The 54391-nt window shown below is 71.1% G+C and carries 59 protein-coding genes and 1 tRNA gene (2 of these 60 cut by a window edge); 28 read left to right on the forward strand and 32 right to left on the reverse strand.

The features are described 5' to 3' along the window. A protein-coding gene (locus Vgi01_RS21150; RefSeq protein WP_102658582.1) for a PP2C family protein-serine/threonine phosphatase crosses the window boundary here: on the reverse strand, nucleotides 1-312 show its 5' portion. Its footprint begins 816 nt before the window's first position; 312 of the gene's 1128 nt are visible here — the first part of the coding sequence; its start codon is at nucleotides 310-312; its stop codon lies beyond the left edge, outside the window. 93 nt (nucleotides 313-405) lie between these two features. Here Vgi01_RS21150 and Vgi01_RS21155 point away from each other — a divergent pair, with 93 nt between their 5' ends. Then, nucleotides 406-957 carry a MarR family winged helix-turn-helix transcriptional regulator gene (locus Vgi01_RS21155; RefSeq protein WP_233196851.1) on the forward strand — a complete coding sequence of 184 codons (552 nt, stop codon included), beginning with the start codon at nucleotides 406-408 and terminating at the stop codon, nucleotides 955-957. Nucleotides 958-962: 5 nt separating this feature from the next. Here the strand turns inward: Vgi01_RS21155 and Vgi01_RS21160 are convergent, their stop codons facing one another. Continuing rightward, complete coding sequence (locus Vgi01_RS21160) at nucleotides 963-2606, reverse strand: SpoIIE family protein phosphatase (RefSeq protein WP_204292139.1); 1644 nt, start codon at nucleotides 2604-2606, stop codon at nucleotides 963-965. 144 nt (nucleotides 2607-2750) lie between these two features. Then, complete coding sequence (locus tag Vgi01_RS21165; protein ID WP_102658580.1) at nucleotides 2751-4010, reverse strand: ROK family transcriptional regulator; 1260 nt, start codon at nucleotides 4008-4010, stop codon at nucleotides 2751-2753. Nucleotides 4011-4059: 49 nt separating this feature from the next. On the opposite strand from Vgi01_RS21165, the gene xylA reads away from it, so the two are divergent. From xylA to Vgi01_RS21180, 3 genes are all read left to right on the forward strand, one after another. Continuing rightward, nucleotides 4060-5247, forward strand: a complete 1188-nt coding sequence (xylA, locus tag Vgi01_RS21170) for a xylose isomerase (protein ID WP_013735577.1) — start codon at nucleotides 4060-4062, stop codon at nucleotides 5245-5247. 10 nt (nucleotides 5248-5257) lie between these two features. Continuing rightward, a complete protein-coding gene (gene xylB / locus Vgi01_RS21175) occupies nucleotides 5258-6685 on the forward strand; it encodes a xylulokinase (protein WP_102658579.1) in 1428 nt (475 codons plus the stop codon). Nucleotides 6686-6811: 126 nt separating this feature from the next. After that, on the forward strand, nucleotides 6812-8236 hold the full coding sequence (locus Vgi01_RS21180; RefSeq protein WP_102658578.1) for an MFS transporter: 1425 nt from the start codon (nucleotides 6812-6814) through the stop codon (nucleotides 8234-8236). Nucleotides 8237-8251: 15 nt separating this feature from the next. On the opposite strand, the gene Vgi01_RS21185 is transcribed toward Vgi01_RS21180, so the two are convergent. The 5 genes from Vgi01_RS21185 to Vgi01_RS21205 all read right to left on the reverse strand — a co-directional run bounded on the left by Vgi01_RS21185 (nucleotide 8252) and on the right by Vgi01_RS21205 (nucleotide 14496). Next, nucleotides 8252-9880 (reverse strand): glycoside hydrolase family 13 protein, encoded by a 1629-nt coding sequence (locus Vgi01_RS21185; protein WP_204292140.1) that lies wholly within the window; start codon nucleotides 9878-9880, stop codon nucleotides 8252-8254. An 83-nt stretch (nucleotides 9881-9963) separates the two neighbouring features. Beyond that, nucleotides 9964-10998: a LacI family DNA-binding transcriptional regulator gene (locus Vgi01_RS21190; protein ID WP_102658576.1), complete on the reverse strand. Its 1035-nt coding sequence runs from the start codon at nucleotides 10996-10998 to the stop codon at nucleotides 9964-9966. Between the two features lie 57 nt (nucleotides 10999-11055). Then, a complete protein-coding gene (locus tag Vgi01_RS21195) occupies nucleotides 11056-12018 on the reverse strand; it encodes a carbohydrate ABC transporter permease (RefSeq protein ID WP_102658575.1) in 963 nt (320 codons plus the stop codon). Nucleotide 12019: 1 nt separating this feature from the next. Next, entirely contained in the window at nucleotides 12020-13072 is a 1053-nt protein-coding gene (locus Vgi01_RS21200; RefSeq protein ID WP_102658574.1) for a carbohydrate ABC transporter permease, read from the reverse strand. A gap of 71 nt (nucleotides 13073-13143) precedes the next feature. Continuing rightward, entirely contained in the window at nucleotides 13144-14496 is a 1353-nt protein-coding gene (locus tag Vgi01_RS21205) for an ABC transporter substrate-binding protein (protein ID WP_102658573.1), read from the reverse strand. 254 nt (nucleotides 14497-14750) lie between these two features. Between Vgi01_RS21205 and Vgi01_RS21210 the strand changes: the two genes are divergently transcribed. Then, nucleotides 14751-15548 (forward strand): M23 family metallopeptidase, encoded by a 798-nt coding sequence (locus Vgi01_RS21210; protein ID WP_239089094.1) that lies wholly within the window; start codon nucleotides 14751-14753, stop codon nucleotides 15546-15548. A gap of 55 nt (nucleotides 15549-15603) precedes the next feature. Here Vgi01_RS21210 and Vgi01_RS21215 read toward each other — a convergent pair whose 3' ends face one another. The 5 genes from Vgi01_RS21215 to Vgi01_RS21235 form a co-directional block, all read right to left on the reverse strand. Then, entirely contained in the window at nucleotides 15604-16104 is a 501-nt protein-coding gene (locus tag Vgi01_RS21215) for a TspO/MBR family protein (RefSeq protein WP_204292141.1), read from the reverse strand. 177 nt (nucleotides 16105-16281) lie between these two features. Continuing rightward, the gene (locus Vgi01_RS21220) at nucleotides 16282-16425 is read right to left on the reverse strand and encodes a GPGG-motif small membrane protein (RefSeq protein ID WP_018786997.1); all 144 of its coding nucleotides are present in this window, start codon (nucleotides 16423-16425) and stop codon (nucleotides 16282-16284) included. Further along, the gene (locus tag Vgi01_RS21225; protein ID WP_204292142.1) at nucleotides 16416-17192 is read right to left on the reverse strand and encodes a metallophosphoesterase family protein; all 777 of its coding nucleotides are present in this window, start codon (nucleotides 17190-17192) and stop codon (nucleotides 16416-16418) included. Before Vgi01_RS21225 ends, Vgi01_RS21220 begins: the two co-directional genes overlap by 10 nt. Before the next feature lie 10 nt (nucleotides 17193-17202). Continuing rightward, nucleotides 17203-17475, reverse strand: coding sequence for a hypothetical protein (locus tag Vgi01_RS21230; protein ID WP_102658569.1), 273 nt, complete (start codon nucleotides 17473-17475; stop codon nucleotides 17203-17205). Then, on the reverse strand, nucleotides 17472-18269 hold the full coding sequence (locus tag Vgi01_RS21235) for a nucleotidyltransferase family protein (RefSeq protein ID WP_308441804.1): 798 nt from the start codon (nucleotides 18267-18269) through the stop codon (nucleotides 17472-17474). The genes Vgi01_RS21230 and Vgi01_RS21235 overlap by 4 nt, the downstream gene beginning before the upstream one ends. A gap of 32 nt (nucleotides 18270-18301) precedes the next feature. Here Vgi01_RS21235 and Vgi01_RS21240 point away from each other — a divergent pair, with 32 nt between their 5' ends. Further along, nucleotides 18302-18976, forward strand: a complete 675-nt coding sequence (locus Vgi01_RS21240; protein WP_204292143.1) for a dTMP kinase — start codon at nucleotides 18302-18304, stop codon at nucleotides 18974-18976. Here Vgi01_RS21240 and Vgi01_RS21245 read toward each other — a convergent pair. Both Vgi01_RS21245 and Vgi01_RS21250 read right to left on the reverse strand, forming a co-directional pair. After that, complete coding sequence (locus Vgi01_RS21245; protein WP_102658567.1) at nucleotides 18961-19656, reverse strand: SDR family NAD(P)-dependent oxidoreductase; 696 nt, start codon at nucleotides 19654-19656, stop codon at nucleotides 18961-18963. The genes Vgi01_RS21240 and Vgi01_RS21245 overlap by 16 nt on opposite strands. A gap of 10 nt (nucleotides 19657-19666) precedes the next feature. Further along, nucleotides 19667-19834 carry a hypothetical protein gene (locus Vgi01_RS21250; protein ID WP_204292144.1) on the reverse strand — a complete coding sequence of 56 codons (168 nt, stop codon included), beginning with the start codon at nucleotides 19832-19834 and terminating at the stop codon, nucleotides 19667-19669. Nucleotides 19835-19929: 95 nt separating this feature from the next. Between Vgi01_RS21250 and Vgi01_RS21255 the strand changes: the two genes are divergently transcribed. Together Vgi01_RS21255 and Vgi01_RS21260 are read left to right on the forward strand one after the other, a co-directional pair. After that, nucleotides 19930-20778 (forward strand): MurR/RpiR family transcriptional regulator, encoded by an 849-nt coding sequence (locus tag Vgi01_RS21255; protein ID WP_233196849.1) that lies wholly within the window; start codon nucleotides 19930-19932, stop codon nucleotides 20776-20778. Between the two features lie 446 nt (nucleotides 20779-21224). Further along, nucleotides 21225-22214, forward strand: coding sequence for a sigma-70 family RNA polymerase sigma factor (locus Vgi01_RS21260; RefSeq protein WP_102658601.1), 990 nt, complete (start codon nucleotides 21225-21227; stop codon nucleotides 22212-22214). A gap of 108 nt (nucleotides 22215-22322) precedes the next feature. Here the strand turns inward: Vgi01_RS21260 and Vgi01_RS21265 are convergent, their stop codons facing one another. Continuing rightward, nucleotides 22323-23294, reverse strand: coding sequence for a C40 family peptidase (locus Vgi01_RS21265; protein WP_204292145.1), 972 nt, complete (start codon nucleotides 23292-23294; stop codon nucleotides 22323-22325). Nucleotides 23295-23816: 522 nt separating this feature from the next. On the opposite strand from Vgi01_RS21265, the gene Vgi01_RS21270 reads away from it, so the two are divergent. Continuing rightward, complete coding sequence (locus Vgi01_RS21270) at nucleotides 23817-24278, forward strand: DUF6232 family protein (protein WP_102658563.1); 462 nt, start codon at nucleotides 23817-23819, stop codon at nucleotides 24276-24278. A gap of 55 nt (nucleotides 24279-24333) precedes the next feature. Here Vgi01_RS21270 and Vgi01_RS21275 read toward each other — a convergent pair whose 3' ends face one another. Further along, nucleotides 24334-24663, reverse strand: a complete 330-nt coding sequence (locus Vgi01_RS21275) for a DUF3817 domain-containing protein (protein ID WP_102658562.1) — start codon at nucleotides 24661-24663, stop codon at nucleotides 24334-24336. Nucleotides 24664-24686: 23 nt separating this feature from the next. After that, entirely contained in the window at nucleotides 24687-25139 is a 453-nt protein-coding gene (locus tag Vgi01_RS21280; RefSeq protein ID WP_199180215.1) for a hypothetical protein, read from the reverse strand. A gap of 126 nt (nucleotides 25140-25265) precedes the next feature. On the opposite strand from Vgi01_RS21280, the gene Vgi01_RS21285 reads away from it, so the two are divergent. From Vgi01_RS21285 to Vgi01_RS21295, 3 genes are read left to right on the forward strand one after another with little or no spacing between them, the layout of a single operon-like run. Continuing rightward, nucleotides 25266-25580 (forward strand): DUF6158 family protein, encoded by a 315-nt coding sequence (locus Vgi01_RS21285; protein ID WP_050814650.1) that lies wholly within the window; start codon nucleotides 25266-25268, stop codon nucleotides 25578-25580. Further along, nucleotides 25580-25894, forward strand: a complete 315-nt coding sequence (locus Vgi01_RS21290; protein WP_102658560.1) for an SRPBCC family protein — start codon at nucleotides 25580-25582, stop codon at nucleotides 25892-25894. Before Vgi01_RS21285 ends, Vgi01_RS21290 begins: the two co-directional genes overlap by 1 nt. Nucleotides 25895-25932: 38 nt before the next feature. Then, nucleotides 25933-26469: a DUF1360 domain-containing protein gene (locus Vgi01_RS21295; protein WP_203222084.1), complete on the forward strand. Its 537-nt coding sequence runs from the start codon at nucleotides 25933-25935 to the stop codon at nucleotides 26467-26469. Nucleotides 26470-26543: 74 nt separating this feature from the next. On the opposite strand, the gene Vgi01_RS21300 is transcribed toward Vgi01_RS21295, so the two are convergent. From Vgi01_RS21300 to Vgi01_RS21310, 3 genes are all read right to left on the reverse strand, one after another. Beyond that, the gene (locus tag Vgi01_RS21300; RefSeq protein ID WP_013735553.1) at nucleotides 26544-26738 is read right to left on the reverse strand and encodes a hypothetical protein; all 195 of its coding nucleotides are present in this window, start codon (nucleotides 26736-26738) and stop codon (nucleotides 26544-26546) included. Nucleotides 26739-26781: 43 nt separating this feature from the next. Beyond that, a complete protein-coding gene (locus Vgi01_RS21305; RefSeq protein WP_102658600.1) occupies nucleotides 26782-27033 on the reverse strand; it encodes a hypothetical protein in 252 nt (83 codons plus the stop codon). Nucleotides 27034-27286: 253 nt separating this feature from the next. Continuing rightward, on the reverse strand, nucleotides 27287-28405 hold the full coding sequence (locus Vgi01_RS21310; RefSeq protein ID WP_204292146.1) for a 3-deoxy-7-phosphoheptulonate synthase: 1119 nt from the start codon (nucleotides 28403-28405) through the stop codon (nucleotides 27287-27289). A gap of 304 nt (nucleotides 28406-28709) precedes the next feature. Here Vgi01_RS21310 and Vgi01_RS21315 point away from each other — a divergent pair, with 304 nt between their 5' ends. The 9 genes from Vgi01_RS21315 to Vgi01_RS21355 all read left to right on the forward strand — a co-directional run bounded on the left by Vgi01_RS21315 (nucleotide 28710) and on the right by Vgi01_RS21355 (nucleotide 38037). Next, nucleotides 28710-29864 (forward strand): alkaline phosphatase PhoX, encoded by a 1155-nt coding sequence (locus Vgi01_RS21315; protein WP_204292147.1) that lies wholly within the window; start codon nucleotides 28710-28712, stop codon nucleotides 29862-29864. A 132-nt stretch (nucleotides 29865-29996) separates the two neighbouring features. Then, on the forward strand, nucleotides 29997-30212 hold the full coding sequence (locus Vgi01_RS21320) for a hypothetical protein (protein WP_102658556.1): 216 nt from the start codon (nucleotides 29997-29999) through the stop codon (nucleotides 30210-30212). A 97-nt stretch (nucleotides 30213-30309) separates the two neighbouring features. Then, nucleotides 30310-31602 (forward strand): M16 family metallopeptidase, encoded by a 1293-nt coding sequence (locus Vgi01_RS21325; RefSeq protein ID WP_204292148.1) that lies wholly within the window; start codon nucleotides 30310-30312, stop codon nucleotides 31600-31602. Beyond that, complete coding sequence (locus Vgi01_RS21330; protein ID WP_204292149.1) at nucleotides 31599-32957, forward strand: M16 family metallopeptidase; 1359 nt, start codon at nucleotides 31599-31601, stop codon at nucleotides 32955-32957. Before Vgi01_RS21325 ends, Vgi01_RS21330 begins: the two co-directional genes overlap by 4 nt. Nucleotides 32958-33022: 65 nt before the next feature. Beyond that, on the forward strand, nucleotides 33023-34045 hold the full coding sequence (locus tag Vgi01_RS21335; protein ID WP_204292150.1) for an aspartate-semialdehyde dehydrogenase: 1023 nt from the start codon (nucleotides 33023-33025) through the stop codon (nucleotides 34043-34045). Between the two features lie 79 nt (nucleotides 34046-34124). Further along, on the forward strand, nucleotides 34125-34541 hold the full coding sequence (locus Vgi01_RS21340) for a CBS domain-containing protein (protein WP_013735545.1): 417 nt from the start codon (nucleotides 34125-34127) through the stop codon (nucleotides 34539-34541). 223 nt (nucleotides 34542-34764) lie between these two features. After that, nucleotides 34765-35133, forward strand: coding sequence for an SCP2 sterol-binding domain-containing protein (locus Vgi01_RS21345; protein WP_102658553.1), 369 nt, complete (start codon nucleotides 34765-34767; stop codon nucleotides 35131-35133). Beyond that, on the forward strand, nucleotides 35133-37193 hold the full coding sequence (locus tag Vgi01_RS21350) for an amylo-alpha-1,6-glucosidase (protein WP_204292151.1): 2061 nt from the start codon (nucleotides 35133-35135) through the stop codon (nucleotides 37191-37193). The genes Vgi01_RS21345 and Vgi01_RS21350 overlap by 1 nt, the downstream gene beginning before the upstream one ends. A gap of 94 nt (nucleotides 37194-37287) precedes the next feature. After that, nucleotides 37288-38037 carry a lysophospholipid acyltransferase family protein gene (locus Vgi01_RS21355; protein WP_102658551.1) on the forward strand — a complete coding sequence of 250 codons (750 nt, stop codon included), beginning with the start codon at nucleotides 37288-37290 and terminating at the stop codon, nucleotides 38035-38037. Between the two features lie 9 nt (nucleotides 38038-38046). On the opposite strand, the gene Vgi01_RS21360 is transcribed toward Vgi01_RS21355, so the two are convergent. The 4 genes from Vgi01_RS21360 to Vgi01_RS21375 all read right to left on the reverse strand — a co-directional run bounded on the left by Vgi01_RS21360 (nucleotide 38047) and on the right by Vgi01_RS21375 (nucleotide 41877). Next, on the reverse strand, nucleotides 38047-38739 hold the full coding sequence (locus Vgi01_RS21360; RefSeq protein WP_204292152.1) for a hypothetical protein: 693 nt from the start codon (nucleotides 38737-38739) through the stop codon (nucleotides 38047-38049). Between the two features lie 75 nt (nucleotides 38740-38814). Further along, nucleotides 38815-39528, reverse strand: coding sequence for a response regulator transcription factor (locus Vgi01_RS21365; RefSeq protein ID WP_013735540.1), 714 nt, complete (start codon nucleotides 39526-39528; stop codon nucleotides 38815-38817). Continuing rightward, nucleotides 39501-40709 (reverse strand): hypothetical protein, encoded by a 1209-nt coding sequence (locus Vgi01_RS21370; RefSeq protein WP_102658549.1) that lies wholly within the window; start codon nucleotides 40707-40709, stop codon nucleotides 39501-39503. Before Vgi01_RS21370 ends, Vgi01_RS21365 begins: the two co-directional genes overlap by 28 nt. Then, entirely contained in the window at nucleotides 40699-41877 is a 1179-nt protein-coding gene (locus Vgi01_RS21375) for a sensor histidine kinase (protein WP_204292153.1), read from the reverse strand. Before Vgi01_RS21375 ends, Vgi01_RS21370 begins: the two co-directional genes overlap by 11 nt. A gap of 254 nt (nucleotides 41878-42131) precedes the next feature. Between Vgi01_RS21375 and Vgi01_RS21380 the strand changes: the two genes are divergently transcribed. Together Vgi01_RS21380 and Vgi01_RS21385 are read left to right on the forward strand one after the other, a co-directional pair. Continuing rightward, nucleotides 42132-43661, forward strand: coding sequence for a PQQ-dependent sugar dehydrogenase (locus Vgi01_RS21380; RefSeq protein WP_204292154.1), 1530 nt, complete (start codon nucleotides 42132-42134; stop codon nucleotides 43659-43661). A 235-nt stretch (nucleotides 43662-43896) separates the two neighbouring features. Continuing rightward, the gene (locus Vgi01_RS21385; RefSeq protein WP_204292155.1) at nucleotides 43897-44280 is read left to right on the forward strand and encodes a YciI family protein; all 384 of its coding nucleotides are present in this window, start codon (nucleotides 43897-43899) and stop codon (nucleotides 44278-44280) included. A gap of 27 nt (nucleotides 44281-44307) precedes the next feature. Here Vgi01_RS21385 and Vgi01_RS21390 read toward each other — a convergent pair whose 3' ends face one another. Together Vgi01_RS21390 and Vgi01_RS21395 are read right to left on the reverse strand one after the other, a co-directional pair. After that, nucleotides 44308-45531 (reverse strand): RNA polymerase sigma factor, encoded by a 1224-nt coding sequence (locus Vgi01_RS21390; RefSeq protein ID WP_204292156.1) that lies wholly within the window; start codon nucleotides 45529-45531, stop codon nucleotides 44308-44310. A gap of 2 nt (nucleotides 45532-45533) precedes the next feature. Beyond that, complete coding sequence (locus tag Vgi01_RS21395; protein ID WP_102660369.1) at nucleotides 45534-45923, reverse strand: YciI family protein; 390 nt, start codon at nucleotides 45921-45923, stop codon at nucleotides 45534-45536. Nucleotides 45924-46166: 243 nt separating this feature from the next. On the opposite strand from Vgi01_RS21395, the gene Vgi01_RS21400 reads away from it, so the two are divergent. Next, nucleotides 46167-46880: a DUF899 domain-containing protein gene (locus Vgi01_RS21400; protein ID WP_102660368.1), complete on the forward strand. Its 714-nt coding sequence runs from the start codon at nucleotides 46167-46169 to the stop codon at nucleotides 46878-46880. 165 nt (nucleotides 46881-47045) lie between these two features. Here the strand turns inward: Vgi01_RS21400 and Vgi01_RS21405 are convergent, their stop codons facing one another. After that, a complete protein-coding gene (locus tag Vgi01_RS21405; RefSeq protein ID WP_204292157.1) occupies nucleotides 47046-47216 on the reverse strand; it encodes a hypothetical protein in 171 nt (56 codons plus the stop codon). Between the two features lie 359 nt (nucleotides 47217-47575). Next, entirely contained in the window at nucleotides 47576-47929 is a 354-nt protein-coding gene (locus Vgi01_RS21410; RefSeq protein ID WP_275412576.1) for an immunity 51 family protein, read from the reverse strand. A gap of 62 nt (nucleotides 47930-47991) precedes the next feature. On the opposite strand from Vgi01_RS21410, the gene Vgi01_RS21415 reads away from it, so the two are divergent. Further along, nucleotides 47992-48573: a hypothetical protein gene (locus Vgi01_RS21415; protein WP_204292159.1), complete on the forward strand. Its 582-nt coding sequence runs from the start codon at nucleotides 47992-47994 to the stop codon at nucleotides 48571-48573. A 217-nt stretch (nucleotides 48574-48790) separates the two neighbouring features. Here Vgi01_RS21415 and Vgi01_RS21420 read toward each other — a convergent pair. From Vgi01_RS21420 to Vgi01_RS21430, 3 genes are all read right to left on the reverse strand, one after another. After that, nucleotides 48791-48863 (reverse strand) — tRNA-Arg (locus Vgi01_RS21420). Nucleotides 48864-48985: 122 nt separating this feature from the next. Beyond that, on the reverse strand, nucleotides 48986-50029 hold the full coding sequence (locus tag Vgi01_RS21425) for an alpha/beta hydrolase (protein WP_204292160.1): 1044 nt from the start codon (nucleotides 50027-50029) through the stop codon (nucleotides 48986-48988). Nucleotides 50030-50194: 165 nt separating this feature from the next. After that, nucleotides 50195-50614 (reverse strand): HPF/RaiA family ribosome-associated protein, encoded by a 420-nt coding sequence (locus Vgi01_RS21430; protein ID WP_204292161.1) that lies wholly within the window; start codon nucleotides 50612-50614, stop codon nucleotides 50195-50197. A 321-nt stretch (nucleotides 50615-50935) separates the two neighbouring features. Between Vgi01_RS21430 and Vgi01_RS21435 the strand changes: the two genes are divergently transcribed. From Vgi01_RS21435 to Vgi01_RS21445, 3 genes are all read left to right on the forward strand, one after another. Then, nucleotides 50936-51793 carry a single-stranded DNA-binding protein gene (locus Vgi01_RS21435; protein ID WP_204292162.1) on the forward strand — a complete coding sequence of 286 codons (858 nt, stop codon included), beginning with the start codon at nucleotides 50936-50938 and terminating at the stop codon, nucleotides 51791-51793. Between the two features lie 255 nt (nucleotides 51794-52048). After that, nucleotides 52049-53158 (forward strand): cobalamin biosynthesis protein, encoded by a 1110-nt coding sequence (locus Vgi01_RS21440; RefSeq protein ID WP_239089095.1) that lies wholly within the window; start codon nucleotides 52049-52051, stop codon nucleotides 53156-53158. Further along, a protein-coding gene (locus tag Vgi01_RS21445; protein WP_204292163.1) for a cobyric acid synthase crosses the window boundary here: on the forward strand, nucleotides 53155-54391 show its 5' portion. The gene runs 305 nt beyond the window's last position; only the first 1237 of its 1542 coding nucleotides appear in the window; it begins with the start codon at nucleotides 53155-53157; the stop codon falls past the right edge of the window. The genes Vgi01_RS21440 and Vgi01_RS21445 overlap by 4 nt, the downstream gene beginning before the upstream one ends.

The raw sequence follows: 54391 nt of genomic DNA on the forward strand, positions 1-54391 counted from the left end.
GCTCTCGTCCGTGACCGGGTGCACCCGGAGCACCCCGCGTCGCTCGCCGCGCATGCTCACCGGTAGGTAGGCCGTGCTGTCGACGTACACCGGGCTCTGGTGGTCGAAGCACCGCCAGGCCGGGTGTCCCGGTTCGCTCACCGCCTCCCCGGGGGTGAGCGGAAGCAGCGCGGCCAGCCGGTAGTCGACCTGGAGGAGTTCGACGTCCGCGATGCCGAACTCCTGGTCGAGCAGCCCTCTGATCCGGCTCAGCAGGAGGTCCGCCGGGGCGGTGGTGAGCACGGTGCGGGCTTGCTCGACCGGCTCACTCATGGGTATCTCCTTGATCACAAGCGCATCGATCGACAGAATCGGAGTACGCTCAGGCGCACGATGGCGGAACAGCATGGTTTTCCAGGACCCGAGATGAGTATGGCTGCCGAGGTGGATGTCGCGGCGGGTGCCCTGCTGACTGTCTGGGACGGTGCCCGGGAGCGCACAGCGAACCGGATCTCCACCGCCCAGCTCCGTGCCGTCATGCTGGTGGAACGGCAGGACGGAATCAACCTGCGCAGGCTGGCCGCCGGGCTCGATATGCTGCTCTCCTCGGCCAGTCGGCTCTGCGACCGGCTCGTCGCCGCCGGCATGCTGGAACGTGAGCCCGGCCGGGCGGACCGGCGGGAGATCTCCCTGCACCTGACCGCCGAGGCCCGCAGCCTCCTCGCCGAGTTGCGCGAGGATCGTCGTCAGCACCTGGCGACGATCCTGGCCGACATGACACCGGAGGGCCGCGCGGCGCTGCTGCGTGGTCTGCGGGAGTTCGACGAGGCCGCCCGGGCCCGGGTCGTCCGGCCGGTGTCGCCGCTGGTGCCCCAGCCCGACGAACCGGACACCGGTCATCTGTCGGAGGTCCGCGACGTCGTCGACGCCCCGCTGAGCTGGTCGAACGGGGAGACCGCGGTCTTCCGGACGGCCTGACCGGTTCAGCCGGACGGGGTCACCGCCAGCATCGCGACGTCGTCGTGCCGCTGCCCGGCGGACCACTCGTCGACCAGCCGCAACACCCGGTCGACGAGCGCGGCGGGAGGCAGGCCGGCCCCCGAGGAGAGCGCCTGACGGAGCCGTCGCTCGCCGAACATCTCCGCACCGTGTCGGCCGCCCCGAGCCTCGGTGACCCCGTCGGTGTGGGCGAACAGCACCGAACCGGGCGGCAGCCGCAGGTCGACCTCGGTGAACCGGGCGTCGGGCAGGGCGCCGACGGGCATCCCGCCCACCCGTACCGAGGTCACCGTGCCGTCGGCGTCGACCACCAGCGGGGCCGGATGCCCGCCGCCCGCGACCCGGATCCGTAGGCCGCCCTCGGGCTCGCGGCGCAGCGTACCGAGCAGCAGGGTGGTGAACTGGCCGCGCCGGGCCGCGTCGGACATGTCGAGCAGCGCCTGGTCGAGCAGCCGCAGCAGCGCCAGTGGCCGCTGTTCGACCAGGCGCAGCGTCTGCAACGACTGCCGTACCCGGCCGGTGAGCACGGCCGCGCCGACCCCCTTGCCGCAGACGTCGCCGAGGGCGAACAACGCGCCGCCGTCGGTGGGCAGGACGTCGTAGAAATCGCCACCGATACGCAGGCTGTCCCCGGCGGCACGGTAGCCCCCGGCGACGTCCATCCCGACGATCCCGGGCAGCTCCGGCGGCAACAGGCTGTTCTGCAGCACCCGCGCCAGGTGGGCCTGTTCGTCGTACAACTCGGCCATGGTGAGGGCGGCACCGGCGCGGGCGGCGAACTCGCGGGCCAGGTCGACGTCCCGCGGGTCGAAGCCGCCCCGTCGGGCGTGCCGCAGCAGCACCAGCGCCCCGGCCGTCCGACCGGCCCCGGGCATCGGGCTGACCAGCAGGGTCGCGCCTGGTTCGACGTCGGCAGCAACGATCGGGTCCAGGTGGCCGGCCGACCACACCCGGGGTGGCGGGAAGCCGCCGTCGAGCGCTTCCTCGATCTCCGGCAGAGCGGTGGTGAGGCTCCAGTCGGCCGTTCCGGCCACCGGACCGGACTGGCGCTCGGTGTGCCGGACCCAGTGCGGCCGTTGCTCGGCGGGCACCGCCGGCAGGTGCACCACCAGGGCCAGGTCGGCCAGGTAGGGCACGGGCAGGGCGGCGGCGGCCCGCAGGGCCTGGTCACGGTGCAGTGCCAACCCGAGCCGGCGGCCCGCGTCGGCCAGGAAGGCGGTACGGCCGCGTTCGGTCAGCAGGGCCTCGCTGCGGGCCTGTTCCTCGGTGACGTCGCGGACGTACCAGACGGATCTGCCCCCGGCCAGGGCCCGCCGTACGCCGCGAAGCTGCCGGTGGTGGTGCTCGGCCTCGAAGCGGGTGTGCCCGGCGACGGTCGCCGCCGCCAGGGCCGGCACCGCGCAGCCGGCCAGGTCGGTGCCGGGGCGCAGTTCGGGGAGCAGCCGGGCGGCGGCCGCGTTGACCAGCTCGACCGACCCGTGGTCGTCGGTGGTCAGCACCGCGTCGGTGAGCCCGTCGAGGAGCTCACCGGCCAGATCGACGCGCGCAGCCACCGCTTGTCGGCCGGACCTGCCGGCCCCCTTGCTGCGTCCGGAGCCGGCGACCCGGCCCTCGCGGGTGCTGGTCATCGATGCTCGCCGCGCGTCCTGCGCTGTCGAGAGGTGCGCATGCCGGTGGTGTCGCTCCTGCGGTCACGGTGATTGTTGTTGTGGAGCAAGGGTACCGAGTACCCCCGACACACCGACATGCCGAGATGCGCGACGCGCTGCCCGCTACAGCCGGGCCAACCAGGCGACGGGTCGGGCGATGATCCGGCGTACCACCGATCCGGCCGCGCCGACGGCGGCGGCGGTCGCCCCGAGGACCGCCGGACGGACGGTCACCGGCGACCAGGCCGCGGTCAGCACCCGACGCTCGATCTCCGCGAGCATCGGTGGCCGCAGCCAGGGTGCCAGTGGCGCGTAGCCGCCGCCGAGCACCACCGTGTCGAGATCCAGCAGGTTGATCACGCTGGACACGGTCACCCCGAGCGCCACGCCGGCCTCGTGCAGGGCGTGCAGCACTGTCGCGTCGCCGGCCCCGGCAAGCTCGGCCAACCGGTTCGGCGCGGTGTCGGCGGGCAGATCCGCCCCGGCCAGGCCGGCCGCGGCGAGGATCGACTCCTGTCCGGCGTAGCGCTCCAGGCAGCCCCGACCGCCGCACCGGCAGGGCGGGCCGTCCGGTCGTACCGGGATGTGGCCGATCTCCCCGCTCCAGCCTCGGGCGCCTCGGTACAGGGCGTTGTCGAGCACGATGCCGGCACCGATGCCGACCTCGCCGGAGATGTGCAGGAAGCTGCCCGGACCGGCACCCGCGTGCAACTCGCTCAGCGCGGCCAGGTTGGCCTCGTTGTCCACCACCAGCGCCGGCACGCCATCGATCACCTCGGTCAGCGGTGGATGTTCGGCCAGCAGCTCGGGGACCGGCACGTCGCGCCAGCCGAGGTTCGGTGCGAGCCGGACCAGACCGACGTCGTCGACCAGGCCGGGCACCCCCAGGGCGGCGCCGGCCAGGATGAGGCCCTGTGCGTCGGCGGCGGCGCGGGCCTCGGCGGCCAGCCGCACCAGCCGGCCCAGCGCGTCGGCGGGGGAGACCGGCCGCAGGTCGGCACGGTGCACGCAGTGGTGCCGGACCTCACCGGCGAGATCGACGACGCAGGCGGCCAGGTAGTCGACGTTGACCTCCAGGCCCAGCCCGGCCGGGCCGTCACCGGCGAGCACCAGACCACGGGCCGGTCGGCCGGCACCGGAGCGCGGCTGCGGCTCCGCCTCGGTGACCAGCCGTCCGGCGACGAGGTCTTCCACCACGGCGGAGACCGTGGCCCGGGTCAGGCCGGTCTCGGCCGCCAGCGCGGCCCGTGAGGGGGGTCGGGGGGCGGCGGCGATCCGGCCGAGCACGAGGGCGAGGTTCAGTTCGCGGAGGCTGCCCTGGCGCACCGCGCCGGCCGGGGCTGCGGTTGGGATCACCTCTTGACACTGCCACATCACCGCCATTTAATTCAACCACTGAACAAATAGCGGACGACATCACCGGAGGTCTGCCATGGCACCCCGTCCCACCCCCGCCGACAAGTTCTCCTTCGGGCTCTGGACGGTCGGCTGGCAGGGTCGAGACCCGTTCGGCCACGCCACCCGTACCGCCATCGACCCGGTGGAGTCGGTGCACCGACTCGCCGAACTGGGCGCGTACGGGGTGACCTTCCACGACGACGACCTCATCCCCTTCGGGTCGGACGCCGCCACCCGTGACGCGCAGATCGCCCGGTTCCGCAAGGCGCTCGACGAGACCGGCCTGGTGGTGCCGATGGTCACCACCGACCTGTTCCAGCAGCCCGTCTTCAAGGACGGCGGCTTCACCAGCAACGACCGTGACGTGCGGCGCTTCGCGCTGCGCAAGGTGCTGCGCAACGTCGACCTCGCCGCCGAGCTGGGTGCCAAGACGTTCGTCATGTGGGGTGGCCGGGAAGGCGCCGAGTACGACGTCGCCAAGGACGTCCAGGCGGCGCTGGAGCGCTACCGGGAGGCCGTCGACCTGCTCTGCCAGTACGTCATCGACCGCGGCTACGACCTGCGGTTCGCGCTGGAGCCCAAGCCGAACGAGCCGCGCGGCGACATCCTGCTGCCCACCGTCGGGCACGCCCTGGCGTTCATCTCCACCCTCGCCCACCCGGAGCGGGTCGGCCTGAACCCGGAGGTCGGCCACGAGCAGATGGCCGGGCTCAACTTCGCCCACGGCATCGCCCAGGCGCTCTGGCAGGGCAAGCTGTTCCACATCGACCTCAACGGCCAGCGCGGCGTCAAGTACGACCAGGACCTGGTCTTCGGCCACGGTGACCTGCTCAACTCCTTCGCCCTGGTCGACCTGCTGGAGCACGGCGGCCCGGCCGGCGCGCCGGCCTACGAGGGGCCGCGGCACTTCGACTACAAGCCCTCCCGCACCGAGGACCTCGACGGCGTGTGGGCCTCCGCTGAGGCGAACATGCGCACCTACCTGCTGCTCAAGGAGCGGGCCGCGGCGTTCCGGGCCGACCCGGAGGTGGCCGAGGCGCTCGCTGCCAGCAAGGTCGCCGAGCTGGGCGTGCCGACGCTGGGCGAGGGCGAGGGGTACGCCGAACTGCTCGCCGACACCAGCGCGTTCGAGGAGTTCGACGTCGACGCCGTCGCCGCCCGTGGCTTCGGCTTCGTCCGGCTCAACCAGCTCGCCGTCGAGCACCTGCTCGGCGCACGCTGAGGCGGACGGCATGCCGCTCGTCGCGGGGGTGGACTCCTCCACCCAGTCCTGCAAGGTGGTCGTCCGGGATGCGGAGACCGGCACCCTGGTACGCCAGGGCCGGGCACCGCACCCCGATGGCACCGAGGTCGACCCGGAGGCCTGGTGGTCGGCCCTCCAGACGGCGATCGAGGCCGCCGGCGGACTGGCCGACGTCGCCGCGGTCTCCGTCGCCGGTCAGCAGCACGGCATGGTCTGCCTGGACGACGCCGGGCAGGTGATCCGGCCGGCCCTGCTGTGGAACGACACCCGCTCGGCCGACGCCGCCGCCGAACTGGTGGCGGAGGCCGGCGGTGGGCGCTTCTGGGCCGACGCCGTGGGCAGCGTGCCGGTGGCCAGCTTCACCGTCACCAAGCTGCGCTGGTTGGCCCGACACGAGCCGGCCAACGCCGAGCGGGTGGCTGCCGTCTGCCTGCCCCACGACTGGCTGACCTGGCGGCTGGCCGGTGCACCCGGGCTGGACGCGTTGCGTACCGACCGCAGCGACGCCAGCGGCACCGGCTACTGGTCGCCGGCCACCGGGGAGTACCGTCCCGACCTGCTGGAACGCGCACTCGGCCGGGTGGTACGGGTACCCACCGTGCTCGGCCCGGCCGAGTCCGCCGGTCACCTCGACCCGGCAGCCGTGCCCGGTGCCGCGCCGGCGCTGCTCGCTCCCGGTGCCGGCGACAACGCCGCTGCCGGCTTCGGGGTGGGTGCCGGTTCCGGTGACGTGCTGGTCTCGATCGGTACGTCCGGCACCGTCTTCAGCATCGCGGAGACCCCGGCCGCCGACGCCGGCGGCACCGTCGCCGGGTTCGCCGACGTGACCGGCCGGTTCCTGCCGCTGGTCGCCACGCTCAACGCGGCCCGGGTGCTGGACGCCGCCGCCGGGATGCTCCGGGTCGGGCTGGACGAGTTGGCCGACCTCGCGCTGTCCGCCCCGCCCGGGGCGGACGGGCTGGTGCTGGTGCCGTACCTGGAGGGTGAGCGCACCCCGAACCGGCCGCTGGCCACCGGGGCGGTGCACGGATTGACCCTGCGGACCTCGACCCCGGCGCACCTGGCGCGGGCGGCCGTGGAGGGCATGCTCTGCGCGCTCGCCGACGGTCTCGACGCGCTGGCCGCCCAGGGCGCGCAGCCCCGCCGGGTGCTCCTGGTCGGTGGCGGGGCCCGCTCCGCCGCCGTACGACGCATCGCCGCGCAGGTCTTCGGCTGCCCGGTGGTCGTCCCGCCGCCCGGCGAGTACGTCGCCGACGGCGCCGCCCGCCAGGCCGCCTGGTTGGCGCTCGGCACGGCGGAGGCGCCCTCCTGGACGCCTGCCGGCACCCGGGAGTACGCCGCCGAACCGGTCCCGGCCATCCGGGAGCGTTACGCGCTGGCCCGCGATCACCACCTGGACCGCCTGGCCCAGGGGTGATCCACCCCTTGATCCCCGGATCGAGTGGCTTCCACGGGGGTGGAGCCACTCGGTCCGGGGATTTCGTTGCGCACGATGGGGTGGGCCGGTGATCGGTCCGTCGTCGCGTCCTGGTTGGCTGCCCGCATGACGTCGACCACGGGCCGGGCCCCACGGGTGTGGGGTGGTGGCGCGGCGCACCGCCTCTACAGCGTCGTCGTGTTCGTGCTGCTCGCCTCGCTGGACAACGTGGCGATCGGGCTGGTGCCACCGCTGTACGGCGCGATCGCGGAGTCGTTCGCGGTGCCGCAGCGCCTGCTCGGCCTGGTCACCGCGGTCAGCTTCCTGGTCAGCGCGGTCGCGGCGGTCGGCTGGGCCTATTTCGGCGACCGCACCAACCGCAAACCGCTGCTGATGATCGGCACCCTGATCTGGGCCGTCGGGACCGGTGGCAGTGCTCTGGCCGGGAGCTATCCGACCTTTCTGGCCGCGCAACTGCTCGCCGCGGTGGGGCTGGGCGCGGTCGGCTCGGTCGGCTTCTCGGTGGTCACCGACCTGATCTCGCCGCGTCGGCGGGGCCTGGTGATGAGCTTCTGGGGGTTGTCCCAGGGCGCTGGCACGCTGGCCGGCACCCTCGTCGGTGGGCTGCTCGGTGCGGTCGACTGGCGTCGCCCGTTCCTGCTGCTCGCCGTCGTCGGCCTGGTCGCCACGGCGGCCTACCTGCTCACGTACGACATCCGGCGCGGCCAGAGCGAACCGGAACTGGCCGACGCGTTGGCTGGCGGCGCGGACTACGACTACCGGATCAGCCGCCGTGACCTGCCCGTCATTCTCGGCCGCCGGACCAACCGCTGGCTCATCCTCCAGGGCCTCACCGCGCAGGCCGCCTTCGGTTCGCTTGTCTGGTTGCCGGTGCTGTTCGCCGAGCGGGCCCAGGACCAGGGCTACTCGATGGCTACCGCGATCGTGGTGGGCAGCGTCTTCGCCACCCTGTTCCAGCTCGGCGGGGTGCTCTCCATCGTCGGTGGTCTGGTCGGCGACGCGCTGCAACGGCGTACGCCGTCCGGTCGGGCCATGGTCGCCGCAGTCGGCGTGCTCGCCGCGGTGCCGTTCTATCTGGTGCTCTTCTTCGTGCCGATCCGCATCGACGTGCCCGACGGCGCCGGCACCGGCGCGGTGGTACGGGCCGTGCTGGCCAGCGTCGTCACCGAGCCCACCGTCGGGCTGAGCCTGCTCACCGCGCTGCTCGCGCTGGCGCTGACCTCGGCGAACTCGCCGAACTGGTTCGCCCTGATCGCCGACGCGAACCCGCCGGAGCACCGGGGCACTGTCTACAGCCTGGGCAACCTGGTCAACGGGGTGGGACGGGCGGCCGGGAACGGGCTGGTCGGAGTGGCCTTCCACGCCCTGCGGGCGGCGTTCCCACCACCGTTGAACTACGCGGTCGGGCTGGCCGCCTTCCAGCTCTTCTTCATCCCCACCGGCATCATGTACTGGCTCGCCGCCCGCACCTCACCCAAGGACATCTCTGACGTCGCGCACCTCCTGCACACCCGCGCGGAGAAGCTGTAAGGAAGGTGCCCTTCCTTACACTTTCACCCAGACGGTGACGTCGGTGGGGACGGAGCCGTCCTCGTCCAGTGGCGCGCTGCTGTGCAGCAGTTCGCCGGCGGGCAGCGGTACACCGGCGGTGCCGAAGTTGGTGAGCACCACCACGTCGCCGTTGCGGAAGGTCAGCACCTCGTCGCCGGAGGAGAGCCACTGCACGGTGCCCCGACCCAAGGCGTGGCTACGCCGCAGGCGCAGCGCCGTGCGGTACATCTCGTAGGTCGAGCCGGGCACGTCACGCTGGCGGTCCAGCGCGTACTCGGCCCACACACCGGGCTGGGGCAGCCAACTCGCGTCGGTCGGCCCGAAGCCGTACGACGGCGCGTCCGCCTCCCAGGGGATCGGCACCCGGCAGCCGTCCCGGCCGCGTTGGGTGTGCCCGCTGCGTTCCCAGGTCGGGTCCTGGCGGGCCTCGTCGGGCATCAACGTGTGTTCCGGCAGGCCGAGTTCCTCACCCTGGTAGAGGTAGGCCGAGCCGGGCAGAGCGAGCATCAGCAGGGTGGCCGCACGGGCCCGGCGAAGACCGACCGCGGCATCCGGCTGCGGGTCGCCGATGCCGATGCCGTTGGGTCGCGGGGTGCCGATCGGCAGGCCGAGCCGGGAGGCGTGGCGCACCACGTCGTGATTGGACAGCACCCAGGTGGTGGGCGCGCCGACCGCGTCGGTGGCCTCCAGCGAGCGGGTGATGACCGCGTACTGGGCCGGGGCGGTCCACGCGGCGAGCAGGTACTCGAAGTTGAACGCCTGGTGCATCTCGTCGGGGCGGACGTAGCGGGCCAGCCGCTCGGCCGGCTCCACCCACGCCTCGGCCACCAGGACACGTTCGTCGGGGTAACCGTCCAGCAGCCGCCGCCAGTCCCGGTAGATCTCGTGTACGCCGTCCTGGTCCCACATCGGCGGGCGTGGCTTGTCCACCTCCTGCCCGGAGAGGATCTCCTGCGGCTCGTGCCAGTCGGCCAGGTCGGCCTGCTTGATCAGGCCGTGTGCGACGTCCACCCGGAAGCCGTCCACCCCACGGTCCAGCCAGAACCGCAGCACGTCCAGGAACTCCGCGCGTACCTGCGGCTCGTCCCAGTTCAGGTCGGGCTGGGCGGTGTCGAACAGGTGCAGGTACCACTGGCCGTCGGCGACGCGGGTCCAGGCCGGCCCGCCGAAGACGCTCTGCCAGTCGTTCGGCGGTTCGGCACCGTCGGGTCCCCGCCCGTCGCGGAAGATGTAGCGCTGCCGCTCAGGGCTGCCCGGCCCGGCGGCCAGGGCCTGCCGGAACCACTCGTGGGCCGACGAGGTGTGGTTGGGCACCAGGTCGACGATCACCCGCAGCCCGCGGGCGTGTGCCTGGGCGATCAGGTCGTCGGCGTCGGCCAGCGTGCCGAACAGCGGCTCGACGTCCCGGTAGTCGGCCACGTCGTACCCGGCGTCGGCCTGCGGCGACGGGTAGAACGGGGAGAGCCAGATCGCGTCGACCCCCAGCTGGCGCAGATGATCCAGGCGGGCGGTGATGCCGGGCAGGTCACCGATACCGTCGCCGTCGGAGTCACTGAACGAGCGCGGGTAGATCTGGTAGATCACCGCCTCGGTCCACCATCCGGTGGTCGTCACGGCGGGCACGGGCTGGGGGGTCGGGTTGTCGTTCAGGGCGTACTCCCATGGTCCGAGCGGGTTGCGGCGGCGGGCGACGGTGACCCGTCGAATCAGTTTGCCCGTGGTGGGGCGGTCGAGTCCCGTACGACCAGCCGAGTGGGCAGGATCACCGGCAGCTCGTCCGCGCCGCAGTCGGAGGCGCGGGTCCGCCCGCGAAGCGGGTCGATCAGCATCTCGGCGGCCAGCCGCCCCTGCTCGGCCGCCGGTTGGGCGATGGTGCTCAGGCCGAGCACGCCGGAGAGCGCATGGTCGTCGATGCCGATCAGGCTGACGTCCTGCGGTACGCGCAGGCCGGCGTCGCGCAGGGCGGTCAACGCGCCCATCGCCATCTCGTCGCAGGCGGCGAAGATGGCCGTCGGCGGGTCACCTCGGCGCAGGAGTTCCTCGGTGGCCCGGGTGCCGCCGGCGATGTCGAACCCGGACTCCACGTCGAGGGTCGGGTCCGGCCACAGCCCGGCCGCGCGCAGCGCCTCCTGGTAGCCACGCCGCCGGTCCAGGTGCGCGGTGAAGGCCAACTCGTCGTCGGGGTCGCCGGAGATGTGCGCGATCCGCCGGTGACCGAGGTCCAGCAGGTGCCGGGTGGCGATCCGCGCGGCGGCCACGTCGTCGATGCGTACGCAGGGCCAGCCGGGCACGCCGGTGCCGGAGCTGACGGTCACCCCGGGCAGGTCCAGCGTGGTCAGGGCGGTCAGGTCGGCGGGCCGCAACGGGGTGGCGACCAGCATCACGCCGTCGACCCGTTTGTGCAGGTTGGCGGGGTGCAGCAGGCGCTGACGGTTCTGTTCCCGCCCGCCCAGGTTGTGCAGCAACAGGTCGTAGCCGCACTGGTGGAGGAAGTCCTCGACCGCCTCGACGACCACCCCGAAGAACCAGCGGGTGATCCGGGGAACCACCACGGCGATGGCACCGGTACGGCCACCGGCCAGGCGCGATGCGCTCGGTGAGACGGCGTACTGCAACTGCTCGGCGGCGGCCAGCACCCGTCGGCGGGTCGCCGCCGACACGGTGGGCAGTCCCCGCAGCGCCCGGGAGACGGTGGCGGTGGAGACTCCGGCCAACCGGGCGACATCGTCGATCCTCGTCACGGTAACCCCACTCACGACCTGCGGTGGTGCCGCCGCTACGGCGGCACCACCGGTGGGTCAGCCCTTGACGCTGCCGGCGAGCAGCCCTCGAACGAAGTAGCGCTGCAACGACAGGAACACGATCAGCGGTACGACGATCGAGACGAACGCCCCAGCGGTCAACCGTTGCCATTCGTTGCCCCGGGTACCGGCCAGTTCGGCCAGCCGCACGGTCAGTGGTGCGGTGACCTCGCTGCCACCGGCGAAGATCAGCGCGACCAGCAGGTCGTTCCAGACCCAGAGGAACTGGAAGATGGCGAACGCGGCCAGGGCGGGTGCGACCAACGGCAGCACGATGGTGCGGAAGATCTTGGGGTGGGTGGCCCCGTCGACCCGGGCCGCCTCCATCAGATCCTTGGGCAGTTGTGAGATGAAGTTGTGCAGCAGGAACACGGCGAACGGCAGCGCGAAGCAGGTGTGTGCGAACCACACCTGGGCGAAGTTCTGTGCGCCGTCGAGGTTCCAGGCGGGCATCAGGGTGATCCCGCCCAGGCTGACTCCGCGCGAGAAGAAGCTGAGCAGCGGCACCAGGGCCATCTGCAACGGCACGATCTGGAGCGCGAAGATGCCGATGTAGAGCCAGTCCCGGCCGCGGAAGTTGATCCAGGCCAGCGCGTACGCGGCCAGTGCCGCGAAGGCCAGTGGGAACAACACCGACGGCAGGGTGATCACCAGCGAGTTGACGAAGTAGTTGGCGAGCTGCCCCGACGAGGCGGACTGCCCGAACAACACGTCCTGGTAGTTCTTGAGGGTGAACTGGGGATCGGTGAAGGCCGTCCACCAGCCGGTGGTCTTCAGTTCCGCCTCTGGCCGGAACGAGGAGATGAACAGGCCGAAGGTGGGGATCGTCCAGACCACCGCGATGACGATCGCGACCACTGTCGCCGTACGGCTGTTGAGTCGCTTGCGCACCCGCGAGGCCCGGGTGGAACCGTCGTTCTGCTGGGCGCCGACCGCGGCCGGGGGAGTGGTGGTGGTCATCTCAGCCCTCCCGTCGCTGCTGACGCAGGTTCCGGATCTGGAAGATCACGATCGGCACCACCAGGATGAACAGGAACACCGCGAGCGCGGAGCCCTGCCCGTTCTGGCCGTACCGGAACGCCTGGTTGTACATCTCATTGGCGATCACGCTGGTGTCGTAGTTGCCGTTGGTCGTGGTCCGCACGATGTCGAAGACCTTCAGCGTGGCGATCGAGATGGTGACGACCACGACGATCAGCGCGGGCCGGATGCTCGGCATGGTGATCTGCCAGAACATCTGCCACGGATTGACGCCGTCGAGGCGGGCCGCCTCCACGATGTCGGCCGGGATGGACTTGATCGCCGCGGAGAGCACCACCATGGCGAAACCGGCCTGGATCCACACCATGATCACGATGAGCAGCAGCGTGTTCAGTGGCGAGTCGAGCAGCCACTGCCGGGGCTCGCCGCCGAGGCTGACCACGATCTGATTGAGCAGACCGATCTGGTCCTGGTCCTCGCCCCGGTAGGCGTACACGAACCGCCAGATGATGCTGGCGCCGACGAACGAGATCGCCATCGGCATGAAGATCAGTGACTTGGCGACGGATTCCAGCCGGGCCTTGTCCACCAGCACGGCGTAGATCAGGCCGATGGCGGTGGCGGCCAGCGGCACCAGCGTCACCCAGACCAGGGTGTTGAGCAGCACCCGGACGATCGCGTCATCGGCGAACATCCAGCGGTAGTTGTCCAGGCCGACCCAGTTCTGACTGCCGCCGTCCATGAACGACAGCAGGGTGGTCCGCAGCGCCGGAACCACCAGACCGATCAGCAGCAGCAACACCGTCGGCAGCAGGAAGAACAGCGCGAAGAACCCCTCGCGGGGCTTGGTCCGCCGAGGCAGCGGAGCCCCGCTGGCGGAGGCGGCGACGAGTTGCGCCTCGCGGCGCCGGGCGAAGTAGGACGGCACCGCGTCGAGCACGAAGAGCAGGCCGCCGACCACCACTGCGAAGGCGACGAGCCCCCACAGCAACATCATCATCTTCGGCGCCTGGTCGGCGAAGTCGAAGTTCATCAACCCTCCCAGGGGTTACTCCACGGAGCCGGTGGGCCGGCCCGCGAACGCGGACCGGCCCACCACCGGAATTACTTCCAGCTGCTCTCGATGCCCTGGAGGACGCTGGCGGTGTCCTTACCGTTGATCCAGTCGACCATGCCCTTCCAGAAGGTCCCGGCGCCGACGGCGGCGGGCATCAGGTCGGAACCGTCGAACCGGAAGACCGAGCTGTCGTCCTGGAGGATCTCCACGGAGAGCTTGTCGATCGGGTTGCTCACGTTGGCCAGGTCGAGCTTGTTGTTCGCCGAGACCCAGTCGCCGATCTTCGCGCGGCTGTTGGCGTGCTCACCGGAGGCCAGGTAGGTCTGCACCGCCTGCACCTCGGGACGGTCGGCGAAGGCGACCACGAACTCGCCGCCACCCAGCACCGGCTTGCCCCGCGACGGGTCGATGGCCGGGAAGTAGAACGCGAACACGTCGCCGTCCTCGGCCACCTTGGTGTTCTCCGGCCACTGGTTGGCGTAGAACGACGCCTGCCGGTGCAGGGCGCACTTGCCGGCCGTGATCGGGATGCCACCCTCCTGGAACGCGGTGGTGGCGATGCTGCGCACCCCGCCGAAGCCGCCGTTGACGTACTTCTCGTTCTTCAGGATGGTGCCGGCGCGGTCGACCGCCTCGACGACCCGCGGGTCGTTGAACGGGATCTCGTGCGTCGTCCACTGGTCGTAGACCTCGGGGGTCTGCGTACGCAGCATGACGTCTTCGATCCAGTCGGTGGCCGGCCAGCCGGTGGCGTCACCGGACTCGATGCCCGCGCACCACGGCTTCGTGCCGCTGTCAGCGATGGTGTCGCTGAGCTTGATCATTTCTTCCCAGGTGGTCGGAACGGTCCAACCCTTCTCCTGGAACATCTTCGGCGAGTACCAGACGAACGACTTGACGTTCGAGCCGAGCGGCGCGCCGTAGAAGGTGCCGCCGACGGTGCTGTACTTCAGCCAGTCGGCCGGGTAGTTCTGCTCGGCCATCGCCTTGGTGTCGGCGCTGGCGGCCTTGATCTGGCCCCGCTCGGCGAACCGCTGGAGCAGACCGGGCTGCGGGATGAACGCGATGTCGGGCGCGTTGCCGCCGTCGGCGCGTACGGGCAGCTGCGCCTCGAAGTCACCACTGCCCTCGTGGCTGATGTCGATGCCGGTGCAGTCCTCGAATTCCTTCCACGACTGGTCGAGGCGGTCGGCCTCGATATCGCGGATGGAGGAGTAGATGCTCACCTTCTTGCCGCTGTGACCCTGGTACTTCTCGTACGGGGCGCACTCGGCGGAATCGGCGTTGTTGTTGCCGCCGCTGTTGTCGCTGCTTCCGGTGCCGCACGCGGTGACGCCGAGCGTCAGCCCGAGCACGCCAGCGATCGCGAGGGCCTGGCGTGGCCTGGCAAAGACCGCCATGCCGTCCTCCTTTCTAGCCGGCGCTGGCCGGGTCGCATCCGGTCATCCTGGCGCCGGTCCGATGGGGCGTTTTCACATGTAAGCGCTTGCATCGGGCGCGGTCCACCCCTGGGACGACACGGACGAGTAACAATCCCGAAATCGGCTCACCGCCGCTGGTCGCGCTCCCGCCGGATGCTGCATCTATCGACACGGAAGGATTCCTGTCACCCTGGTTGTCACCCATTGAGCAGTTTCAACGTCGGAGGTGTCAGATGCCTGATCGGTGGCTGAATCCTGTCGCGGCCCGGCTGGTCGCCGCGGGAGCCCTGGTGCTGTTCGTCGTCGGTGTGCTGGTGCCGGCGGCGCCCGCGATGGCCGCGCCGACCTTCAAGGTGCCGTTCCCCTGCGGCCAGTCGTGGTCCGGGCAGACCCGCAGCGGCCACAGCCCTGCCAACGCCATCGATTTCAATCGCACGAACGACGCCGGCGACCCGGTGGTGGCCAGCGCGCCCGGCACCGTCGACCGGGTGACCGACCTGGGCGGCACCAGCTACGGAAAGTACGTCCGGATCAACCACGGCAACGGCTACCACACCTACTACGCCCACCTGAGCGGCTTCAACGTCTCCGTCGGCCAGTCGGTGGGCTACGGCAAGGTGATCGGCTGGGTCGGCAGCACCGGTAATTCGAGCGGCGCCCACCTGCACTACGAGCAGCGGCTCAACGGGGCCGACATCAAGATCCGGTTCAGCGGCACGCTCGCGTTGTACTGGGGCACCAAGACCTACACCAGCGGCAACGGCTGCTCGTCGAACACCGGCTCCGGCACCGTACGCACCGCAGGTGCCAACCTGACCGTACGGTCCGGTCCGGGCACCGGCTACTCGGCCGTCGGCTCGCTCGCCAACGGCGCTTCAGTCACGATCCACTGCCAGACCCGGGGCACCACGGTCACCGGCACGTACGGCACCAGCTCGATCTGGAACCGCATCGGCGCGGGCAGGTTCATCGCGGACGTGTACGTCTACACCGGTCACGACGGGTTCATCCCGAACGTCCCGCGCTGCTGACGGCACCTCGACGACACCCTGGGCGCGGCGCCACAAGTGCCGTGCCCGGGGGAGGTCACCCGTTCAGCTGCCAGATCGAGTAGTTGAGCGCGGCGGCGAAGGTGACCCAGGCCCAGTAGGGCAGCAGCAACCCCGTCGCCAGTGTGCTGACCCGCCGGAACAGCAGCACGGTGACGCCGATCGCCAGCCACAGCACCACGATCTCGACGAACGCCAGACCGTACTGGCCGGCGCCGAAGAACAACGGCGTCCAGGCGGCGTTGAGCACGAGTTGCACCACCCAGGCGATCAGGGCCGGGCCGAAGCCGACCCGACGCCAGACCAGCCAGCCGGCCACCGCGATCATCGCGTAGAGCACGGTCCAGACCGGCCCGAACAGCCAGGAGGGCGGTGCCCAGCCGGGTTGGTCGAGGCTCGCGTACTCGGCCGACGTGCCGGTGACGGCCAGACTGCCGAGGGCCGCCGCGGCGAACACGGCCACCGCGAAACCGGCCAGCGCCCACCACTGTCGCGCGCCGCCGGTGGGCTGTCGGGTACGTGCCGTAGTCATCCGCATGATGGCAGCTTCTCCGCGTCAGGGGGTAGGCAAACCTGCGTGCCGATCTGTGAACACATCGAACGGTGCGGACAGCACGCCGGGGTCGCCGTGCCCGGTGGCTCCGGTCGGGAGGACGGAGTTCCGGTCACGACGACCCCGGCGGGTCCTTTTGCGGGCGACGCCTTTGTCGCCACGTCAACTGAAGATGCTGACACCACCCGGGCCGACCAGCAGCCCGACCACGATGAGGACGATGCCCCACAGGATCTGCCGGCGGAACAGCGCGAGGATGCCGGCGACGACCAGTACAACTGCGAGAATCCAGAGAATCAGCTCCATGATTGCTGAATACCCCCGGTGCCGACTGAGGAAACCTCTGCCTGATCCAGGTGATCACCCAGATAGAAGATGCTGTACGCCTGCTTGATCACCGGATGGGCGACGTTGCGTACCCGGACCCCGCCGGGGGTGACACCCCGCTCCGAGCCGTGGTGCGCGTGCCCGTGCAGGGCCAGCGCGGTCGGCGCGGAGTCGATCGCCTGGCCCAACTGGTAGCAGCCGAGGAAGGGGTAGATCTCCAACGGCTCACCGGCGAGGGTGTCCGGCACCGGCGAGTAGTGGGTGAGCGCGACCAGCACGTCGCAGTCCAGCGACTGGAGTGCCGCCGACAGCCGGTCGGCGCTCTCGGTCGTGGTGCGGACGAAGGCCTTCATCTCCGGCTCGCCGAAGTCGCTGGCGCAGCGGCCGGCGAATCCGCCACCGAAGCCCTTGACCCCGGCCACGCCCAGTCGCCCGTCGGCACAGTCGAGCACCACCCCGTCGCCCTCCAGCACGGTGATCCCCGCCTCCGTCAGCGCCCCGACCACCTGCGGTACCTGGTCGCACTGGTGGTCGTGGTTGCCGAGCACGGCGATCACCGGTACGCCCAGACCCCCGAACTCCTGGGCCACACAGCGCGCCTCGGCCTCGGTGCCGTGCCGGGTCAGATCACCGGCGAGCAGCAGGACGTCGGCGCGGCCGGGCAGCTCCTCCAGCGCCGGCCGGAACCGGCCGACCACGTCCTCGTCCAGATGCACGTCACCCACGGCAGCGATCCGGATAACCATGGAACCTCCCTCAGGGCAGTTGCTCGATCTCCGTGGGCGCCTGCGTGCGAGTCACCCCGATGTCGCTGGTGATCGGCACGTCCGGGAAGCGTCCCGCCACCCGGCGCAGGATCTCGTTCCGCCGGTTCGCGCTCTCCACCTCGCCGTACAGCACGAGGCCGCGTTCCGTACGGACCACGGTGATTCCCTGTTCGGCCACGGCCGGATCCTCGGTGAGCAGCCGGTGGATCTCCGCCTCGACGTACTCGTCGGGTGGTCCGGCGCCGGGGTCGTGCACGGTCACGGTGTTCCCCTCCCGTCGGCCGTGCCGGCGTCCGGCACGACGTCCAGCCTGTCCAGCAGCACCAGGAACGCCTCCGCGTACGGCGAGTGCTGCGTGTCCTTACGTACCCGTTCCCAGTCGATCTGCTCCCGCAGCGACCGCGCCAACGGCAGACCCCGGGCGAAGTCGCAGTAGTGCTGGGAGAAGCTGAGCAGCTTGTGCACCATCAGCTGGGTCGCCGACAGCACCGGCATGTGGATGGCGTCGACCGGACGCACCACCGTGTCGGTGAAGGTCTCCTCGGTCACCGGGGTCTCGATCGGGCGGTGGATCAGGTCCACCATCCGGCCGCCGTCGTAGACCTTGACCAGCCAGTCCTCCGGTGGCCGCTCGGCGGTGAACCCGGCGGCCACGAGCGCCTCCAGAGCGGCGTCGACGTCGCCCTGACGGATCAGGAAGTCGACGTCGTGCTCGCTGGAGTGCCCGCCATGGGCGTAGACGGCGAAGCTCCCGCCGAGGGCGAACGGAATGTCGGCCTGCTTGAGCACGGCGGCGACCTTCTTCAGAGTGTGGAGAAGAGTTTCGTCGTCGCGCTCGGCCATTTCGACTCTCCCGTCGACTCGTTGGGGGTGCACCCTGGGGGGTTCAGGGTCCGTACCCGGCATTCCGCCCGCCCACACCTGTCCTGCTTGCGGAACACCGTGAACCTGCCCTAACCGGGAGGTACCACGCAGGCCGTGAGCGCCGGTCGGATAATCTGTCGAGAGTGGTGAGTTCGACGCGAGCTTCTCGGCCGGCCTGTTCGGCACCGACATCCAACAGCAGACGCGCGGCGCGGCTGCGTGCCGTGGCGCTGGTCGGCATCGACGGTTCCGGTAAAACCACTCAGGCGCAGTTACTCGCCGACACACTTACCGAAGTCGGTCACTACGCCACATATCACCGCAATGCGGGCGGTCGACGATGGTTGGGTCGGGCGGCCCACCGGCTGGGCCGGCCGGACGCGCAACGGCTCGTCGGGCGCGACGGGATGCTCCTGGTGGAGTCCGTCCTGCGCTGGCTGGCCATCGCGGCGGCACTGCTCGCCTGCTGGGCGACGCGCCGGACGGCGATCATGGACCGCTACGCCGTCTGCCAGTACGCCAGCCTCCGGGCGCACGGTGGGCGACGCTGGGAGCCTTTCGTCCGAGCCGCCTACCGGATCTTCCCGCAACCGCAGGTGACGTTCCTGATGGCGATCGACCCGGCCGAGGCGTACCGGCGGATCGAGCGACGTGGCACCGACCAGGAGAGCCCGACCTACCTGGCCGCCGCCGACCACGCCTACCGCACCCTGCCGGAGTACCCGACGTTCGTCGTCATCGACGCGGCCCGGCCCGCCCAGGAGGTGGCCCGGGAGATCCGGGGACATCTGGCCGGATGGTTGGCGGAGGAGAACTCTCCGACCGGAACCGACCCACTCTGGTGTGGCGTACGCGCCGCGGGCACCGCTGCCGTGGTGCCGGTTCAGGCCCGGCCGTAGACCGGCACGGTCGCCCCACTTGTCGGCGCGGACTCGTCGGAGGCCAGGAAATGGATCACCGAGGCGATCTCGGCTGGTGCCACCCACCGGGAGTGATCCGCGTCCGGCATGGACGCCCGGTTGCTCGGCGTGTCGATGACGCTCGGCAGTACCGTGTTGCAGCGCACCCCGGCGGTCTTGTACTCCACCGCGACGGCCGAGGCGAAGGCGAGCACGGCGGCCTTGGCGGTCACGTAACCTGCCACGCCGGGGAAGGGCGCGACCGCCGCGCGGGACGCCACGCACACCACCGCGCCGCCGCCCGCCCTGATCAGGTGCGGCAGCGCCGCCCGGGTGACCAGATGAGTCGGGCGCAGGTTGAGGGTGAGCATCCGGTCGAACTCCTCAACCGGAGTCTCGTGCACCAGGCCGGTGCCGGCGTACCCGCCGACGAGGTTGATCACCGCCCGCAGCGGTGCCTCGGGGTCCCCGGCGGCCACCTCCGCGACCCGCGCCGCGTCGGCCGCGTCGGTCAGGTCCGCGACCAGTCGCACCGGCGCGTTGGCGTCCGGCTCGGGGTGCGGCGTCGGTTGGTTCCGTTGTGGAGCTACCACCCGCCAGCCCGCGTCGACGAAAGTCGCGGTCACCGCGGTGCCGAGCCCGCCGGTGCCTCCGGTGATCAACACGCTGCGTCCCGCCATGGTCCTCACGCTACTGCCGCCGACCGGTCGGCGGGTGCACCGGGCCCACCCGACCGGCGGTGCCCGGCCCTGCGGGGGAAGCGCCGTACGCGCCGCGGATGCCAGGCTGTCCGGCATGGTTGCCGGTCTCGCCGGTCTCGCCGGTGCGCCCGTCCCGAGCCCGGCGGTGCGATTGCACCCCCGGCATGATGAAAGTAAGTTTCATTGGTGGCGAAGGATCTGAAAATTTCTGCTAGCGACGAGCCGAGCGGATTGATCGTCCACATCGGTGGCATGCTCCCGTCCCTGTCGCCGGCGGAGCAGCGGGTGGCCCGGCTGGTGGTCGCCGACCCCGCCGAGGCGGCCCGACGGACCATCACCGACCTCGCCACCGCCGCCGAGACCTCCGAGGCGACGGTGATCCGGTTCTGTCGGTCCGTGGGCGTCGAAGGCTACCCGCAGTTGCGGATCCGGCTCGCCGCCGAGGCGGCCCGGCGCATCGAACCGTCCGACGGGCGAATCGCCGGCGGGAACATCCCACCCGGCGCCGACCTGGCCCAGATCATCGCGACGATCGGCTTCAACGACGCGCGCGCCGTCGAACAGACCACCGAGCAACTCGACCCGGCGGTCTGCGATCAGGTGGTGGAGGCGATCGTGGGCGCCGGCCGGATCGTCATCTTCGGCGTGAGTGCCAGCGGCCTCGTGGCGATGGACTTCCAACAGAAGCTGCACCGCATCGGCCGCGCCGCCTTCTGCTTCCCCGACGTACACACCGCCCTGACCTCGGCGGCCCTGCTGGGGCGCGGTGACGTCGCCGTCGGTGTGTCGCACACCGGTGCCACCTCCGACGTGATCGAGGTGCTGGCGCAGGCACGGTCGAGAGCAGCGACGACCGTGGCACTCACCAATTTCCCGCGGTCACCGCTCGCCGCACTCGCCGACCACGTGCTCACCACCGCGGCCCGCGAAACCACCTATCGTTCGGGGGCGATGGCGAGCCGAATTGCTCAGCTCACCGTGGTCGATTGCCTTTACGTCGGCGTTGCTGCCCGTAACCGCCCCCGGGCGCGAAAAGCACTGGAGGCCGGCACCGAGGCGGTCCGCTCCCGCCGGGTCGAATCCGGCCGGCGGCGGGCATGATCGTCGGCGCGATGGCATCGGACGAGCCATCAGCGCCAGCAGCAGGGCAAACCCGGGCATAGAACCGGGGTGCGGATTGTTCATCAGGGCGTGGGGTAATACCACCGGCGTGGATGAACCAATCGGTCCGCGTACGCGTGTTTGGCAGTGACCAGGATCGCAGCACGGTGGTGACCCGGGTCGCTGTGTACGACGGCCAGGCGGTGTTGCCATAGGCCGGTACGGTCAGTGATTCGTCGATCCGTCGACCTCAGCAGGTCCCTGTCGACTCAACCACCGACAGGGTGCTGACAGCAAACATGGACCGTGCTCTCAGCTGATTATCAGGCATTCGTGACACTTTCGACCCACGACATGGAATTCCCCGACACGTCTCATCTGTTGTGTAGATGTCAGCACCGATGGGCACAGCGGAGGTTACGGGGGAGGGGCTGATGGGCGTGGGGATGGCAAGCAACCGGGTAACCGGCGCGATTGAGGGGACCGTGGGCAACGTGGACAAGAACATCGGGATGCGAACCGACGAGGTTGCCGAGGAGCGCGACCTGGTCGGAGTCTACCTGCACGAGATCTCCCGGACGCCACTGCTGGACGCCGCCAAGGAGGTCGATCTCTCCAAGGCCATCGAGGCGGGCCTGTACGCCGAGCACCTGCTCGGCGAGGACCGCGTACCCGACGGTGTCACCCGGGATGAGCTGACGCGGCTGGTCGCCGAGGGTGAGCGGGCCAAGGACCTGTTCATCCGCGCCAACCTGCGCCTGGTCGTGTCGATCGCCCGACGTTACGTCCGTTCCGGGATGCCCATGCTGGATCTCATCCAGGAGGGCAACACCGGTCTGGTCCGGGCGGTCGAGAAGTTCGACTACGAGCGTGGCTACAAGTTCTCCACCTACGCGACGTGGTGGATCCGCCAGGCGATCAGCCGGGCGATCGCCCAGCAGGAGCGCACCGTGCGGCTGCCGGTGCACCTGGTGGAGGACGTCAACCGGATGCGCAACGTGGCCCGGCAGCTCACCCGTGAGCTGGGCAGCGACCCGGAGCCGGAGCAGATCGCGGCGGCGCTGGGCGTGACCGTCGAGCGGGTCAACGAGCTGGTCCGCTGGTCGCAGGACACCGTGTCGTTGGACACGCCGGTCGGTGACGACGGCGACACCAACCTCGGTGATCTGGTCGCCGACAGCGACGCGCCCTCGCCGGAGGAGATCGTGCTCACCGGCCTGGAGCGGCAGCGCATCGAGGGCCTGCTCAACCACCTGGACGACCGCTCCGCCGGCATCATGCGGGCTCGCTACGGGCTCGAGGACGGCCGGGAGCACTCGTTGACCGAGGTCGCCTCGCGGTTCTCGTTGTCGCGGGAGCGGATCCGCCAGCTGGAGATCCAGGCGCTCGGCCGGCTCCGTGAGCTGGCTCGCGCGGAGGGTCTGCAGGCGGCCTGACCTGGTAGTAATGACGACGAAGGGCCGGCGTCCGATAGGGGGACGCCGGCCCTTCGTCGTGCCTGCCGCCTCTCGCCCGGCCGTCTCGTCGCGCTGGTGGCGGCGAACTCAGCGCACCCGGCCGTAGCCGTACGGCGTCATCAGATCGACGGCACGCTTCTCCACGTTCCGCCCGAAGGTGGGTGCGTGGATGACCTGCCCGCCGCCCACGTAGATCGCCACGTGCCCGAGGCTGCGGTAGAAGACCAGGTCGCCCGGGCGCAGTTCGCTGCGGCTGATGTGGGCGACCACCCCCCACTGCATCCGGGTGTTGTGCGGCAGCGACCTGCCCGCCGCCCGCCAGGCGGCAGAGGTCAGACCCGAACAGTCGTAGCCGTTCGGCCCGTCCTGGCCCCAGGCGTACGGCTTGCCGAGCGCGCCGTAGGCGTACCGGACGGCCACGCCGGCCTGGCCGGAGACGGCCGGCGCGTCCTTGGCGCTGTCCGGCCGGTTGTTCGGACGCTCGGCGGCTCGGCCGTACGCCTGCCGGCGCAGTTCGTACAGCTTGGCCAGATCCCGTTCGATCCGGCGCTTCGCGGTGCTCAGCTCCCGCGAGCGGGCCGCCTGCTGGGTCAGCGTCACGTCCAGTCGGGTTTTCTCGTCGAGCAGTCGCCGCTGGTCGGCGGTGTAGCCGGCGATTGTCGCCTGGCGTTGCCGGGTCAGGTGGTCCAGCGTGCCGAGCCGGTCCAGCACCGACGCCGAGTCGCCACCGTGCAGCAACGCGTCGACCGCGCCGAGGTTGCCGGTCTTGTACGCGGTGGCGGCCAACTCGCTGACATCCGCGCGGCTCTGTGCGGCCTGCTGCTCCAGTGGACCGATCCGTTCCTGGAGCCGGGCTACGGCGGCCTGATTCTTCTTGATCTTCTCGCGTAACTCGTTGTGCGCCTCCACCACGTTTTCCAACTCGGTGGACGCCTTGTCGATCCGCCGGGTCAGTTCGGCGGGGGACGGTTCGGCCCGGGCCACCGTCGCGGGTGCGATGAGCACCAGTGCGAACGCGGTGACGGACAGGGCGCGCAGCGTGTGTAACAGGGGCGACAAGAGCTCGATGCTCCTCTCCCATGGCCGGCGCGGGCCTGCTGAAGCTCCGCGGCGGCATCAGCCCGGTGCCGTCCGGCTGGACGGCGGCCGACCGGGCCGACTCGCTCAAGGTAGTACGCGACAGGAGTCGGTGACAGTGAAAGCCGGGACCAATGGGGATGCTGAGCTTGAATCACATTCTTGCTTCGTGGCAATAGTCCGGTATATCGGAGATGCGAAAGGGGTCGCTCTCGGCACATGACGTCGGATGACTCAGCGGTATATCCGACAAGCCGGACTCGGGGTGGTGTTTCCGGCGGCGCCGGTCCGTCCAAACCCCGCTGAGCACCGCAAACCAGCAGGCCAGGGTGGCGAGACGGGCACACAATGAAGCCCACAGCCGGGATTCCCGCACATCTGCATCGATGGGGCCGGCAAGCGGGCCGCCCCCACACCGGCAGTGGAGGAGGGGCCGTGGAGCGCGAAGGTGCGACGACACGACCGCCCTGGTCGCAGGGCGGTACCGCAGGTGGAAGACCGACCTTGCTCTACGCCCGACCCGGGATCATCGTCACGGCCGACCGGTTCACCGTCGGCAGCACCAGTTGGCGGGTCGCCGAACTGACCCACCTGCACACCACCCGGGGGCCACACGACCGGGTGGCCGTGCGAGCCGCCCTGGTCTCCGCCGCGGTGATCGGTGGGATCGGGCTGGCGCTCGGCTTCACCGGAGGGCTGCACCGGCTCACCGCCGGGGCGTACCTCCTGCTCGGGGTGGTGTTCCTGGTGCCGATCCTGGTCGCGGCGGCCGGTGACCGGTGGCGGCCGCGGGCGTACGAGCTGTGGGGGCAGCGCGGTGGGGTGCCGGAGTTGCTGTTCAGCAGCGACGACGAGCGCCAGTTCGGGCAGGTGACCCGGGCGCTGCGTCGAGCCTTCGAGATACACCGCCACGGCGGCTGGGAGGATCCGCTCGCGAACGCCGACCTGTGGCGCCCCCGGCGCTGAGCCCGCCGGCGACGAAGGGGTCGGATACGAAGGGGTCGGATACGAAGGGGTCGGATCAGCCGGCGACCGGCTGCGGGGCCGGCTCAGTGTGCGCGGCGAGGACGAGGGTGCTCACCCGGCGCTCGGCCCAGAAGGAGAGGAACGGCACCGTCCCGGCCAGCATCACCAGGATCATCCGCTTGAGCGGCCAGTCGACCCGGCGGGACAGGTCGAACGTGGCGACCAGGTAGAGCATGTAGAGGAAGCCGTGCGCCTGGCCGACGGTCTCCACCACGATCGGCTCGTCGAAGCCGTACTTCAACGGCATGCCGATGACGACCAGCAGGATCAGCACCACACCGACGATCCAGGCGATCACGCGGTAACGGGTGAGGGCAGCGCGCACTTCTCGTGTCCTTCCGGGCCGGCTCAGCCGGGATAGTCGCCGGGCTTCGCGCCCGGATTGGCGTTCAACCATGACAGGTAGCGGTTGTACGCGGCCAGTTCGGCGTCCTCCTCGCCGTGACCGCCGACGGTACGGGTGACGCGTACCGGCCGGCCGATGCCGGGCCGCGGCCGTACGCCCGCCGCCTCGACGGCCTCGGCCCTCTCGACGACCGTGGGGTCACCGGCCGCGGGTGTCTCGCCGACGGCTGCGGTCTTGCCTGCCTCGGCGTCCCGCAGCGCGTGGCGGACCTCACGCCACCAGACGAAGACCACGAACCCGGCGAAGATCGGCCACTCCACCGCGTAGCCCCAGCTGATGGCGTTGCCGGCGGCGGCGCGGCTGACCTGCCACCAGCCCAGCGCCAGGAAGGCCGTCACCAGTACGACCATGGCCACGTGGCGGGCGATCCACGCCGGGGTCCAGAGCCGCTTCATGGCACCGAGGGTACCGGGAACGCCGCTGCTCTCCGACACCGTGTCGTAGTGGCGGCGGTGGTTTGGCTGTGCGGGCGGTGGGCAACCGTACAGACGCCAGGCCCACGACCGACTAGGGGGCGCGAGATGAGGGCACAGGACGGATTTCCTCCCGGCGGCACCGAGGTGAGCCCCGAGCAGCGGATCCCGGAATGGGGTGACGACCGGGTGGCCGCGCCGATCCTCGACGCCGACCTGCCCGGCATCGACCCGGCGGAGTTGGCCGAGGAGGACCTCATCCGCGAGATGGAGAGCCTGCACCGGACCCGGCTGGACACGTTGCGGCACGCGACCGACTCCGCGCTCGCCACCCACCTGCGGCGTACCGCCGAACTGGAGACCGAGTACCTGGCCCGCCACCCCGGTCGGGAGGTCGACCCGAGCCGGCTGCGGGACGCGTGATGGCGTACGCGGAACGGGGCATCTCCGCACCGCCCGAGGTCGTCTTCAACACCGCGACCGACCCCGACCGGAACTCCGCCTGGCTGCCCGAGCCGCTGCTGTCCGCCATCCCCGACGGGGACTCCGACGCACTGTGGGCCCGCTGGCGTGCGCGGGACACGGACTGGACGGCCGAGCTGCGGGTGGCAGCGGAGGACTCGGGTGGCACCCGGGCGCGGCTCGACCTGGTCGGCGACGGTCAACCCGACCGGCTGGCCGACGAGGCGCTGACCAACCTGGCCCGCGAAGTGGCCGACAACCTCCAGGCCGGCTGACCGCCCGGCCGGGAAAGCGTGATCAGAAGGAGTCCCGGGTGAGCTTGCTGAAGCAGAAGGTGACCAGGCTGCGCCAGGCGTACGCCCCGCACGAGCACCGCCCCCTCGGCGGTTACCTGGTGGCCATGGGCACCTACGCCGGGGTGGCGGGTGCCATCGCCGCCCTGGTCAAGGCGACCGGACGTACCGTGCCGCAGCGGCCGGCCACCGCCGACGTGGTGCTGCTGTCGATCGCGACCCACAAGCTCAGCCGGCTGCTGTCCAAGGATGCGGTGACCAGCCCGCTGCGCGCGCCGTTCACCCGCTACGACCGGCCGATCGGCAGCGGCGAGGTGATGGAGCAGGTACGCGACTCCGGCAGCCCCACCCGGCACGCGATAGGTGAACTGCTCAGCTGCCCGTTCTGCCTGGCGGTCTGGGTGGCCACCGGCATGACCGGGGGACTGGTGCTGGCACCACGGCTGACCCGCCTGGTCGCCACCGCCCTGACCGCGGTGGCCGCCTCCGACTTCCTCCAGATGGCGTACGCGATGGCCCAGCAGGGCGCGGAAGGACACCACCGCTCCGAGGACTGAGCGAGCGTACGAGCAGGGGAAACCGCCGGCCCGGTGTTCCGGGCCGGCGGTTTGCGCGTACGACGGATGCGGGTTCAGCGCTGCATGCCCGACCAGCCGCGTGGTGACTCCGGCTCCCGCTCGTCCTGGTCGGCGCCGGTAAGGATGTCGTCGTCGACGGCGGTGGTCTCGTGTTCGTTCGCGAAGTCCGGCTCGGGCAGGGTGTCCCTGCCCTCCGGGGGTTGGGCGAGCGCGGGCGTCTGGTCGTGGTCCTCGGTGGGCTGCGACATCACGGTCCTCTCCTGGTCGCCGCTGAATCGGCTGGTGAGGGGGTCAGCCCACCGAGCCGCCCAGCAGGTCGGTCACCTCGTCGACCGCGTACTCGCCCTGGGGCAGCGCGTTCAGCCGGGCGAGCAGCTGCGCAGGCAGCTCCGCCGCGACCGCGCGGCGGTAGATGTCTACCTGGCTGATCCGCTCCTGGCCGCGGTAGAGGTCGTCGAGCAGCTCGTCCAACGGCCGGGTGTCCACCGCCTCGACCTCGATCTCGTCCGGTACGGCGGCGACAGTGCCGGGCAGGTCGGTCACGGGTGGGTCGATCGCGGCGGTGTCGACCACCGGCACGTCGGCCAGCACGGCTTCCGGCAGGCGGGCCTGCGTCGTGGGCGCGGGTGCCCCGGTCACGGGTACGTCGTCGGTCACGCCCGTCAGCTACCCGCGCCCTCTGCACCCAAACAACCCACCCCGTCCGGCCCCGCCCCAGCTCCGTCGGTCAGGAAGTTGTCGTGAGCGGACAACTTCCTGACCGACCGAGCGGGGACGGGCCGGCGGAGGTCGTCGCTCAGGCGGGGGCGGGCAGCGAGTGCGGGTCTGCGCTGGAGCGGGTGGCCCGGCGGGCACGTACGGCGGTGGCCAGTTCGGTGAGCACCTCGTCGGTGGTGTCCCAGCCGATGCAGGCGTCGGTTATCGACTGGCCGTAGGTCAGCTCCCGGGTCGGGTCGAGGTCCTGACGACCGGGGACGAGGAAGCTCTCCAGCATGATCCCGACGATGCCGCGCTGACCGGCGGCGATCTGCCCGGCCACGTCGGCGACCACGGCGGGCTGGTTGCGGTGGTCCTTGCCGCTGTTGGCGTGGCTGGCGTCCACCACCAGCCGCTCCGGCAGCCCGGCGGCGCGCAGCAGTTCCAGCGCACCCGCCACCGACGCGGCGTCGTAGTTCGGCAGGCCGCCGCCACCACGCAGCACCAGGTGGCCGTCGGCGTTGCCCCGGGTGTGCATGATCGCCGGGGTGCCGGAGACGTCGATGCCGGGGAAGACGTGCGGTACGCCGGCCGCCCGGATCGCGTCCACGGCGGTGGCGATGCTGCCGTCCGGGCGGTTCTTCATGCCGATCGGCATGGACAGGCCGGAGGCGAGCTGGCGGTGCACCTGGCTCTCCACCGTACGGGCGCCGATGGCCCCCCAGGCCACCGTGTCCGCGATGTACTGCGGGGTGATCGGGTCGAGGAACTCGCAGCCGACCGGCAGCCCGAGGCGTAACACGTCGAGCAGGAGCGCCCGGGCCAGCCGGAGACCGGCGTTGACGTCACCGGAACCGTCCAGCCCGGGATCGTTGATCAGACCCTTCCATCCGACGGTGGAGCGCGGCTTCTCGAAGTAGACCCGCATCACCACCAGCAGGTCGTCGGCGACCCGGTCGGCGGCCTCGCGCAGCCGGTGGGCGTATTCCAGGGCGGCGGCGGGGTCGTGCACCGAGCACGGGCCGACCACCACCAGCAGCCGGTCGTCGACGCGGTCGAGGACCTGCGCGGCGGCGCGCCGCCCGGCGACCACGGCCGAGGCCAGGTCGTCGTCCAGGGGTAGCTCGTGGTGCAGCAGCGCCGGGGTGGTCAGCGGTACGACACGGTCGATCCGCTGATCGATGACGCGACGGTTGTCCGGGGTCGTCACGGTGGGCATCCTTTCGCCGACCGCACCCCGGGGCCGGTGCCCGGGACGAGCCGGCTGCTCGTAGGCAAAAGGGCAGGAGATTCATTCCTGCCCGGCCGGCTCGAAAACGGTGACGTCAGATCATGGTGAGGTCACCGGCTTACGAGCCGGCTGCCTAAACCATCGATACGACCGCGTCACGGCGCCAAGAGTACCCGACGGTGGGCAACTGCTCACCCCGTGGTCGGCAAAGCCTCTCCTTGTGTTCACCCTCATCGATGAATCGGTCGGTAGTTTCAGCGACACCGAACGCTGCGAGTACCGGAGGTATTCGATGGATCGTCGTACCGTCCTGCGCGCCACCGTCGCCGGCGGCGCTGCCGCCTTCTCCGGCAGCCTGTGGGCGGGAGCCGCGGTGGCCGCACCGGCGCAACCCGGTCCCAGCCCGTACGGGGCGCTGCGCAGCGCAGATGCCAACGGGATCCAGCTGCCTGCCGGCTTCACCAGCCGGGTGATCGCCCGGTCCCGCCGGACGGTCACCGGCACCTCGTACGTCTGGCACGACGCGCCCGACGGTGGTGCCTGCTTCACCGCCGGAACCGGATGGATCTACGTCTCGAATTCCGAGATCACCCCGGGCGGTGGCGCCTCGGCGGTCCGCTTCAACGCCGACGGCACTATTGCCTCGGCGTACCGGATCCTCTCCGGCACCAACCAGAACTGCGCCGGCGGTGCCACGCCCTGGGGCACCTGGCTCTCCTGCGAGGAGGTCAGCCGCGGGTACGTCTACGAGACGTACCCGCAGGGTGGCACCGCCGCGGTGCGCCGGGACGCGATGGGGCGGTTCAAGCACGAGGCCGCCGCCTGCGATCCGGACCGCCGGGTCATCTACCTCACCGAGGACGAGAGCAACGGCTGCCTGTACCGGTTCCGTCCGACGAACTGGGGCAGCCTGGCCGACGGCACGCTGGAGGTGCTGGTCGCCGGCAGCGCCACCAGCGGCCCGGTGACCTGGGCGCGGGTGCCCGACCCGTCGGGGGCCGACACGCTGACCCGCAACCAGGTGTCCGGGGCCAAGCGCTTCAACGGTGGCGAGGGCTGCTGGTACGCCGACGGCACCTGCTGGTTCACCACCAAGGGCGACAACCGGGTCTGGGCGTACGACGCGGTCAACCAGCGCATCGACCTGGCGTACGACGCCGCCCGAGTCTCCGGCAGCGCGCCGCTGACCGGCGTGGACAACATCACCGGCGCCCGCTCCGGCGATCTGTTCGTGGCCGAGGACGGCGGCAACATGGAGATCTGCGTGATCACGCCGGACGAGATCGTGGCGCCGTTCCTGCGGATCACCGGTCAGTCGTCGTCGGAGATCTGCGGGCCGGCCTTCTCACCGGACGGCACCCGCTTCTACTTCTCCTCACAGCGGGGCACCTCGGGATCGTCCTCCGGTGGCATCACCTACGAGGTACGCGGCCCGTTCCGCTCCTGACCAGGTCGCCGCATCGAACTGTTAGTCGCCGCCTCGAACTGTTAATAGGGGGCCCGGCTACTACCTGAGGCGTTAAGAAGGTGCCCTTCCTTTCACGCGTGCGGGGTGGGGCTGGGGGGTATGGGGGCAGTCATGAGTGACGCGAAGAGCGACCAGGAGCGGGTCGAGTCCCGAGCCCACCTGCTGCCCGAGGAGGCCGCGGCCGGCAGCGAGGACCCCGAGGCCCAGGCCGAGGCGATCCTGACCGAGTCCGACATCCGGGAGGACAACCCCAACGCCGCGCCGGACACGATCCTGGAGCGGCGTACCTCGGAACAGACGGTTACCCCGATCGAGCCGCCTGACTGAGCGACGGGTGCGGCGTGCCGCGTCCCCGGTGGGGTGGGACGCGGCACGCCCGCGTCCCGACGGCGTCGGACAGCGGAGATCGGATAGCGTCGGAGTCATGCCCGACAGCGGTTACCCCTGGCCCATCTCCACGACTCGACTCGACAACGGCCTGCGCGTGGTGGTCAGCGAGGACCGCACCGCCCCGGCGGTCGCGGTCAACCTCTGGTACGACGTCGGCTCCCGCCACGAGCCGGCCGGACAGACCGGCTTCGCGCACCTGTTCGAGCACCTGATGTTCGAAGGCTCGGTGAACGTCGCGAAGACCGAGCACATGAAACTGGTGCAGGGGGCGGGCGGGTCGCTCAACGCCACCACGAATCCGGATCGGACGAACTACTTCGAGACGGTCCCGGCCGAGCACCTGGAGTTGGCGCTCTGGCTGGAGGCCGACCGGATGGGCGGCCTGGTGCCGGCGCTGACCCAGGAGACGCTTGACAACCAGCGCGACGTGGTCAAGAACGAGCGGCGGCAACGCTACGAGAACGTGCCGTACGGCGACGCGTGGCTGCGGCTGCTGCCGCTGCTGTACCCGCCGGGGCATCCGTACCACCACGCCACCATCGGCTCGATGGCCGACCTGAACGCCGCCGACCTGGCCACCTTCCAGGCGTTCCACCAGACCTACTACGCACCGAACAACGCGGTGCTCACCGTGGTCGGTGACACCACCGTCGACGAGGTCGTCACGCTGGCCGAGAAGTACTTCGGGGGCATCGAGCCCCGGGCGGAGATCCCGTCGGCACCCGACGGGCGCACCGTGCCGGCCACCGGCGTACCGGCCGTGGAGACCGTGGTCACCGACGTGCCAGCACCCCGGGTGTACGTGGCACACCGGACCTACCCCTTCGGCACCCCGGGCTACGACGTGGTGACCGTGCTGGCCACCGTGCTCGGCAGCGGCCGAGGCAGCCGGCTCTACCAGCGCCTCGCCGACGGCGAACGGATCGCCCAGCCCGACCTCGTCGGGGCGTACGGGGTGGATCTGGCGCACGCCCCCGCGCCGCTCATCGCCACCGCCACCGCCCGTCCCGGAGTCAGCGGCGAGCGGCTGGCCGAAGGGCTGTCCGAAGTGGTCGACGAGTTGGCCACGGTGCCGGTGACCCCGAGCGAACTGGACCGCGCCAAGGCTCTGCTGACCACCGCCTGGTGGCGACAGATGTCCACGGTGGACGGTCGGGCGGACGTGCTGGGCCGCTACGCCACCCAGTTCGGTGACCCGGCCACGGTGGCCGAGCGGCTGCCGGCCTGGCAGGCGGTGACCGCCGAGCAGATCGCCGAGGTGGCCGCCGAGGTGCTCGGTGCCGACGACCGGGTGACCCTGACCTACCGCCCCGAGGAGAAGCCATGACTTTGATCGCCGAGCGTCCGGGGCCGGGTGCGGCTCGTCCGTACCGGTTCCCGCAGGTGGTGCGCCGGGCTGTGGCGGGCGGCCAGGTGGTCGCCGCGCATCTGCCCGGCCAGAACCTCGCCGTGGCGCTGCTGCTGCTCGACGCCGGAGCCGGCCGGGAGCCGGTGGGCAAGGAGGGGCTCGGCGGGGTGCTCGCCAAGGCCCTGGAGGAGGGCACCAGCCAGCGGGACGCGACCGCGTACGCGCTGGCCATCGAGGCGCTCGGCACCGAGCTGGTGACCGGGCTGGACTGGGACACCTTCCAGGCCAGCGTGCAGGTGCCGGTCGAGCGGTTGGGCGCGGCCGTTGAACTGCTCGCCGAGGCGGTGCGTACCCCGAAGTTGGACCCGGACGACGTGCGCCGGGTACGCGACGACGAGGCGACGGCGCTGCGGATGGACTGGGCCAACCCCGGTCCGCGCGCCGACGCGGTGCTGCGTGCCGACCTGTTCGGTGTCGACAACCGGTGGGGCCGTCCGCTGTACGGCGACCCGGACTCGGTGGCCGCGCTGGACGCCGAGGACGTCACCGTCTTCCACTCCGAGTGGTTCATCCGGCCGGGCACCCTGGTGGTCGCCGGCGACCTGGAGCGGATCGACCTGGACGCGCTCGCCGCAACGGCCTTCGCCGGTACGGGCGGCGGGCCGGTGGACCGCGGTGGGCCGATCGACGTCCCGCTGCGTACCGGTCGCCGGGTCATCCTGGTGGACCGGCCCGGCTCGGTGCAGTCGACGCTGCGCCTCGGTCACATCGCGCCGCACCGCGCCCACCCGGACCATGTGCCGCTGGCGCTGGCCGGCACGGTGCTCGGCGGCGCCTTCACCTCCCGGCTGAACCACCTGATCCGCGAGGTGCGCGGCTACACGTACGGCATCCGGGGCGACTTCGCCTCGTCCCGCCGCTTCGGCCGGTTCGCGGTCAGCTCCGGGGTGCAGACGGCGGTGACCGCACCGGCCCTTGTCGAGTCGGTCGGGGAGATCGCCCGTACCCAGGCCGGCGGGGTGACCGAGGACGAGCTGGCGGTGGCCCGGTCCTGGCGGGCCGGGCAGCTCTCGGTGGAGCTGCAGAGCCCACGGGCGATCGCTGCGGCGCTGACCACGCTCGTGGTGCACGACCTGCCCGACGACTACCACGCCCAGCTGCGGGAGGCGCTGCTCGCCGCCGACGTGGCGCAGGTGTCGGCCGCCGCCGCCACCCACCTCCACCCGGATTCGCTGACCCTGGTGGTGGAGGGGGACGCCGCGCTCATCCGCGACGAACTGGTCGCCGCCGGTCTGGGGGAGGTGATCGACCACGTACCGGCCGACCCGGTGTGATGTCGGTCGCCGAGGGGTGGGAAAGCGTTCCCGGTCGACGGGCCGGGCTGGGTAGCCTCGCGGGCATGAGGATCGGCATTGTGGGGGCCACCGGCCAGGTCGGTGGCGTCATGCGGCAGGTGTTGGCGGACCGGGAGTTCCCGGCGGAGCAGGTGCGGCTTTTCGCCTCGGCACGCTCGGCGGGGCGCACCTTGCCGTGGCGCGGCGAGGAGGTCACGATCGAGGACGCGGCCACCGCCGATTACTCGGGGCTGGACATCGTGCTCTTCTCCGCCGGGAAGGGCACCGCCAAGGAGCTGGCTCCCCGGGTCGCCGCCGCCGGTGCCGTGGTCATCGACAACTCGTCGGCCTTCCGGACGGACCCGCAGGTGCCGCTGGTCGTCGCCGAGGTCAACCCGCACGCCGCCGCCGTACGCCCCAAGGGCATCATCGCCAACCCGAACTGCACCACGATGGCCGCGATGCCGGTGCTGCGGCCGCTGCACGAGGAGGCAGAGCTGGTCAGCCTGGTCGTCTCGACGTACCAGGCGGTTTCCGGTGCCGGCCTGGCCGGCGTCGCCGAGCTCGACGAGCAGGTCCGCAAGGTGGCCGAGGGCGCCACCGGCCTGGCCTACGACGGTGCGGCGGTGGAATTCCCGGCGCCCCGCTCGTTCGCCCGACCGATCGCGTTCAACGTGCTGCCGCTGGCCGGTTCGATCGTCGACGACGGGTCGGCGGAGACCGACGAGGAACAGAAGCTGCGCAACGAGAGCCGCCGGATCCTGGAGATCCCCGGCCTGAAGGTCTCCGGCACCTGCGTCCGGGTGCCGGTCTTCACCGGGCACTCGCTGCAGATCAACGCCCGCTTCGCCCGGCCGATCACCCCGCAGCGCGCCACCGAGCTGCTCGACGGCGCGCCCGGTGTGGCGCTCAGCGAGGTGCCCACCCCGTTGCAGGCGGCCGGGCAGGATCCGACGTTCGTGGGCCGGATCCGGGCCGACGAGACCGTCGAGCACGGGTTGGCGCTGTTCTGCTCCAACGACAACCTGCGCAAGGGTGCCGCCCTCAACGCCGTGCAGATCGCCGAACTGGTGGCCGCCGAGCGCTGACCTCTCGGCCCCGACCAGGCGTTACTGGTCGGGGCCCGCGGGTAGACCCATGGTTGGCCGACACCGAGAGGGAGGCGCCATGACTACCGTCGGAGAGTTCATGACGACCCGGTTGGTGACCATGGACGGCAACGACACACTCGTCGCGGCAGCCCAGGAGATGCGGGACTCCGCGATCGGCGACGTGGTGGTGACCGATGGCGACAACGTGGTCGGCATCATCACGGACCGGGACATAACGGTCCGCGGGGTGGCCGAGAGCCTGGACCCGAACACCACCCGGCTCAACCAGCTCACCACCAAGGACGTGATCACGGTCAGCCAGTACGACGACGCGGTCTCCGCCGCCGACCTGATGCGCACGTACGCCGTACGGCGGCTGCCGGTGGTCGAGGACGGCCGGCTGATCGGTCTCGTGTCGATGGGTGACCTGGCTGTCGAGCGGGAGCCGCAGTCGGTGCTTGCCGACATCAGCGCCGACGACCCGAACAACTGACCCGTACGCCCCGCCTGCCGGCTTCCCGATCTCCGGGGAGCCGGCTTTCGGCTGTGCTGCGTCGGTCCTCCGGTCTGCGCCCGGCCCCCGGTGGCCTCACCCGATTCGGGCGAGGTTGACCGCGTACCGGCCGGGGACCCTGCTCTGCACGCCGAGGGCGGGGCCGGAGCGTGGAGGGACACCCGATCCGGCCGGGACCGACCGACGGGGAGGAGAGGCGGCGATGGCGGAAGCGACCGTGCGGTTCTTCGAGGATCTCGACCAGCAGGGGTACGAACCGCTGCTGGCGAAGCTCTCCGGAACTCTGCGCTTCGACCTGCACGAGGGGCCGCAGACCATGCACTGGCTGGTCCGGATCGACAGGGGTCAGATCCGGGTCAGCCGGGAGGACATGGAGGCGGACGCGGTCGTGGGTTCCAGCCCGGGGCTGTTCGAGGACCTGGTCACCGGCCGGGAGAACGGGCTGGCTGCGCTGCTGCGGGGCGACATGACCATCACCGGTGACGCGCGCCTGATCGTGCAACTGGATCGGATCTTCCCTGGGCCGCCGCACAGCGTCGGACCGCATCGCTACCGCAAGGGGGTGCGCTGATGGCGCCGAGCCACACCGTACGGATCCTGGATGGCAACACCTTCGTCGTCTCGGAGGCGACCGGGGACATCGAGGCGACGCCGACCGAGCCGACCGGGCTGTTCTCCATCGACACCCGTTTCCTGTCGAAGTGGGTGCTCACCATCAACGGTGAGCGGCTCAACGCCCTCTCCTACGACGACCTGCAGTACTTCGAGTCGCGCTTCTTCCTGGTGCCGGGGCTGGCCACCCACTACGTCGACGCGAAGCTGTCCATCATCCGGGAGCGGGCCGTCGGCGGCAGCTTCCGGGAGAGCATCACCATCCTCAACCACGACGAGAAGGCCGTCGATCTGGAGATCCGGATGGACGCCGCCGCCGACTTCGCCGACCTGTTCGAGGTCAAGGACGAGATCCTGAACAAGAAGGGCGAGTCGTACGCCGAGGCGGAGCCGGACCAGCTGCGGCTGGGCTACCGGCGGGGCAACTTCCGGCGCGAGACGCTCATCTCGTCCTCCGAGCCGGCGAGCTACGACCGCAACGGCTTCTCCTACCAGGTCCACCTCGAACCGAACGAGCAGTGGGACACCGACATCCACGTACGCACGCACGCGCTCGGCCCCGGCGGCCGGGACCTGCGCATCGGGCTGCGGGTGCACGGCACCGAACGGCTCGCCCTTCAGCACGACCTGGAGGAGTGGATCGCCAAGGCCCCCAAGGTGAACAGCGAGCACGGTGAGCTCTGCTCGACGTACCGGCGTTGCCTGGTGGACCTGGCCGCGTTGCGGTTCGCGCCGCTGTCGCTCGGCGGTCAGACGCTGCCCGCCGCGGGCCTGCCCTGGTTCATGACCATGTTCGGCCGGGACAGCATCCTGACCTGCCTGCAGACGCTGCCGTTCACGCCGGAGCTGAGCGCGACCACCCTGCGCATCCTGGCCGCGTTGCAGGGCACCCGGTTCGACGACTTCCGCGAGGAGGACCCGGGCCGGATCCTGCACGAGATGCGCTACGGCGAGAGCGCCGCGTTCGAGGAGCAGCCGCACTCGCCCTACTACGGCTCGGTGGACGCCACCCCGCTGTTCGTGATCCTGCTCGACGAGTACGAGCGGTGGAGTGGTGACGCCGCGCTGGTCAAGGAGTTGGAGCAGGAGTGCCGTCGGGCGTTGCACTGGATCGACGACTGTGCCGACCTGGTCGGCAACGGCTACATCTGGTACGAGCGGCGGAACACCGACAACGGCCTGGAGAACCAGTGCTGGAAGGACTCCTGGGACTCCATCTCGTACGCCGACGGCAGCCTGCCACCGTTTCCCCGGGCCACCTGCGAGGTGCAGGGGTACGCGTACGACGCGAAGATCCGCGCGGCCCGGCTGGCCCGCAGGTTCTGGGACGACCCGGCGTACGCCGAGCAGTTGGAGCGGGAGGCGGCGCAGCTCAAGGAGCGGTTCAACCGGGACTGGTGGGTGGCCGACGGCGGTTACTACGCCCTCGCCCTCGACCCGGACGGGCGGCAGTGTGACGTGCTCAGCTCCAACATCGGCCACCTGCTGTGGAGCGGCATCGTCGCCGAGGACCGGGCCGAGCAGGTCGCCGCGCACCTGGTCGGCGACCGGCTCTTCTCCGGCTGGGGGGTGCGGACGCTGGCCGAGGGTGAGGTGCGCTACAACCCCATCGGCTACCACAACGGCACGGTCTGGCCCTTCGACACCTCGTTCTGTGCCTGGGGTCTGCGTCGCTACGGGTTCGCCGAGGAGGCCGCCACCATCGCCAGCGGGATCCTGGACGCCGCACGCTACTTCGACGGTCGGTTGCCGGAGGCGTTCGGTGGTTACCGGCGCGAGCAGACGAAGTTCCCGGTGGAGTACCCGACGGCGTGCAGCCCGCAGGCCTGGTCGACCGGGGCGCCGCTGCTGCTGCTGCGGACGATGCTCGGCCTGGAGCCGCACGAGGGGCACCTGGCGGTGGAGCCGCGCCTGCCGGTGGGCATGGGCCGGATCGAGGTGCTGGACATCCCGGGGCGCTGGGGGCGGGTGGACGCCTTCGCCCGTGGCCGTCTCGACCTGCACAAACTCGCCGGCTGACCCGCTGTCGGCCGACGGTGCCGGTGGTCGGGCGCGGCGTGCGTCCGGCCACCGTCCCTACCGACGCGTAACCTACTCACGGTAAAGTTGGCGAATGCCGGAACTCGTGTACCCGCCCGTGATCGCCGCCGCCAAGACCATGTTCCGGGTGCTCGACCTGCGGCTCACCGTGCAGGGCTCGCACCACGTGCCGCGTACCGGTGGGGCGGTCATGGCCAGCAACCACGTCAGCTACCTGGACTTCATCTTCTGCGGCCTCGGTGCGCTGGAGTCCAGGCGACTGGTCCGTTTCATGGCGAAGGAGTCGGTGTTCCGGCACCGGGTGTCGGGCCCGCTGATGCGCGGCATGCGGCACATCCCGGTGGACCGGGGGGCGGGCGCCGAGTCGTACGCCGCCGCGCTCGCCGCCCTGCGCGCAGGCGAGGTCGTCGGCGTCTTCCCGGAAGCGACGATCAGCCGGTCCTTCACCGTCAAGGAACTCAAGAGCGGCGCCACCCGGATGGCCTGCGAAGCCGCCGTCCCGGTGCTGCCGGTGGCGCTCTGGGGCACCCAGCGGCTGTGGACCAAGGGTCGCCCCCGCACGCTGACCCGCCGACACACCCCGATCACCATCCTGGTCGGCGAGCCCCTGCACCCGGCCGCCTATCCGGACGCCGTCGCGATGAGCGCCGACCTGAAGACGCGGTTGCAGGACCTGGTCGACCGGGCCCAGCGGGAGTACCCGGACCAGCCCGCCGACGACGCCGACAGGTGGTGGCTGCCGGCGCACCTGGGCGGCACCGCGCCGACCCCGGAACAGGCCGTCGCGCTGGACGCTGCCGACCGGCGGTCCAGCCGGGGCTGAACCGGGGCCCTACCGTTGGCCCGAGGCCGCGCCGTACGGCATCTGCACGGCGGTGCGCGGGCGGTAGTAGTCGTCCCGGGAGCGGAACTCGACCGGCAGCGACCCGGGCAGGATCACCCGGGCCGGACCGGGGCGGGGCGCGACGAGGGCGAGCCGGGACAGGGCGTCCCGTTCCGGTGGGGACAGGTCCATCAGCTCGGGCCGGGTCAGCCGGAAGGTGGCCACCGCGCGGCGGATCTCCTGGCTCAACTGCGCGATCTGCGCGTCCGGCCCGATCAGGGCGAGCGCCGGCTGCTGGATCGTACGCAGTGCGTCGCAGACCACCAGCAGGCGCGCAGGCGAGTCCAGGCCGCACGGCGGAAGCTCCAGTCGGGACGGCCACTGCCAGCGGATCTGCCCGCTGACCAGGCCCGAGTTGCCCCGCCGGTGCCGGCCGCCGACCACGGCGAGTTGCGGGCCGGTGCCGACGTACACCAGCCGGTGGTCGGTGACGGTCACCGTGACCGCGTGCGGCAGCGCCCAGGTGCGCCGGGACTCGGTGGGACCGAGCAGGTGGCCTGCCACGTTTACCTGCCACCGGCCGAGAATCCATTCGTCGCTGGCCGGCACCAGCTCGTGGCGCCGATCCAGGGTCGGGCCGGTGTCGTCCGCCGCGTCGAAGCGATGCGGAGCGATGAAGAATGGGGACGCGTCATCGTGCATCCTGACGAACCTCCGGTGCAGACGGCATCTGTGCATGAGCCTCGCCCAACCCGTGCTGCGGTGTCATGACGCCTGTTAGGGGGTCGGCCACTCGGCTGATGCCTGCGACCGGTAGATGCCGATCTCCTCCGGTCGGACGAGGCCGTCCTCGATCGCCCGGGCCAGCAGAGCCGCTTTCGTGGCGGCCGGCCTGCCCACCCGGCTGTACTTGATTCGCGCTCGGTCGACGTACTGCTTGACGGTGTGCTCGCTGATCCGCATCCGGCGCGCGACCGACGCCTTGGACATCGACTGGAACCACAGCAGCAGCGCCTCGCGTTCCTTGTCCGACAGCATCGGGCGGTCCGGCCGCGAGTCACCGACCATCGCGCCGGCCAACGCGGGTGCCACGTACGGGCGGTCACTCGCCGCGTCCAGTACGGTCGCCACGCAGTGTTCCCGCCCCTCGTGCTTGGCGAGGAAGGCCACCGCCCCGGCGTCCAGCGCGGCGAGGATCGTCGGCGGATCCGAGTGTTCCGAGTAGACCACCACGCGTCGGCCGGCCGCGCTCAACTCGGCCAGCTTGTCCAGCACGAGCCGGCCGTGCAGCCGCAGGTCGAGCAGGACGACGTCGGCCTCGGGCGCGGCGCGCAGCACCTCGTCGGGATCGTCACCGGTGGCCAGCACGGTCAACCGTGGCTCGGTCGCCAGCCAGGCGCGCACCCCGTCGACGACCACCGGGTGATCGTCCACGATCGCCACCCCGACAGGCCGCCCCGGCGTCATCGACGCCAGCGCGTCTGCGTCCATCTGATCTCACCGTCCCGCTCGTAGAGGTACTCCACCTGTCCGTCGCCCTGATCGGGCTGCCCGCCGGTGGCGTCCGGTCCGGCCCGGTCCGGGACGACCAGGCTGACCACCACCTCGTCCGGATTGGCGACGATGGTCAGCCGCGCCCAGTCCCGCTCGTCGGCGAGCGTGGCGGTGAGCGGTTCGACCAGTTGGCGACGGACCTGCACCGACAGTGGTGGTGGTGTACCGATTGTGACAAGGTCGATGGAGAGGCCGTCCCGCTCGGCGAGATCGGCGGCCGCCCGCAACTCGTGCAGCAGTGGATGGGGCACGTCGTCGGATTCGGCGATCAGCCGCCGCAGCCGTGCCGCAGCGCGTACGCACCGGCGCTGTACGTCCGGATCGGACGGATCGGCCCGGCCCTGCGCCAACTCGGTCAACACCTCGGTAGCGGCGTCGCTGACCACGGCGAGCCGATCGCGCCGCTCGCCACGGGCTCGCTCGGCGGCCTCGCGTTCGGCGAGCATCACGTTGCTGGCGGCGGCGCTGGCCGCCCGGTCGCGCAGGAGCAACCCGAGCATCAGCGCCCCGGCGAAGACCGCCACCGGCAGCGACGAGGTGCCGTAGAGGGCCATCGCGGCGCGGGCCAGGTCGGCCGCCCCGGTGGCGTCGTAGAGCGTGACGGCGGTCAGCGCGGTGGCCGCGTGTGCGGCCAGCAGGGCGAGCAGCCACCGGACCGGACGGCCCCAGAGCACCACCAGAAAGAACCAGGCGAGGGTGCCCCAGACCCAGTTGGCCGGGCTGAACAACTGCGCGCGTCCCACCGAGGCGAACACCGCCACGTCCACCGCGAGCAGCAGCCCGACCAACGGAGGCGTGGGCAGCGGAGCGTCCCGCAGCAGCCGGACCCCGGCGAGCAGCCCGACGGCCGCCACCAGCAGCCAGGCGCCGAGCACCACCTGCGGCACGGCCAGTTGGGTACGGGCGGCGAGCACGGCGGGTAGCGCGATCGCCAGGTGCCAGACCAGCGCGATGGTGACCGCCACGATCCGGGCTCCCCGGTCGGAGACCCGGGCCACCGCAGCCGCCGCCTGGCCGACGCCGACCTTCACCGCTGTCGTCGCCGCCCGGCCGTCGTACCCGCCGGTCACGGGGATGACCGCCGGGGTCAGGCGGATCGCCTCCGGGTCAGCTGACATCCGACCACTCCAGCCGGATCCGGGTGCCCTGCCCGGGCGCGGAGTCCACATCGGCCCGGCCGTCGATGCTGGCCATCCGTCCCACGATGGACTCGCGTAGCCCGTACCGGTGGGCGGGGACGGTGGCCGGGTCGAAGCCGGGGCCTTCGTCGCGTACCTCGACCGTGACGCGGCCGGCACGGGTGCGCAGGCGCAGCATGGTGGCGGCACCGGGCGCGTGGCGGGCCACGTTGGACAGTGCCGCGTGTGCGCTCTCCGCGATCACCTCGGCCACCGCGGCCGGGATCGTGCACGGCGGCAGGTCCGCGTTGACCGGCAGGCCGGGCAGGCGGGCGAGCATCTCCCGCAGGCGTTCGTCCAGCCGCCGGGTCGCGTCCGCCGGAACCGACCGCGCCTCGGCCAGGGTGGCGAGGGTACGCAGGTCGGCGGCGCACCGGTCCCGCAGCGCCGCCGACGAGCCGGTGACCACGCCCTGCCCGACCATGGTCAACGTGGCCAGGACGGTGTCGTGCAGATCGCGGTTCTGCTGGCGTTCCGCCTCCCGCGCGGTGCGGGCGACAAGCGCCGCCCGGGAGGCGCGCTGCTCGGCCACGAAGTCGGCGTCGGCCCGCGCCACCCGGCGGCGCATCACCGCGGTCAGCATCGCCGTGCAGGCGATCTGGGTCAGCAGGGTGACCGCGTGGGCGCGTGCCTCGGTGGTGTTGCCGGCCGCGTGCGCGCCGGTCGCGTAGGCGGCGGCGACCAGCAGCCCCGCCGGGATGGACCAGCGGGCCGGGGCGGTGGCCTGCGTGTTGATCACCGTGGTGCTGGCCAGCACCGCGATCCAGCTCGCCTCGCCGGGCAGCACCTCCGGTGCGACGAGCACCGGGATCGCCAGGCAGGCGGCGACGGTGAGCGTCAGGTCGCCGACGACCAGGGGTGCGTCGATGCCGTGGTGCCAGGCCCGCGTCGCGTACCAGATCGACCAGACGGTCAGTACGGCCACGGCGGGCACGAGCAGGTCGGTGCGGACCGGCGGGGTGCGCACGGCGAGCGCCACCGCCGCGCAGACCAGGCCGCAGGAGAGCCGCAGCAGCGCCGGCAGGCGGGTGAAGATGAACGCGAAGGCCCCGGTCGCCGGTGAGTCGACCGTGCTGGGTGGCGCGGTCAGGGTGGCCAGGGCCGGCATCGGGTAAGAGCGTCCTTCGCGACAAACGACCCGATCCGGGTACGCGCTGAGAAATCGACGCCGGAGAATAACATAATGCGAGGTCGATGGTGACGTTCAGTGTCGGACGGGTTGTCGGACCTGGGCTCTTGTCCGGCGACCAGCAGCGGGGTCGCCGCGTCGCCCCGTAATCCGATGATCATGCCGCCCCGGTCGCCGGGTGCCTGGACATCACGTAATATGCATTGATCAATGTCGATATCAGAGGGGGTGGCATGAGAATCCGACTCGCAGTCGGAACCGCACTCACCGCCGGCCTGGTCGCCGGCAGCGTCGGCCTCGGCGGGCTGGCCGGCGCGGTGCCGAGCGCGGAACGTCCGTCCGGTGCCATGGCGGATGCGGCACCCGCAGCGCTCGCCGTCGGTGACTTCGACTTCACCCGCCCGGAGACGGTCGCCACCGGGCTGCAGGTGCCCTGGGGGATGGACTTCCTCCCCGACGGCAGTGCGCTGGTGGCCCAGCGTCCCACCGGGCAGGTCGTCCGGGTCCGACCCGGCCAGCCACCCGAGTCGATCGTGCAGATCTCCGGCGTGAGCCCCACAAGCGAGGGTGGCCTGCTCGGCCTCGCGGTTTCCCCGACATACGCGCAGGACGGCTGGATCTACGTCTACTTCACCACCGCCACCGACAACCGCATCTCCCGCTTCCGGCTCACCGCCCCGCAGACGCAGCAGCCGATCCTCACCGGGCTGACCCGAGCGTCGATCCACAACGGCGGCCGGATCGCCTTCGGCCCCGACGGCATGCTCTACGTCGGAGTCGGTGACGCGGGACAGACCGCCACCGCACAGAACCCGCAGAGCCGCAACGGCAAGATCCTGCGGATCCGGCCGGACGGCTCGGTGCCGCCGGACAACCCGATCGCCGGCTCGCCCGTCTACAGCCTCGGCCACCGGCACGTGCAGGGGTTGGCCTGGGACGCCCAGGGTCGGCTGTATGCCACCGAGTTCGGCCAGAACACCTGGGACGAGGTCAACCTGATCGTGGCGGGCGGCAACTACGGCTGGCCCACCGTCGAGGGCCGGGCCGGCGACCCCCGCTTCCGGGACCCGCTGATCACCTGGACGCCCGCCGAGGCGTCACCGAGCGGCGCCACCATCGCCGGAGACCAGCTCTTCGTGGCTGCCCTGCGCGGCAACCGCCTGTGGAACGTGCCGCTGACCGGAACCGGATCGGTGGGCACCCCCACCGCGGAACTGGTCGGCACGTACGGCCGACTGCGCACGGTCGAGTACGGCCCGGACGGCTGGCTCTGGGTCACCACCAGCAACCGCGACGGCCGGGGCACCCCGGCGGGCAGCGACGACCGGATCCTGCGCTTCCCACCCCGGGACACCACTCCGCCGCCGACCACGCCTCCGCCGACCACGCCGCCCCCGACCACGCCGCCCCCGACCACGCCGCCCCCGACCACCCCGCCGCCCGGCCCGGCCCAGTGCACGGTGAGTTGGACGGTCAACCAGTGGAACACCGGCTTCACCGCCGAGGTGCAGGTCACCAACCGGGGCGCGGCGCTCAACGGTTGGACCCTGACGTGGTCGTTCGGCGGTAATCAGCAGGTGACCGGCGGCTGGAACGCCCAGGTCACCCAGTCGGGGCAGACCGTGACCGCGCGCAACGCCGCGTGGAACGCCGCACTGCCCACCAACGGCACGGCGAGCTTCGGCTTCCAGGCCACCTACTCCGGCACCAACAACCGTCCGAGCGAGTTCCGCCTCAACGGCACGACCTGTCAGATCGGCTGACCGGCGTACCGGCCCGGCCCGTACCGCATGCTCTGCGGTGCGGGCTGGGCTGCCTTCGTGCGGGCCGGGCGACCGCCGTGCGGCCCGCGTTGCGTGCCGACGGGCGCTGCCAGACTTCCGCAGGCGTGAAGGTGGAGCGCAGTCCGGCGCTGCTGCCGCCGTGATGTCGAACCGGGGGCCGCTGATCCGACCTTCTTGAGAGAACGTCGCAACAGTGCCTGGGCGGAGGAGTGGCGTGAGGTACGTCCTGCTGATCCACAGTGACCCCGACAGCTGGGTACATCCGATGTTCCTGCCGAGCGGCACCGGCGTCGACCTGTGCGATGCCCGGGCCGCGGCCTTCGACCGGCTGCTGCGGGAGATCACGGAGTCGGGCGAACTCATCGCTGCGTCCGCCCTGGCAGACCCGGTGGCCCGCACGCCGCTACGCTGTAGCGGCGACGCTCTGTTGGCGACCGACGACACTATGGGGCTGGCCCGCAGCCACCTGGCGGGCTTCCTGGTCGTGGACGTCGACAGTCCGCAGCGCGCCGTCGAGGTGGCCGCTCGAATACCTGCGGCCGGCGAGGGTCGGGTCGAGATGCGACCGGTGATGGGATTGTCTGGCATGGAAATGTGATCCGTTGCGTTGCGTTGCAGCCGGGTCTCAACCGTGTAGCCGGGTGGCGCGTGCCTCAAGGTAACGGCGCTCCGGCAGGTTCGTCGCGCGTCGCGCCGCCGCTTTGTACGCCGCAAGCGCCGCCCGGCAGTCGCCCGCCAGTTCCAACAGATGCGCGCGTACCGCCAGCAGTCGATGACTGCCCGCGATGCGCTCGTCGGAGTCCAACGTGGCCAGCAGTTCCAGGCCACTGCGCGGGCCGCGTGCCATGGTCGCCGCGACCGCCTTGTTGAGCCGTACCACCGGATTGGGCCAGACCTGCTCGAGCAGGTCGTAGAGGACGAGGATCTGCCGCCAGTCGGTGTCCTCGGCGCGCTCGGCCTCGTCGTGCAGCGCCGCGATCGCCGCCTGCAACTGGTAGGGCCCGATGGGCGCGTTGCTCAACGTCCGCGTCACCAGGCCTACGCCCTCGGCAATCTGGTCCTGATTCCACTTGGACCGGTCCTGGTCGGCGAGCGCGATCAGGGCCCCGTCCGGTCCGGTGCGCGCCGGGCTGCGCGCGTCGGTCAGCAGCATGAGCGCGAGCAGCCCGGCGACCTCGCCGTCGTCGGGAAGCAGCCGGTGGATCTCCCGGGTGAGCCGGATCGCCTCGCGGGTCAGATCGGGGCGTCGCAGATCGGGCCCGGAGGTGGCCGTGTAGCCCTCGTTGAAGATGAGGTAGAGCACGTGACGGACCACCTGAAGCCGCTCGTGCAGATCCGCGCCGGACGGCATCTGGAACGTCGCGCCGGCCGCCTTTATCTGCCGCTTGGCGCGGCTGATCCGCTGGCTCATGGTCGCATCCGGCACCATGAACGCGTTGGCGATCTGGGCCGTCGTGAGGCCGCCGACTGCCCGCAGCGTCAGCGCCATCTGTGCAGGCCGCGACAGCGCCGGATGGCAGCACAGCAACAGCAGGACGAGCGTGTCGTCGCCGTGCGGCAGGTCGTCGCCCGGACCGGCGGCGACGAACTCGTCGCGAGGTGTCAACGCGGCCGAGTTGACCTCCCGCCTATGGCGGGCGGCCTCACTGCGGCGCAGGTCGGTCAGCCGCCGACTGGCCACCGTGATCAGCCACGCCAACGGGAAATCGGGCATGCCCTGCTCCGGCCATTGCACCACGGCCGCGAGCAGCGCTTCCTGCACCGCGTCCTCGCAGGCCTCGAAGTCGCCGTGACGCCGGACGAGAACGCTGAGGACCTGCGGCACGAGACCGCGCAGCAGATCCTGCACGCCTAACTCTCCGTACCCGACAGATCCGCAAGCGGCCGCAGCTCCACCGTGCCGTAGCGCGAGTCGGGCAGCCGGGACGCGATCTCGATCGCCCGCTCCTCGCTCGCGACGTCGATCAGGAAGAACCCGGCCAGATGCTCCTTGGCATCGGCGAACGGGCCATCGGTCACGGTCAGCTGCTCGTCGCGTACGCGCAGCGCCTTGCTCGTGGACGGGGCGTCGAGCGCGGCCGACTCGATCAGCTCACCCGACTGCTCGATCTCCGTCAGCAGCTCGCCGAACTCCTTGAGCAGGGTCGCCTGCGCCTCGGGCTCCACCTGATCACTCTGGTGGAGGAACATCGGGTGCGCCCACTTGGTCGGGTTGCTGTGAATCAGGACGACATACTTCATGGTTCACCCTCGGTGTCCGGCGCCCGCGCGGCGTCTCTCGTAAGGTAAGTCGAAGCGAAGCGGCCGATGTCGACATCCCCGGCAGCTCGCACTCAGGCGGGCCGCAACTGAGCCAGGCTAGAGCATCGCCCGGCGCGGACAACGATGCCACGCGGCTCGATGGACGCTGCTGGCCACGTCGAAATCCAGCCTCCGACACCGACTCACTTGTGAGACGGAGATTCGGATGGAAGGGAAGGCCGTATGAGTCTGCCTACAGTCGTCGACCGGCAGGAATGGCTGGTCGCCCGCAAGACGCTGCTGGCCACCGAGGCCGCGGCGAACGAGGCGCGGCGCGCCGCCACCGCGGAGCGGCAGCGACTTCCCATGGTCCGCGTGGACAAGAAGTATTTCTTCGAGGGGCCGCAGGGCACCGTGAGCCTGGCCGACATGTTCGAAGGTCGACGCCAGTTGATCGTCTACCACATGATGTTCGACCCGGCCTGGGAAGAAGGCTGCCGCTTCTGCTCCTTGCTGATGGACAACGTCGGCCACCCCGCCCATCTGCACGCACGCGACACGACCTTCGCCATCGTGTCCCGGGCACCCTTGGCCAAGCTGCTGCGGCACCGCGAGCGCATGGGTTGGCCGCTGCCGTGGTACTCGTCGTTCGACTCGGACTTCAACTACGACTTCCACGTCACCCTCGATGAGGCGGTCGCCCCGGTCGAATACAACTACAAGGACAAGGCCACCCTGATCGCCGAGGGAATGGACTTCTTCACCGAGGGCGAGCAGGGCGCAGTGAGCGTCTTCCTGCGCGACGGCGAAGACGTCTACCACACCTACTCGTCCTATGGGTGGGAGAACGACATCCTGCACAACACCTTCAACTACCTGGACCTCACGCCGCTGGGCCGGCAGACGGAGGGGCCCGGCAGCGTGGCGATCCGCTTCCATGACCGGTACCCGAGCTGATCCGCCAACTTGGCAGACGTGCTCATCCCGGTCGCGCCAGTCGGTCTTCGGCTCGCGGCGAGGCTAGTGTCCTGCGTCAGAAACTCGCCTATAAAATCGGGCGAGTGATCGACGGGGGTCGACCCGGCCGCTGCTTGTCGATCAGCCCATCGCGGCGCTCGGCCTTCACCGCGGCGACCTCCTGATCGAGCGGAACCGGCCGGCGAGGACGGCGATCTCCGCCGGTGGCTCCTCGTCGAGCGGCCAGGAGATGGTCTTGCCGCCGTCGATTACGTCGGCGATGGCCGGCTGAGCCGGCTCGGGCGCTTCGCCACCGAGCAGGCCGGCTACATGCACATCCAGTCGACCTGGCCGCAGACGTTGAGGTACGGGTTGACGAACTCGCCGGTCGGGCAGTTGGCCTGGATCGTGGAGAAGTTCAAGTACTGGACCGACTCGGCGCACCCCGCCGCCCCCGCCCCCGCCGTTCGGCATCGCAGTGTTCCAGCACAACCCGGGCCAGCCGATCCGGCGCTTCGCCGAGCGCGGACTGCCGAACATCTGAGGTCGCAGACGCGGGCGGCAGCCGGCCTGGCACACGGTCGTCAGGTACTGGTCGGAGTGGGTCCAGCACCTCACCGCCGGCAGCCAGTGAGCGGCTCGGCCCTACGCCGAGCCGCCCACCACGGCTGTCCAGCTACGAACCAAAAGCTGAGCTACGCCAATAGGCCTGGCCCCGCATCACGAAGCAGAGCTCTGAGCAGTGCCTCGTCGTGGTAGGCGGGGTGCAAGATCGACGCGAGGCGACGCAGCGCATCCAGGTTGGTGCTGTTCACGGCAAACGGCCCCGACTCGGACGTAAAGCTGAGATCGTCAACGAGGTCCGGCGCCCGCCTCTGCACGACTGACTCTGCCAGGGCTTCCCAGCCGTGACCGTTGCCTTCGGCTCCCGCCTCCTCGAACCTCTCCGCAACCTCTTCCATCTGCCCGTCAGTGAGCATGAGGCAGTAGGTGCCAGGAGCGTGGGTACTCCAGCAGCACGAAGGGAGCGAAGGTGGTCGGGTCGTCAAGCATCCACCTGATGCTAGGCGTGGGCAGACCCTAGGCTGACGCCTATGTCGTGGAGCACGCTGTGATCGACTTGGGCGGGCAGAATCACCACCCGGCCGAGTCGGGAACCGGCACCTCTGACCGGCCGATGGCCGGCTGGAAGATGACCCTGCACCTCGTCGCTGCGTTGGCGGTCGGCGTTGTGCTTGGCGGTTTCGGCGTCAGCGAGCTGCGCGACTCGCGTGATCTGCGGGAGCGGAACGCAGTGGTCGCGCTCGTGGCCTTACCTCAGTCGGCCAACTTCGGAGGCTCGGCCGCCCAGGGATCGGTCCAACTGTCTGGGCAGTTGTTGTTGATCAACGCTGGCCCCGCGCCGATCACGGTTCGGGAGGTTCAGGCAGAGAGGCCGGGCTTCACGGTACGCAGCACAGGACAGCCCCGGCTGTTACCCCCTGGCGGCACAGGTCAGCTCCTGGTCGAGCTGCGGTTCGAGTGCTCGGTCGCAATCCAGCCGGAGCCGTTGTCGCTACGGCTTTCGGTGGAGACCGATGACAGGCAAGTCAGAGAGGTCACCCACCCCGTCGCTCTCGTGGGAAGCGCCTGGGAACGTGATGCTCAGAGCATGTGTGAGCGACACGCAGCCGGGACGGGCCTTGTTTCGTAGCGGCGAACGACGAAGCGGATCTCGGGGTCCGGGCCGCCCTCCGTACCCAGGGTCGCCGCCACCAAGATGCCGTCTTCGTCCAGCAACCCCGTACAGCTTCGACCTGCTCGCCGGTCAGAGTCGTCTCGGCCTCGGCGATGGACGGGTGGGCCGTGACCTCATGTTGAGGTCTGCGACCTACTGGGCCTACCAAGCTGTTGACCTGCGGTGGTGAGGGTGCGCCCGGCAGGATTCGAACCTGCGGCCTTGGGATTAGAAGTCCCCTGCTCTATCCGCTGAGCTACGGGCGCGCCGTGGTATCGCGCGAGAAGGGTACCGCCGCCCTGTCGTCGCGCGGCGGAATGGGTGGCCGGGTCAGCGTTGCACGCGTCGTGGCGGCGTGCACCCGGTTACTCGTGGCTGCCGGCGGTGTTCAGGCGGTCGCGTCGGCCTGCTCGGGGTCGTCCGCCTTGCGGTCGCCGGGCGCTGGGGGGAGCGGGTCGGGCGCGGGCGGGTCGGTCGGCGTCGGTCCGGCACCGAGGAAGGCGTCGGCCCAGCGTCCGACCTCGGCGAACACCTTTTCGCGTACGGCGGGGCCGGAGAGCGTCAGGTCGTGCAGGCCGCCGTCGAAGCGGGCCAGGGTGATGTGCGGGCCGAGGCGGGGTGCCCAGCGGACCATGTGTTCGACGTCGAGTACGGCGTCGGCGAGGGTGGCCGACTCGTGCCACTTGGTGCTGCGGAACGAGCGGGTCGAGCAGGCGAGCAGCACCGGCACCTGGATGTCGAGTCCGGCCCGCAGGCGGCGTTGGCCGGTGCGGATGGCGTCGATCCAGCCGGCCCGCACGGGGAACCCGGCGAGCGGCTTCCAGGCCAGGTTGTACGTCCATTCGCCGCGATGGTCGGCGTGGAGGCTCTCGCCGTACACGGTGCCCAGGCTGAACGGGAGGATGCGCTGCGGCGCCCGGCGGCCCAGGCGCGCGACGGCGGCCGCGAGGGGTCGACGCACCAGCCAGGGGGCGTTGAGGTCGAAGAAGGGGCTGTTGAGGACGATGCCGTCGACCAGGCCGGCGTCGCGGCGGTCGTGTGCCCAGAGCGAGACGATCAGGCCGCCGGTGGAGTGGCCCATGGCCAGTACGGTGTCGTGCCCGTCCTCGGTGCGGATGATCTCGGCGGCGGCGTCCAGTTCGGGGAAGTAGTCGCCGAGGTCGCAGCAGAAGTTGGGGGTCTGGTGCGGTAGCAGGCTGCGGCCGTACTTGCGCAGGTCGAGGGCGTAGAAGTCCCAGCCTCGGGCGGCGAAGAAGTCCGCCACGTGGGTCTGGAAGAAGTAGTCGACGAAGCCGTGCACGTACAGCACGGCCCGCCGGCTCGGGCGCTCGGCCCGGCGGCGGACCAGGGTCGCGACCACCGGTCCTTCGTCGTCGCTGCCCAGGTCGATCGTGTGCCGCTCGTACGGCGGGCCCAACAGATCCGGTTCCACGATGCCGACGGTACGCCGACCGCCCTACCGGGTGGTAGCCCCGCCCGCGCCCTGACGGACGGGGCTCACCTCGGCTCAGTCGCCGTGGGCCTCGCGGCCGGTCGGCAAGCCGATCACCTCTCATGGTCTGGTCGTGTCGCCGGCCGGACCCGGCCGGCGGCACGTTCACCTGTCGTCGGTCGTCGCGCCGGTGCCGGCCAGTTCCTCGGCCTCGGCCGGCGTGTCCTGGCCGGGCGGCGGGGCGACCCGCAGGTGCTTGTTGTTGCGCGGCTCCTGCCGGGTCTTCGCGTCGTTGATCTTGCGGCGCAGGTCGTCCCGGACGTCGTTGAGCGCGGCGCGCAGATCCTGCTCGGACGAGGTGGTGACGATCTTCTCCCAGCCCGCGATCCGGCACTCCAGGGTGACCCGCTGGCCCTTGGCTTCCCGGTCCTTGATCGAAAGTTCGAGGTCGGTCGCGTCGGCGTCAAAGGTGGCCAGGCGGGCGTCGAGGGTGGCGAACTGCTCGACGATCCAGTTCCGGTCGGCTTGCGAGAAGCCGGCGTTGAGCCGGAGGCACTTCGCCACGGTAGCCGGGTTGGTGCTCATCGCCGCACCTCACCAGGGACGTGGGCGGAACGGCTGACGGTCGTCCTCATGATCGCTGACCTTTCGTCGACATCGCGGTCGGGAGATCACTACCCCGCCGGAAGTCATCCGGAACGTTGTTGTGCCTCGATCATTGCCCCGTCGGGCGGGCGGGTGACAGGGCCGACTGGCCTACCACACCGGGACCTTGATCAGGCACTTTTCCACAGGCGCCTGCTCTGTCCACAGATCGGTCGCGCGGGGCTGCCGGAGGACGGGCGTCGGCGCAGGCTCGGTGGCGAGTCGGCTCACAGTGAGCCCCCGACCCCCGCTGGAGGGGCGATGTTCGACACCTATGTCACGATCGTCGGCAACGTGCTGACCGCGCCGGAGTGGCGTCGTACGACCCAGAGCAACACCCTGGTGGCCAACTTCAAGGTCGCCTCCACCGCCCGCCGCCTCGACCGGGACCGCGGCCGGTGGGTGGACGGCAACAGCCTGCGCGTACGGGTGAACTGCTGGCGCAAGCTCGCCGAAGGGGTGGCCGCCTCGGTGATGGTCGGCGACCCGGTGGTCGTCTGCGGGCGGCTCTACACCCGCGACTGGACCGACGAGGCGGGCAACCACCGCACCCTGTACGAGTTGGAGGCGGTCGCCGTCGGTCACGACCTGTCCCGAGGGCGCGGCCGCTTCCTGCGTAACCGGCCGAGCCTGAGCACAAGTGCCGTCTCCGACAACGAGGCCGAGCAGCGGGTGCACGGCGAACCGACCGAGCCGGTGCCGGACTCCGAGGCACCGGCCCGACCCGACCTCGGCGGGCTCGACGACGAGTTCGAGCTGCCCGACCTGGGTTCCGACGAGTACGCCGCCGGCCCGGGCACGCGGCCCGGCAGCGGGGCGTACCGGCAGGTGGGCGGGGACGAGCCCTTCCCGTCCGACCCGTTCGACGGCGGGGAGCCGGCGGAGACCTCCGACGAGTTGGCCCCGCTCGACGCCGAGGCCGCCGGGCCGAACTCTGACGGGTCGAACGCGGGCGGATCGGACGCGGGTGGTTCGGCCGCTGCCGGGTCGGCGGCGAGCCGGTTCGAGGGTGGCGAAGCTGCGGTCGAGTCGCTGGGGCGTCCGGAGGAATCGGGGGCGGGCGCCGAGGTGACCGGACGCGGACGACGCGGCCGTGGGCGGCAGCCGCAGCCGGTGTGACCGACTGCCCGGAGGCGGCTGCCGGTCGGTCCTCGGGCTGCCCGGGGCGGCGGCAGGCTGGTTCTCGGGCTGTCCGGGGGGTGGCGGCCGGCTGGTCCTCGGGCTGTCCGGGGGCGGCGGCCGGTCGGTCCTCGGGCTGTCCGGGGCGGCGGCCGGCTGGTCCTCGCGGGCCCTGCTGGGATGCCGGCAGGGCCGCGCTGGATCGAGCCGGTCGACGTGCCGGGCTCGGCTAGGCTGCCGGCCGGAGGTGGTGTGGTGCAGCACGCGGGTGCGGTGGCGAACGCGGTAGGACTTGTCGCCGGATATGCGCTCGACGCGCTGCTCGGCGACCCTCGACGCGGGCATCCGGTCGCTGGCTTCGGCCGGGCCGCCGCCGCCCTGGAACGCCGCCTCTACCGGCCCGACCGGCTGGCCGGCGCTGCCTTCACCGCGCTCGCCGTGGGCGCGCCGGTGCTCGTCGGGGCGGCGGCCGCGTTCGCCACCCGACGCCGGCCGGTGGCCCGCGCGACGCTTGTCGCCGCCGGCACATGGGCGGTGCTCGGCGGTCGCAGCCTGCGCCATGAGGCGAAGGCGATGGGTCGCGAACTGCGCTCCGGTGACGTGCCGGCCGCCCGGCACCGGCTCGGCAACCTCTGCGGGCGCGACCCGTCGACGCTTGACGAGCCGGAGCTGGCGCGGGCCACCGTCGAGTCCGTCGCGGAGAACACCTCGGATGCCGTGGTGGCCCCGCTGGTCTGGGGCGCGGTGGCCGGGCTGCCGGGGCTGCTCGGCTACCGGGCGGCGAACACCCTGGACGCGATGGTCGGGCACCGTAACGCCCGCTATGGCCGGTTCGGTACGCCGGCCGCCCGCCTGGACGACCTGCTCAACCTGGTGCCGGCACGGTTGACCGGCCTGCTGACCGTCGCCCTCGCTCCGGTCGGGCACGGCGACCGGGAGCAGGCCTGGCGGGTGTGGCGGCGGGACCGCGCCGACCACCCGAGCCCCAACGCCGGGCAGTGCGAGGCGGCGATGGCCGGGGCGCTTGGCGTACGGCTGGGCGGACGCAATGTCTACTTCGGCCGCTCCGAGGCGCGTCCGTTCCTCGGTGACGGGCCACGTCCCGAGGCACGCCACCTGTCCCGGGCCGCCCGGATCTCCGGCGCGGTCGGGCTGGCGGCACTCGGGCTCGCCGCCGTCTACCCGTTGACCGTCGGCCGCATGACCGCAGCAGTCGCCCGCCGGACCATCGGGACTGGTGCCCTCATCGCCGCCCGGTCGACACCCGCCCGGTCGATCGCCGCACGATTGACGCGTGACCGCTCCGGGGCGGCGGGAACGGGCGCGGTCGGGTCGGGTGCTGTCGCGGCCGGGCGCGAGCGATGACCGGGGGTCTGCTGGTCGCCGGGACGACCTCGGATGCCGGCAAGAGCGTGCTGACCGCCGGCATCTGCCGGTGGCTGCACCGCCAGGGCGTCAAGGTCGCACCGTTCAAGGCACAGAACATGTCGAACAACTCGGCAGTCGTCGTCGGTCCGGACGGCCGGGGCGGTGAGATCGGGCGGGCGCAGGCGATGCAGGCGGCGGCCTGCGGGCTCGCCCCGGATCTGCGGTTCAACCCGGTGCTGCTCAAGCCGGGCAGCGACCTGTCCAGCCAGGTGGTGCTGTTGGGCGAGGCGGTCGACACGATGACCGCCGACACGTTCGCGTCGCTGCGCCCCCGGCTGGCCGGTACCGCCTACGCCGCGCTGAGCGAGCTGCGCTCGGCGTACGACGTGGTGGTCTGTGAGGGGGCCGGCAGTCCCGCGGAGATCAACCTGCGCGACGGCGACTACGTCAACATGGGCCTGGCCCGGCAGGCCAGGTTGCCGACGATCGTGGTCGGTGACATCGACCGGGGTGGGGTGTTCGCCGCCATGTTCGGCACCCTGGCCCTGCTCGACCCCGCCGACCAGGCGTTGATCGCCGGTTTCGTGGTCAACAAGTTCCGCGGTGACCGTGGGCTGCTCGAACCGGGGCTGGCGATGCTGGGCCAGCTCACCGGGCGTCCGACGTACGGGGTCCTGCCCTGGGCGGTGGACCTGTGGTTGGACGCCGAGGATTCGCTCGCCTACGGCCGGGTGCTCGGCCGACCCGCCGCCCCGCACGGCACCGAGTGGCTCGACGTCGCAGTGGTGCGTTTGCCCCGGATCAGCAACGCCACCGACGTCGAAGCACTCGCGACCGAGCCCGGGGTACGTGTGCGGTTGACTGTCGAGCCGGCCGAACTGGCCGCCGCCGACCTGATCGTGTTGCCCGGTTCCAAGTCGACAGTGGCGGACCTGGCCTGGCTGCGGGAGACCGGCCTCGCCGACGTGGTCACCGCGCACGTCGCGGCGGGTCGCCCGCTGCTGGGCATCTGCGGCGGTTTCCAGATGCTCGCCCGGGCCATCCACGACCCGGTGGAGAGCCGACGCGGCAGCGTGCCCGGCCTCGACCTGCTCCCCATCGAGATCACCTTCGACCCGCGCAAGACGGTTCGGGCGGTGGCCGGCACCTGCGCCGATGACCTGCCGGTACGCGGATACGAGATCCACCACGGGTACGTCTCGGCCGCCGAGCCGACGCTGACCCCGCTGC

Origin of the sequence: Micromonospora gifhornensis (assembly GCF_016863515.1) — a bacterium.
Lineage (GTDB): Bacteria > Actinomycetota > Actinomycetes > Mycobacteriales > Micromonosporaceae > Micromonospora > Micromonospora gifhornensis.

Excerpts from the sequence above, each read along its gene's own strand:
- Vgi01_RS21160 (WP_204292139.1), bottom strand. The coding sequence starts at position 2,606 with ATGACCAGCACCCGCGAGGGCCGGGTCGCCGGCTCCGGACGCAGCAAG.
- Vgi01_RS21205 (WP_102658573.1), bottom strand. The coding sequence starts at position 14,496 with ATGGCGGTCTTTGCCAGGCCACGCCAGGCCCTCGCGATCGCTGGCGTG.
- Vgi01_RS21400 (WP_102660368.1), top strand. The coding sequence starts at position 46,167 with ATGAGTCTGCCTACAGTCGTCGACCGGCAGGAATGGCTGGTCGCCCGC.
- Vgi01_RS21245 (WP_102658567.1), bottom strand. The coding sequence starts at position 19,656 with ATGGCGGGACGCAGCGTGTTGATCACCGGAGGCACCGGCGGGCTCGGC.
- Vgi01_RS21210 (WP_239089094.1), top strand. The coding sequence starts at position 14,751 with ATGCCTGATCGGTGGCTGAATCCTGTCGCGGCCCGGCTGGTCGCCGCG.
- Vgi01_RS21285 (WP_050814650.1), top strand. The coding sequence starts at position 25,266 with ATGAGGGCACAGGACGGATTTCCTCCCGGCGGCACCGAGGTGAGCCCC.
- xylA (WP_013735577.1), top strand. The coding sequence starts at position 4,060 with ATGGCACCCCGTCCCACCCCCGCCGACAAGTTCTCCTTCGGGCTCTGG.
- Vgi01_RS21370 (WP_102658549.1), bottom strand. The coding sequence starts at position 40,709 with ATGTCAGCTGACCCGGAGGCGATCCGCCTGACCCCGGCGGTCATCCCC.
- Vgi01_RS21375 (WP_204292153.1), bottom strand. The coding sequence starts at position 41,877 with ATGCCGGCCCTGGCCACCCTGACCGCGCCACCCAGCACGGTCGACTCA.
- Vgi01_RS21260 (WP_102658601.1), top strand. The coding sequence starts at position 21,225 with ATGGCAAGCAACCGGGTAACCGGCGCGATTGAGGGGACCGTGGGCAAC.
- Vgi01_RS21365 (WP_013735540.1), bottom strand. The coding sequence starts at position 39,528 with ATGGACGCAGACGCGCTGGCGTCGATGACGCCGGGGCGGCCTGTCGGG.
- Vgi01_RS21165 (WP_102658580.1), bottom strand. The coding sequence starts at position 4,010 with ATGGCGGTGATGTGGCAGTGTCAAGAGGTGATCCCAACCGCAGCCCCG.
- Vgi01_RS21155 (WP_233196851.1), top strand. The coding sequence starts at position 406 with ATGAGTATGGCTGCCGAGGTGGATGTCGCGGCGGGTGCCCTGCTGACT.
- Vgi01_RS21320 (WP_102658556.1), top strand. The coding sequence starts at position 29,997 with ATGAGTGACGCGAAGAGCGACCAGGAGCGGGTCGAGTCCCGAGCCCAC.
- Vgi01_RS21220 (WP_018786997.1), bottom strand. The coding sequence starts at position 16,425 with ATGGAGCTGATTCTCTGGATTCTCGCAGTTGTACTGGTCGTCGCCGGC.
- Vgi01_RS21315 (WP_204292147.1), top strand. The coding sequence starts at position 28,710 with ATGGATCGTCGTACCGTCCTGCGCGCCACCGTCGCCGGCGGCGCTGCC.
- Vgi01_RS21350 (WP_204292151.1), top strand. The coding sequence starts at position 35,133 with ATGGCGCCGAGCCACACCGTACGGATCCTGGATGGCAACACCTTCGTC.
- Vgi01_RS21225 (WP_204292142.1), bottom strand. The coding sequence starts at position 17,192 with ATGGTTATCCGGATCGCTGCCGTGGGTGACGTGCATCTGGACGAGGAC.
- Vgi01_RS21355 (WP_102658551.1), top strand. The coding sequence starts at position 37,288 with ATGCCGGAACTCGTGTACCCGCCCGTGATCGCCGCCGCCAAGACCATG.
- Vgi01_RS21380 (WP_204292154.1), top strand. The coding sequence starts at position 42,132 with ATGAGAATCCGACTCGCAGTCGGAACCGCACTCACCGCCGGCCTGGTC.
- Vgi01_RS21290 (WP_102658560.1), top strand. The coding sequence starts at position 25,580 with ATGGCGTACGCGGAACGGGGCATCTCCGCACCGCCCGAGGTCGTCTTC.
- Vgi01_RS21200 (WP_102658574.1), bottom strand. The coding sequence starts at position 13,072 with ATGAACTTCGACTTCGCCGACCAGGCGCCGAAGATGATGATGTTGCTG.
- Vgi01_RS21215 (WP_204292141.1), bottom strand. The coding sequence starts at position 16,104 with ATGCGGATGACTACGGCACGTACCCGACAGCCCACCGGCGGCGCGCGA.
- Vgi01_RS21255 (WP_233196849.1), top strand. The coding sequence starts at position 19,930 with ATGCTCCCGTCCCTGTCGCCGGCGGAGCAGCGGGTGGCCCGGCTGGTG.
- Vgi01_RS21330 (WP_204292149.1), top strand. The coding sequence starts at position 31,599 with ATGACTTTGATCGCCGAGCGTCCGGGGCCGGGTGCGGCTCGTCCGTAC.
- Vgi01_RS21310 (WP_204292146.1), bottom strand. The coding sequence starts at position 28,405 with ATGCCCACCGTGACGACCCCGGACAACCGTCGCGTCATCGATCAGCGG.
- Vgi01_RS21430 (WP_204292161.1), bottom strand. The coding sequence starts at position 50,614 with ATGAGCACCAACCCGGCTACCGTGGCGAAGTGCCTCCGGCTCAACGCC.
- Vgi01_RS21300 (WP_013735553.1), bottom strand. The coding sequence starts at position 26,738 with ATGTCGCAGCCCACCGAGGACCACGACCAGACGCCCGCGCTCGCCCAA.
- Vgi01_RS21280 (WP_199180215.1), bottom strand. The coding sequence starts at position 25,139 with ATGAAGCGGCTCTGGACCCCGGCGTGGATCGCCCGCCACGTGGCCATG.
- Vgi01_RS21345 (WP_102658553.1), top strand. The coding sequence starts at position 34,765 with ATGGCGGAAGCGACCGTGCGGTTCTTCGAGGATCTCGACCAGCAGGGG.
- Vgi01_RS21360 (WP_204292152.1), bottom strand. The coding sequence starts at position 38,739 with ATGCACGATGACGCGTCCCCATTCTTCATCGCTCCGCATCGCTTCGAC.
- Vgi01_RS21235 (WP_308441804.1), bottom strand. The coding sequence starts at position 18,269 with ATGTCGGTGCCGAACAGGCCGGCCGAGAAGCTCGCGTCGAACTCACCA.
- xylB (WP_102658579.1), top strand. The coding sequence starts at position 5,258 with ATGCCGCTCGTCGCGGGGGTGGACTCCTCCACCCAGTCCTGCAAGGTG.
- Vgi01_RS21340 (WP_013735545.1), top strand. The coding sequence starts at position 34,125 with ATGACTACCGTCGGAGAGTTCATGACGACCCGGTTGGTGACCATGGAC.
- Vgi01_RS21180 (WP_102658578.1), top strand. The coding sequence starts at position 6,812 with ATGACGTCGACCACGGGCCGGGCCCCACGGGTGTGGGGTGGTGGCGCG.
- Vgi01_RS21395 (WP_102660369.1), bottom strand. The coding sequence starts at position 45,923 with ATGAAGTATGTCGTCCTGATTCACAGCAACCCGACCAAGTGGGCGCAC.
- Vgi01_RS21325 (WP_204292148.1), top strand. The coding sequence starts at position 30,310 with ATGCCCGACAGCGGTTACCCCTGGCCCATCTCCACGACTCGACTCGAC.
- Vgi01_RS21435 (WP_204292162.1), top strand. The coding sequence starts at position 50,936 with ATGTTCGACACCTATGTCACGATCGTCGGCAACGTGCTGACCGCGCCG.
- Vgi01_RS21195 (WP_102658575.1), bottom strand. The coding sequence starts at position 12,018 with ATGACCACCACCACTCCCCCGGCCGCGGTCGGCGCCCAGCAGAACGAC.
- Vgi01_RS21335 (WP_204292150.1), top strand. The coding sequence starts at position 33,023 with ATGAGGATCGGCATTGTGGGGGCCACCGGCCAGGTCGGTGGCGTCATG.